Annotated in this window: 53 protein-coding genes, 1 tRNA gene and 1 pseudogene (2 of these 55 cut by a window edge); 36 read left to right on the top strand and 19 right to left on the bottom strand. The window is 70.3% G+C overall.

Annotation, left to right across the window (positions count from 1 at the left end; translation table 11 throughout):
• Window positions 1-611, top strand: the 3' portion of a protein-coding gene (locus tag AB0F15_RS03405) for a class I SAM-dependent methyltransferase (protein WP_360264439.1). It extends 121 nt beyond the left edge of the window; only the last 611 of its 732 coding nucleotides appear in the window; the start codon falls outside the window, past its left edge; it ends in the stop codon at window positions 609-611.
• 126 nt (window positions 612-737) lie between these two features.
• Window positions 738-1,454, top strand: a complete 717-nt coding sequence (locus tag AB0F15_RS03400; RefSeq protein WP_360264762.1) for a class I SAM-dependent methyltransferase — start codon at window positions 738-740, stop codon at window positions 1,452-1,454.
• Here AB0F15_RS03400 and AB0F15_RS03395 read toward each other — a convergent pair.
• Entirely contained in the window at window positions 1,429-2,631 is a 1,203-nt protein-coding gene (locus tag AB0F15_RS03395) for an FAD-dependent monooxygenase (RefSeq protein ID WP_360264436.1), read from the bottom strand. The genes AB0F15_RS03400 and AB0F15_RS03395 overlap by 26 nt on opposite strands.
• Before the next feature lie 115 nt (window positions 2,632-2,746).
• On the opposite strand from AB0F15_RS03395, the gene AB0F15_RS03390 reads away from it, so the two are divergent.
• Window positions 2,747-3,406 (top strand): TetR/AcrR family transcriptional regulator, encoded by a 660-nt coding sequence (locus tag AB0F15_RS03390; protein ID WP_360264433.1) that lies wholly within the window; start codon window positions 2,747-2,749, stop codon window positions 3,404-3,406.
• On the opposite strand, the gene AB0F15_RS03385 is transcribed toward AB0F15_RS03390, so the two are convergent.
• From AB0F15_RS03385 to AB0F15_RS03375, 3 genes are all read right to left on the bottom strand, one after another.
• Window positions 3,403-3,678, bottom strand: a complete 276-nt coding sequence (locus tag AB0F15_RS03385; RefSeq protein ID WP_360264430.1) for a YggT family protein — start codon at window positions 3,676-3,678, stop codon at window positions 3,403-3,405. The genes AB0F15_RS03390 and AB0F15_RS03385 overlap by 4 nt on opposite strands.
• 95 nt (window positions 3,679-3,773) lie before the next feature.
• The gene (locus AB0F15_RS03380; protein ID WP_360264427.1) at window positions 3,774-6,503 is read right to left on the bottom strand and encodes a beta-L-arabinofuranosidase domain-containing protein; all 2,730 of its coding nucleotides are present in this window, start codon (window positions 6,501-6,503) and stop codon (window positions 3,774-3,776) included.
• A 111-nt stretch (window positions 6,504-6,614) separates the two neighbouring features.
• A complete protein-coding gene (locus AB0F15_RS03375; RefSeq protein WP_360264424.1) occupies window positions 6,615-7,718 on the bottom strand; it encodes a right-handed parallel beta-helix repeat-containing protein in 1,104 nt (367 codons plus the stop codon).
• A 597-nt stretch (window positions 7,719-8,315) separates the two neighbouring features.
• On the opposite strand from AB0F15_RS03375, the gene AB0F15_RS03370 reads away from it, so the two are divergent.
• The 5 genes from AB0F15_RS03370 to AB0F15_RS03350 all read left to right on the top strand — a co-directional run bounded on the left by AB0F15_RS03370 (window position 8,316) and on the right by AB0F15_RS03350 (window position 13,052).
• On the top strand, window positions 8,316-8,885 hold the full coding sequence (locus tag AB0F15_RS03370) for a hypothetical protein (RefSeq protein ID WP_360264421.1): 570 nt from the start codon (window positions 8,316-8,318) through the stop codon (window positions 8,883-8,885).
• Window positions 8,886-9,246: 361 nt separating this feature from the next.
• On the top strand, window positions 9,247-11,643 hold the full coding sequence (locus AB0F15_RS03365; RefSeq protein ID WP_360264418.1) for an ATP-binding protein: 2,397 nt from the start codon (window positions 9,247-9,249) through the stop codon (window positions 11,641-11,643).
• Window positions 11,644-11,696: 53 nt separating this feature from the next.
• Window positions 11,697-12,122: a roadblock/LC7 domain-containing protein gene (locus AB0F15_RS03360; protein WP_360264415.1), complete on the top strand. Its 426-nt coding sequence runs from the start codon at window positions 11,697-11,699 to the stop codon at window positions 12,120-12,122.
• On the top strand, window positions 12,119-12,490 hold the full coding sequence (locus tag AB0F15_RS03355) for a DUF742 domain-containing protein (protein ID WP_360264412.1): 372 nt from the start codon (window positions 12,119-12,121) through the stop codon (window positions 12,488-12,490). The genes AB0F15_RS03360 and AB0F15_RS03355 overlap by 4 nt, the downstream gene beginning before the upstream one ends.
• Before the next feature lie 4 nt (window positions 12,491-12,494).
• Complete coding sequence (locus AB0F15_RS03350; RefSeq protein ID WP_360264409.1) at window positions 12,495-13,052, top strand: ATP/GTP-binding protein; 558 nt, start codon at window positions 12,495-12,497, stop codon at window positions 13,050-13,052.
• A 41-nt stretch (window positions 13,053-13,093) separates the two neighbouring features.
• Here AB0F15_RS03350 and AB0F15_RS03345 read toward each other — a convergent pair whose 3' ends face one another.
• The 4 genes from AB0F15_RS03345 to AB0F15_RS03330 form a co-directional block, all read right to left on the bottom strand.
• Window positions 13,094-14,464, bottom strand: a complete 1,371-nt coding sequence (locus AB0F15_RS03345) for a tryptophanase (protein ID WP_360264407.1) — start codon at window positions 14,462-14,464, stop codon at window positions 13,094-13,096.
• Between the two features lie 45 nt (window positions 14,465-14,509).
• Complete coding sequence (locus AB0F15_RS03340) at window positions 14,510-15,586, bottom strand: tryptophan dimethylallyltransferase family protein (protein ID WP_360264760.1); 1,077 nt, start codon at window positions 15,584-15,586, stop codon at window positions 14,510-14,512.
• A 474-nt stretch (window positions 15,587-16,060) separates the two neighbouring features.
• Window positions 16,061-16,133: transfer RNA gene (locus AB0F15_RS03335), tRNA-Arg, on the bottom strand.
• A gap of 251 nt (window positions 16,134-16,384) precedes the next feature.
• Window positions 16,385-17,221: an SDR family oxidoreductase gene (locus AB0F15_RS03330; RefSeq protein WP_360264405.1), complete on the bottom strand. Its 837-nt coding sequence runs from the start codon at window positions 17,219-17,221 to the stop codon at window positions 16,385-16,387.
• A gap of 225 nt (window positions 17,222-17,446) precedes the next feature.
• On the opposite strand from AB0F15_RS03330, the gene AB0F15_RS03325 reads away from it, so the two are divergent.
• Entirely contained in the window at window positions 17,447-18,367 is a 921-nt protein-coding gene (locus AB0F15_RS03325) for a cation diffusion facilitator family transporter (RefSeq protein WP_360264403.1), read from the top strand.
• Between the two features lie 7 nt (window positions 18,368-18,374).
• On the opposite strand, the gene AB0F15_RS03320 is transcribed toward AB0F15_RS03325, so the two are convergent.
• Together AB0F15_RS03320 and AB0F15_RS03315 are read right to left on the bottom strand one after the other, a co-directional pair.
• Window positions 18,375-19,091, bottom strand: a complete 717-nt coding sequence (locus AB0F15_RS03320) for a DUF305 domain-containing protein (RefSeq protein ID WP_360264396.1) — start codon at window positions 19,089-19,091, stop codon at window positions 18,375-18,377.
• Entirely contained in the window at window positions 19,088-19,915 is an 828-nt protein-coding gene (locus tag AB0F15_RS03315) for a DUF3105 domain-containing protein (protein ID WP_360264393.1), read from the bottom strand. The genes AB0F15_RS03320 and AB0F15_RS03315 overlap by 4 nt, the downstream gene beginning before the upstream one ends.
• Window positions 19,916-20,111: 196 nt before the next feature.
• Here AB0F15_RS03315 and argS point away from each other — a divergent pair, with 196 nt between their 5' ends.
• From argS to prfA, 8 genes are all read left to right on the top strand, one after another.
• A complete protein-coding gene (gene argS, locus AB0F15_RS03310; protein WP_360264390.1) occupies window positions 20,112-21,773 on the top strand; it encodes an arginine--tRNA ligase in 1,662 nt (553 codons plus the stop codon).
• Between the two features lie 3 nt (window positions 21,774-21,776).
• Window positions 21,777-23,207 (top strand): diaminopimelate decarboxylase, encoded by a 1,431-nt coding sequence (gene lysA / locus AB0F15_RS03305; protein WP_360264386.1) that lies wholly within the window; start codon window positions 21,777-21,779, stop codon window positions 23,205-23,207.
• Window positions 23,208-23,234: 27 nt separating this feature from the next.
• Window positions 23,235-24,536, top strand: a complete 1,302-nt coding sequence (locus AB0F15_RS03300) for a homoserine dehydrogenase (RefSeq protein WP_360264757.1) — start codon at window positions 23,235-23,237, stop codon at window positions 24,534-24,536.
• A gap of 76 nt (window positions 24,537-24,612) precedes the next feature.
• Window positions 24,613-25,674, top strand: a complete 1,062-nt coding sequence (thrC, locus tag AB0F15_RS03295; RefSeq protein WP_360264383.1) for a threonine synthase — start codon at window positions 24,613-24,615, stop codon at window positions 25,672-25,674.
• Between the two features lie 103 nt (window positions 25,675-25,777).
• Window positions 25,778-26,665, top strand: coding sequence for a homoserine kinase (thrB, locus tag AB0F15_RS03290; protein ID WP_360264380.1), 888 nt, complete (start codon window positions 25,778-25,780; stop codon window positions 26,663-26,665).
• Between the two features lie 410 nt (window positions 26,666-27,075).
• Window positions 27,076-29,115, top strand: a complete 2,040-nt coding sequence (gene rho / locus AB0F15_RS03285) for a transcription termination factor Rho (protein WP_360264377.1) — start codon at window positions 27,076-27,078, stop codon at window positions 29,113-29,115.
• A gap of 183 nt (window positions 29,116-29,298) precedes the next feature.
• Window positions 29,299-29,529 (top strand): 50S ribosomal protein L31, encoded by a 231-nt coding sequence (gene rpmE / locus AB0F15_RS03280; protein WP_360264374.1) that lies wholly within the window; start codon window positions 29,299-29,301, stop codon window positions 29,527-29,529.
• 98 nt (window positions 29,530-29,627) lie between these two features.
• The gene (gene prfA / locus AB0F15_RS03275) at window positions 29,628-30,695 is read left to right on the top strand and encodes a peptide chain release factor 1 (RefSeq protein ID WP_360264371.1); all 1,068 of its coding nucleotides are present in this window, start codon (window positions 29,628-29,630) and stop codon (window positions 30,693-30,695) included.
• Here the strand turns inward: prfA and AB0F15_RS03270 are convergent.
• Genes AB0F15_RS03270 through AB0F15_RS03255 form a run of 4 tightly spaced genes read right to left on the bottom strand, consistent with a single transcriptional unit; the run spans window position 30,683 to window position 33,782 of the window.
• A complete protein-coding gene (locus tag AB0F15_RS03270; RefSeq protein ID WP_360264368.1) occupies window positions 30,683-31,081 on the bottom strand; it encodes a VOC family protein in 399 nt (132 codons plus the stop codon). The genes prfA and AB0F15_RS03270 overlap by 13 nt on opposite strands.
• A 10-nt stretch (window positions 31,082-31,091) precedes the next feature.
• Window positions 31,092-32,357 (bottom strand): mannosyltransferase family protein, encoded by a 1,266-nt coding sequence (locus tag AB0F15_RS03265; protein ID WP_360264365.1) that lies wholly within the window; start codon window positions 32,355-32,357, stop codon window positions 31,092-31,094.
• The gene (locus AB0F15_RS03260; protein WP_360264362.1) at window positions 32,350-32,781 is read right to left on the bottom strand and encodes a GtrA family protein; all 432 of its coding nucleotides are present in this window, start codon (window positions 32,779-32,781) and stop codon (window positions 32,350-32,352) included. The genes AB0F15_RS03265 and AB0F15_RS03260 overlap by 8 nt, the downstream gene beginning before the upstream one ends.
• Entirely contained in the window at window positions 32,778-33,782 is a 1,005-nt protein-coding gene (locus AB0F15_RS03255; protein WP_360264359.1) for a glycosyltransferase family 2 protein, read from the bottom strand. Before AB0F15_RS03255 ends, AB0F15_RS03260 begins: the two co-directional genes overlap by 4 nt.
• Before the next feature lie 301 nt (window positions 33,783-34,083).
• On the opposite strand from AB0F15_RS03255, the gene prmC reads away from it, so the two are divergent.
• The gene (prmC, locus tag AB0F15_RS03250) at window positions 34,084-34,950 is read left to right on the top strand and encodes a peptide chain release factor N(5)-glutamine methyltransferase (protein WP_103348399.1); all 867 of its coding nucleotides are present in this window, start codon (window positions 34,084-34,086) and stop codon (window positions 34,948-34,950) included.
• Window positions 34,951-35,035: 85 nt separating this feature from the next.
• Here the strand turns inward: prmC and AB0F15_RS03245 are convergent.
• A pseudogene (locus tag AB0F15_RS03245) lies at window positions 35,036-37,008 on the bottom strand (M6 family metalloprotease domain-containing protein).
• 316 nt (window positions 37,009-37,324) lie between these two features.
• Between AB0F15_RS03245 and AB0F15_RS03240 the strand changes: the two are divergent.
• From AB0F15_RS03240 to aroA, 13 genes are all read left to right on the top strand, one after another.
• Entirely contained in the window at window positions 37,325-37,975 is a 651-nt protein-coding gene (locus AB0F15_RS03240) for an L-threonylcarbamoyladenylate synthase (protein ID WP_360264355.1), read from the top strand.
• Window positions 37,976-38,049: 74 nt separating this feature from the next.
• Window positions 38,050-39,207, top strand: coding sequence for an MraY family glycosyltransferase (locus AB0F15_RS03235; protein ID WP_360264352.1), 1,158 nt, complete (start codon window positions 38,050-38,052; stop codon window positions 39,205-39,207).
• Between the two features lie 46 nt (window positions 39,208-39,253).
• Window positions 39,254-39,697: a hypothetical protein gene (locus AB0F15_RS03230; RefSeq protein WP_360264349.1), complete on the top strand. Its 444-nt coding sequence runs from the start codon at window positions 39,254-39,256 to the stop codon at window positions 39,695-39,697.
• A 529-nt stretch (window positions 39,698-40,226) separates the two neighbouring features.
• A complete protein-coding gene (gene atpB, locus AB0F15_RS03225; protein ID WP_360264346.1) occupies window positions 40,227-41,027 on the top strand; it encodes a F0F1 ATP synthase subunit A in 801 nt (266 codons plus the stop codon).
• A gap of 55 nt (window positions 41,028-41,082) precedes the next feature.
• Window positions 41,083-41,340, top strand: coding sequence for an ATP F0F1 synthase subunit C (locus AB0F15_RS03220; protein ID WP_026468506.1), 258 nt, complete (start codon window positions 41,083-41,085; stop codon window positions 41,338-41,340).
• Window positions 41,341-41,370: 30 nt separating this feature from the next.
• On the top strand, window positions 41,371-41,928 hold the full coding sequence (locus AB0F15_RS03215) for a F0F1 ATP synthase subunit B (protein WP_360264343.1): 558 nt from the start codon (window positions 41,371-41,373) through the stop codon (window positions 41,926-41,928).
• A gap of 7 nt (window positions 41,929-41,935) precedes the next feature.
• Window positions 41,936-42,760 carry a F0F1 ATP synthase subunit delta gene (locus AB0F15_RS03210; RefSeq protein ID WP_360264340.1) on the top strand — a complete coding sequence of 275 codons (825 nt, stop codon included), beginning with the start codon at window positions 41,936-41,938 and terminating at the stop codon, window positions 42,758-42,760.
• Window positions 42,761-42,817: 57 nt separating this feature from the next.
• On the top strand, window positions 42,818-44,458 hold the full coding sequence (atpA, locus tag AB0F15_RS03205; RefSeq protein WP_360264337.1) for a F0F1 ATP synthase subunit alpha: 1,641 nt from the start codon (window positions 42,818-42,820) through the stop codon (window positions 44,456-44,458).
• An 11-nt stretch (window positions 44,459-44,469) separates the two neighbouring features.
• Complete coding sequence (locus AB0F15_RS03200; RefSeq protein WP_360264334.1) at window positions 44,470-45,417, top strand: F0F1 ATP synthase subunit gamma; 948 nt, start codon at window positions 44,470-44,472, stop codon at window positions 45,415-45,417.
• Window positions 45,417-46,844, top strand: a complete 1,428-nt coding sequence (gene atpD, locus AB0F15_RS03195; RefSeq protein WP_360264331.1) for a F0F1 ATP synthase subunit beta — start codon at window positions 45,417-45,419, stop codon at window positions 46,842-46,844. The genes AB0F15_RS03200 and atpD overlap by 1 nt, the downstream gene beginning before the upstream one ends.
• Before the next feature lie 114 nt (window positions 46,845-46,958).
• Window positions 46,959-47,324: a F0F1 ATP synthase subunit epsilon gene (locus AB0F15_RS03190; protein ID WP_003102658.1), complete on the top strand. Its 366-nt coding sequence runs from the start codon at window positions 46,959-46,961 to the stop codon at window positions 47,322-47,324.
• Window positions 47,325-47,349: 25 nt separating this feature from the next.
• Complete coding sequence (locus AB0F15_RS03185) at window positions 47,350-47,784, top strand: DUF2550 domain-containing protein (protein ID WP_360264328.1); 435 nt, start codon at window positions 47,350-47,352, stop codon at window positions 47,782-47,784.
• Between the two features lie 114 nt (window positions 47,785-47,898).
• Window positions 47,899-49,137 (top strand): 3-phosphoshikimate 1-carboxyvinyltransferase, encoded by a 1,239-nt coding sequence (gene aroA / locus AB0F15_RS03180; RefSeq protein ID WP_360264325.1) that lies wholly within the window; start codon window positions 47,899-47,901, stop codon window positions 49,135-49,137.
• Here aroA and AB0F15_RS03175 read toward each other — a convergent pair.
• The gene (locus AB0F15_RS03175) at window positions 49,134-49,706 is read right to left on the bottom strand and encodes a cob(I)yrinic acid a,c-diamide adenosyltransferase (RefSeq protein ID WP_360264322.1); all 573 of its coding nucleotides are present in this window, start codon (window positions 49,704-49,706) and stop codon (window positions 49,134-49,136) included. The two genes, aroA and AB0F15_RS03175, sit on opposite strands and share 4 nt — an antisense overlap.
• Window positions 49,707-49,768: 62 nt before the next feature.
• Here AB0F15_RS03175 and murA point away from each other — a divergent pair, with 62 nt between their 5' ends.
• Window positions 49,769-51,043 carry a UDP-N-acetylglucosamine 1-carboxyvinyltransferase gene (murA, locus tag AB0F15_RS03170; RefSeq protein ID WP_360264319.1) on the top strand — a complete coding sequence of 425 codons (1,275 nt, stop codon included), beginning with the start codon at window positions 49,769-49,771 and terminating at the stop codon, window positions 51,041-51,043.
• A gap of 1 nt (window position 51,044) precedes the next feature.
• Here the strand turns inward: murA and AB0F15_RS03165 are convergent, their stop codons facing one another.
• Window positions 51,045-51,638 (bottom strand): TetR/AcrR family transcriptional regulator, encoded by a 594-nt coding sequence (locus tag AB0F15_RS03165; protein ID WP_360264316.1) that lies wholly within the window; start codon window positions 51,636-51,638, stop codon window positions 51,045-51,047.
• Between AB0F15_RS03165 and AB0F15_RS03160 the strand changes: the two genes are divergently transcribed.
• From AB0F15_RS03160 to AB0F15_RS03150, 3 genes are read left to right on the top strand one after another with little or no spacing between them, the layout of a single operon-like run.
• The gene (locus AB0F15_RS03160; protein ID WP_360264313.1) at window positions 51,637-52,164 is read left to right on the top strand and encodes a nuclear transport factor 2 family protein; all 528 of its coding nucleotides are present in this window, start codon (window positions 51,637-51,639) and stop codon (window positions 52,162-52,164) included. The genes AB0F15_RS03165 and AB0F15_RS03160 overlap by 2 nt on opposite strands.
• Window positions 52,157-52,975, top strand: a complete 819-nt coding sequence (locus AB0F15_RS03155; RefSeq protein ID WP_360264310.1) for an NmrA family NAD(P)-binding protein — start codon at window positions 52,157-52,159, stop codon at window positions 52,973-52,975. The genes AB0F15_RS03160 and AB0F15_RS03155 overlap by 8 nt, the downstream gene beginning before the upstream one ends.
• The gene (locus AB0F15_RS03150; RefSeq protein WP_360264307.1) at window positions 52,972-54,162 is read left to right on the top strand and encodes an alpha/beta fold hydrolase; all 1,191 of its coding nucleotides are present in this window, start codon (window positions 52,972-52,974) and stop codon (window positions 54,160-54,162) included. The genes AB0F15_RS03155 and AB0F15_RS03150 overlap by 4 nt, the downstream gene beginning before the upstream one ends.
• Here AB0F15_RS03150 and AB0F15_RS03145 read toward each other — a convergent pair.
• Together AB0F15_RS03145 and AB0F15_RS03140 are read right to left on the bottom strand one after the other, a co-directional pair.
• Window positions 54,159-54,785 (bottom strand): LysE family translocator, encoded by a 627-nt coding sequence (locus tag AB0F15_RS03145; RefSeq protein ID WP_360264304.1) that lies wholly within the window; start codon window positions 54,783-54,785, stop codon window positions 54,159-54,161. The genes AB0F15_RS03150 and AB0F15_RS03145 overlap by 4 nt on opposite strands.
• Window positions 54,785-55,411 carry a LysE family translocator gene (locus AB0F15_RS03140; RefSeq protein ID WP_360264301.1) on the bottom strand — a complete coding sequence of 209 codons (627 nt, stop codon included), beginning with the start codon at window positions 55,409-55,411 and terminating at the stop codon, window positions 54,785-54,787. Before AB0F15_RS03140 ends, AB0F15_RS03145 begins: the two co-directional genes overlap by 1 nt.
• Window positions 55,412-55,529: 118 nt before the next feature.
• Here AB0F15_RS03140 and AB0F15_RS03135 point away from each other — a divergent pair, with 118 nt between their 5' ends.
• Window positions 55,530-55,935 carry the 5' portion of a PH domain-containing protein gene (locus tag AB0F15_RS03135; protein ID WP_360264298.1) on the top strand. 116 nt of this gene lie beyond the right edge of the window, so only the first 406 of its 522 coding nucleotides appear in the window; the start codon lies at window positions 55,530-55,532; its stop codon lies beyond the right edge, outside the window.

The following is a 55,935-nucleotide window of genomic DNA, read 5'->3' as shown; positions in this document are numbered from 1 at the left end:
GGACGGGCTCGTACGAGCCGCCGTCCAGGCAGGTGGTCGCGGTGGAGCCGTCGGCGGAGATGATCCGGCAACGCGCGGCCGGGGCGGCGCCGGTCGTGCGGGCGGTCGCGGAGGCGCTGCCGTTCGCCGCGGGCACGTTCGACGCCGCACTCGCCGTGCTGACCGTGCACCACTGGCCCGATTGGCGGCGCGGGCTGGCGGAGCTGCGCCGCGTCGCCCGCCGCCAGGTCGTCCTCGCCTACGACACCCGGCTGCACAACGACTTCTGGCTGGTGCGGGAGTACGTGCCGGAGGTCGCCTCGCTGGAACGGTCGAGGCCGTCGGCGCCGGAGATCGCGGACTTCCTCGGCGCGGCTTCGGTGGTCGAGCTGCCGGTGCCGTGGGATTTCACGGACGGCGTCTTCCCGGCGTACTGGCGGCGTCCGGAGGCCTACCTCGATCCGGCGGTGCGGCGGTCGTGCTCGGCGCTCGCGCAGACGTCGCCTGCCGCGGTGGACCGCGGGATGGCCAGGCTGCGGGCGGACCTGGAATCCGGCCGGTGGCGGGCGGAGCACGCGGACCTGCTCGACCTCCCGGAGTGGGACGCGGGGTTCCGGCTCATCGTGGCCTGAGCCGTCAGGTACCGTCCGCGGATGAACCCGGCGAAAAACCGTTATCGCGTAAGGAAAACTCTGAGTAGGTTGCTGCGTCAGGCTGCCTCCAAAGTGCACGATCCGTACACCGATCAGCTGAACCGGATGGCCGCGGAACTCCGCGAGGAGATCGCCCGTCAGGGTGACCGGGTCCTCGATCGGGTGGTGGAGTTCGAAATCCGCAGCCGCCGGGACATCGTCTACGCCGGGGATCAGGACGCGGCACTGGAGAGCAACGTCTTCGCCCGCGAACACCTCGTCGGGGCCCGGCACTTCGGCACGCCGAAGGAGACGCTCGAACACGCCCTTTCCCTGGCGCCGCACGGCGGGATGGCGTTGGAGTTCGGCGTCGCGTCCGGGAACACGCTGCGGGCGATCGCCCGCGCTCGCGGTGGCGAACGGGTCCACGGCTTCGACTCCTTCGACGGGCTGCCCGAAGCGTGGCTCAACGGCATGCCCGCCGGCGCCTTCGCCCGCGACGACCTGCCCGACGTCCCCGGCGCCGAGCTGGTCGTCGGCCTGTTCGCCGACAGCCTGCCGGGCTTCCTCGCCCGCCACGACGGCCACGTCGACTTCCTGCACGTCGACGGCGACCTCTACAGCTCCGCCAAGACCGTGCTCGACCTGTGCGGGCCGCGGCTGCGCGCGGGCAGCATCGTGCACTTCGACGAGTTCTTCAACTTCCCCGGCTGGCGGCGGCACGAGTACCGCGCCTGGACGGAGTACGTCGAGCGCACCGGCGTCGAGTTCGAGTACGTCGCCTACACCTACAACGACAACCAGGTGACGGTGAAGATCACGAAGCCCGGGCCGGGGCGGTGAGCGCGGGGTACTCGCGGTATTCGAGCGCGTTGGCCGCCCGGTCGGTCATCCAGGTGAAGACGCTGCCGAACACGCGCGTGCTCAGCATCCGGTAGGCGCGGTTGCGGCTGCGGATCTTCGCGGCCGTGCGCGGCGCGAGGAAGTTCCCGGAGCCCTTGCCGTTCTTCTGCCCGACCGTGGCCGGCTTGCGCAGCCGCTGCTCGTACTTCGCGAACGCCGTCTCGTGGTCGCCGCCGGCCGCCGCGAGCTCGCCGGCCAGCACCTGGGCGCCCAGCATCGCCAGCCCGGTGCCCGACCCGCCGGGCCCGGCGCACCAGGCGGCGTCGCCGAGCAGCACGACCCGGCCCTTCGACCAGCGCTCGAGGTGGATCTGGCTGATCGAATCGACGTACAGGTCGTCGGCCGCGGGCAGCGCTTCGAGCAGCTTCGGCGCCTCCCAGCCGGTGTCCGCGAACAGCTGCGCGATCAGCGCGCGCTGATCGCCAGGAGTGCGGCGGTGGAACTCGATGCCGTCGGCCGCGAAGAACAGACCGACGTGCAGCCGGTCCGGCAGCCGGTGGCTCCCCACGGTCAGGCCGCGGCCGGGCTCGTTGTACATGATGCTGGTGTGGTCGAGCCCGAGGTGGTTGGGCACGGTGTAGCCGGCGATGCCGAAGCCGAGGTCGCGCCGGAAGTCCCCCTCCGGCCCGAACGCGGCGGCCCGCACCCCGGAATGCACGCCGTCGGCCCCGACCACCAGGTCGAACCGCCGCGGTGCGCCACGCCGGAAGGTGACTTCGACGCCGTCCGCCGTCTCGGTGAGGCTCGTGACGCGGTCGCCGAAGACGTATTCGGTGTGGTCCGCGGTGTGCTCGTACAGGATCCGCGCGAGGTCGCCCCGCAGGATCTCGACCTCGCCGCTCCAGGCGGCGCCGGGCACGGTCAGCGCGGGACGGGCGTCGAGGCCGAGCACGGTCTGCTCGCCCATCGCCGTTTCGTGCCGGCGGACCTCGTCGAGCACACCCATCGCGGCCAGCACCTTCACCTGCTCACCGCGGAAGTCGACGGCCTGGCCGCCGGGCCGCGGGGCGGGGGCGGACTCGACGACGGTCACGCGGTAGCCACCGCGGTGGAGCCAGTGGGCCGCGGACGGGCCGGCGATGCCTGCCCCGGAAACGAGCACGGTCTTGGTGGTCATCGGGTGTTCCCTCTCGGGTCGGTGGGTGCCGACACCGAGACTGCGGGCGGCCGCTGACGGTCCGCGCACCGTCCACTGACAACTCGGCCAGTGGGGTGCGGTTGCAGTCGCTAACATGGCCCGGGTGGACCGCGCCGCCGAAGGCCGGATCCGGGAGGACGGCGAGGCTGCCGTCGAGGCACGCATCCTGGATGCCGCCGCTCACCTGATCGCCGAAGAGGGCTTCGGCAGGTTGAAGATCGGCGGCGTCTGCGCCCGCTCCGGCTACGCGCGATCGGTGGTCTTCCAGCACTTCGGTGACAAGGACGGGCTCGGGCAACGGCTCGTCGAGCACGCCGTCGAGGAGTTCACCGACGCCTACAGCGAGGCGGTGGCGGCCCGGACCGGGGCCGCCACCGCGACGCCGATGGACATGCTGCGCGCGCTGCTGGACATCATCTTCGAGCTGATCCGCACGATGCCGACGCTCAACCACGCGTTCCTGGCTCTCTGGGGCGACGCGGCGGCGGAGTACTCGGCCCTGCGCGGCGCGCTGACGGAGGCCGACCGCCGGTTCCGGTTCGCCATCGCGCAGACCGTGGCCAGCGGGGTCGCCGACGGGTCGATCGCCGGCGTCCACGACCCCGATTCGTACGCTTCGGCGCTGCTCGCCCAGCTGCGCGGGATCTCGATGCAGGCCCTGATCGACCCCGACGGCGTCGACCTGGGCGGACTCCGCGCCGAGCTGGAGCGCAGCGTCGACCGGCTCTCCGCGGGCTTCCGCGGCACGCTTTAGAGCGCGTACACGATGCTCCGCAACACGATCACGCCGACGAACACCAGCGTGAAGGCGAGATCGAGCGAGATCCCGCCGATCCGGACCGGCCGCACGACCCGCCGCACCGGTCCGATCACCGGCTCGGTGGCGGCGTAGGCCAGGCCACGGGCGCGCCGCGCCCACGGCGGGCTGCCGGCCAGCAGCCCGACCCAGTCCAGCACCATCCGCGCGATCAGCACCAGCAGGTACAGGCTCAGCGCGAACCCGAGAAGCGTCCCCAAGGCACCCATGGTTCCTCCGTTCTCCCTATGAGAAGAACGCGTGGCTGGGGCGAGGAGTGCCAGTTCTGTCCGGTTCACAGCATTTCAACAGGTTGCCGCACCAATCACCGGGCGTAGTGCGCCTGCCGGGCCGTGGTCAGGACCTTCGCGGCGTCGGCGCTGCCGAGCCCCCAGGCCTCGACCTTGGCCTTGACCTGACGCAGCAGCGCCTCCTTGGTCGCGAACGGCGCCGCCGCCCAGATGTCGTCGAGCAGCGTCGTCCCCGCCTGCACCGGGTTCGCGACCCCCGAGTCGAGCCCGCCGAACACCACCGTCGGCTCGGTGCGGTGGAAGTACGCGTGCGTGGGGTCCTCCGTGCCTTCGAAGAACGGTGCGAACTCGACGTCGCCGAGCCGGAAGTGCAGCGGCTGGCGCGGGACCGGCGAGAACGAGGGGAGCAGGTCCCCGGACAACCCGGCGTTCCGGTACAGCCCGAGCTCGAGGAACGTCGTCCGCGGATCGCGCGCCACCAGGTTCACCGGGCCGAAGAACAGCGTCTGCGTCTTCGGGTCGTCGAGCGCCTGCTCGGTACGCAGCCGGAACGGCGTCCGGACGACCACCGTGTCGCCGTCGCACCAGGTGCGGGTGAGCACCGGGCCCGGCGCCGGCTTGCCGTTCACCTTGACCGAGAAGGTGTCCCGGCACCACGACGGGACCCGCAGGCGGAGGGTGAACCGCGCGGAGCCGCGGATGACGAGCGTCGACCCCTGCTCGTACGGGAAGTTCGTCCGCTGCTCGATCGTGACGCCCTTCCACGACAACGTCGACGGGCTGTACAGGTTCACGTAGAGCGTGCGGTCGTCGGCACCGCGGAAGTAGACCGTGTCCTGGTACTTGGTCGCGCTCTCCATCCCGGTGCCTTCGCAGCACGTCGTCCCGGCCTTCGGCGTGTAGTCCCGGACGTGGCCCGGGTTCAGCCCGATGAAGTAGGTGACCAGCGGCTTCTCGGCGTCGGGCTTGTCCTGTTTGGACCCGAGGACCTGGTTGTACAGCCCGCGTTCGTAGTAGTCGAGGTAGCGCGGGTCCTGCTCGTGGAAGAACAGCAGCCGGCTCAGCTTCAGCATGTTGTACGCGCAGCACGTCTCGGCGTTCGTGTCGACGAGCGTGCCGGCGATGCTGCCGGGCGCCTTCCAGAACTCGCCCAGGCTCGTCCCGCCGATGCCGTACATCCGCGTCGGCACCACCATGCCCCAGAAGTTCCGGGCGGCGTCGAGGTAACGCTTCTCGCCGGTTTCGTCGTACAGGCGCACCAAGCCGGTCAGGATCGGGATGTGCTGGTTCGCGTGGATCCCGGTGAGGACGTCGGTACCGGCCGCGCAGTTGTCGATGAGGTGATCGAGGTCGAACAGCTTCGCCAGCGCGAGGTGCTCGGCGCGGCCGGTGACGGCGTGGACGTCGCAGATCGCCTCGACGATCCCGCCGAATTCGCCGCTGGAGAAGATGCCCCACATCCGCTGCAACGTCGTCGCCGGCAGCGTCGACAGCCGCGAGTACATCCAGTCGCACATCCCGGACGCGAGGTCGAGCGCGCGTGCGTCACCGGTGGCGCGGTAGGCCTCGAAGAGCCCGCGCAGGATCTTGTGCGCGGTGTAGTAGGGCGCCCAGACGACGGTGTAGTCCGCGTTCGTCATCGACTCCAGCGTGATGAACTGCGTCTCGGGGTAGGCGGCCAGGAACCCGGGGTGACTCGGCCCGCCCCACGTGCGGCGCACGACGGCGGGACCGGACCGGCCGGTCCGGTCGGTGAGCGTGTCGAAGGCGTACGACGCGAGATCGCCGTCGCCCGCTTTCGCCTGCAGCGCCCCGATTTCGGCGGCGGACAGCGCCCGCGACCAGACGTCGAACCCGCCGAAGGCGCCCGCGAACACCGGGTCGGGGTACAGCGAGCGGCCCAGCCAGTGGTTCGCCAGTGCGCCGAGCGCCGCCGGGTTGAGCGTCATCGCGCCGTTCGAGCCGACGGCGGAACCGTTGACGTACAACGTTCCCGTGCTGCCCGAGATCGTCACGGCCAGGTGGCTCCACTCGCCGACGGACAGGGGAGCCGTCCCGTCGATGCCCTGCTCGCGACCGGCGCCACCGTTCGTGATGGCGAACCGCGGGACGCCGGACCCGTTGCGCGCGGCCAGGTACAGGTACTTGGTCGTGTTGTCGCCGAAGTCGAACACGCGGGCCCAGTTGTCCGCGTGGCCGGGCCGCACCCACGCCGCGATGGTGAGCTCGGCGGCGCTCCCGAGGACGGTGGAAGGCAGTTCGACGTACTGGGAGGAGCCGCGGACCTGCTCGATCGCGGCGCCGAACCGGCCGGGTACGACGAGCGCGGCCGGCTCGCGGCGCAGCGCGTCGCGCACCTCGCTCAGCGCACCGACGACGTACCGGATCCGGTCGCCGAACACGGCTTCGCCGGTGCTCGCACAGGCCTGGGAAAGCATCGTCAGGAAGTGCCCGGTGTAGTGCCCGCGCAGGTTGCCGTTGGCCTCGCCGTCCAGTCCTTCCCAGCCACCGGGCGCCACCGCGCCGCGGGTGTCCAGGCCGGCGTTGGCCCGGAAGACCTGCAGCAGCCGGTCGACGTCGTAGCCGCGGGCGTGGTCGAGCATCAGCGCGCGTTTGGCCGCGAACACGCCGGTGCGCAGCTGCACGTCGCCGAGTTCGAACGGCCGGACGGCCCAGGGGGCAGGCAGCGGTGCGGCCGCCGTTGCCGCCGTCGTCACCGCCGTTGCCGGTGCGTCGAGCGTGATGCCGAGCGCGGGCACAGCGGTGGCGACGGCGGCACTGCGAAGAACGGCGCGTCGCGTCATCGGGACTGCCATGGGTGGGCCCTCCAAGTTCGAGGGCCGAATGTTAACGTGAACAAAAGCTCTCGAGTGATCCGGTTCACTCGAACGGCCTAGCGCGCCGAAAGGTCCGGATCAGCCGAAGGTGACCACGAGCCGGCCGTCCGAAGCGAAGGACCACTTCATCGTCCCGGCGTACGACGAGCAACGCGAGCCGTTCTTGCCGGTCCAGAACTGGTCCGAGCTGTCGACGCTGCCGACGGTCTTGTCGTTCGACCCGCCGCTCGCGAAGCGGCACGAAGTGTCGTTGCGGAAGACCGAGGTTCCGGTGTCGAACGAGAAATTGCGTTCGGCGTTGTCGATGCCGACGTTGTCCGAAACCGTGATCGTGCCGGGATTGCTGTTGTAGGTGAATCCGTGGTGGCCGTTGCGGTAGGCGATGTCGCGCCGGACGATGTGGTTGACCGCGATCTTGTCGCCGCCGAGCTTGTAACCGTTGCGGTCGCCGTTCTTGTTCACGGTGCCGTTGCTGAGGGTGCCGTTGGCGTAGGCCAGGGAATCCTCGATGGTCACCGGGCCGATGGGGCCGGTGTCGGTCTTGGTGTAGAGGTCCCAGCCGTCGTCGATGTTGTTGTGGGAGACGTCGTAGCGGAAGACGTTGCCGGTGCCGGCGGTGAGTTTCGCGGCGAAGCCGTCGGCGTCCTCGCCGTCGGAGTCGGCGTTGTCGTGGGATTCGGAGCTCACGACGAGGTTGTTCGACGGCCACTGGTCCTTCGGGGTGCTCGACGCGATGCGCGAGATCTGCAGCCCGGAGTCGCGGTTGAAGCGGGTCATCACGCGTTCGATGACGTTGTTGCTGCCGCCGACGAAGATCCCGTTGTCCCCGGCGCGTTCGACGACGATGCCGGCGACGCGCCAGTACGACCCGTTGACGGCGAGCCCGCGGTTGGCCGGATCCTCCGTCATGGCCGAGAAGTTCAGCACGGGTTGCTCGCCGGGGTAGGCCGACAGCGTCTTGCGGGCGCTGGACGTGCCGTTGTTCCCCGGCGCGATCGTCACCGTCTGGGCGTAGGAGTAGGTGCCGCCCCGGAGGGAGATGGTGCCGCCCGCGGTGACGCGGGTGAGCGCCGACGGCAGGGTCGTGGGATCCGCCTGGGTGCCGGCGGCGGAGTCCTTTCCGTTGGGTGCCACGTACAACGTGGTGGCCGCGGCCGCCGACGGCGGTGCCAGTGCGGCCATGGTGACCAATGCCGCGCTCACTGCAGCAAGCGCTTTCCGACCGGGAATGCTTCCGTACGAACCCATGCACGCCTCCTTGCGGGCAAGAATTGCCGAACACCGGATCCGAGAACGCTCCCAGTGTGCCGGCGTGGGAACGGGATCTTCGGTGAGGCGACCGTAGCACCGGCCGGCCGCGGGCCGAGTGGGCCAAGCGGGTCGTCTGTACTGAAAACGCTTTCAGCGGTGACGGTCTGCCGTCGCCACCGCCCGGTGCCGCCGGGCTCCCGGCCACCGGAACGGCGGCTTCCGGAATCGGAGCAATCGACGACGGCGTCTCCGGCCACCGGACCGGCGATTCGAGTGGTTCGCTCCGTGACTCTCTGTTCGGGTATGGCGAGCGTTTTCGGCGAACCACGCGAGCCGGGTTTACCATCCGGTCAAGCGCGTCCCGGCTTCACCTGCTTTCCTCCGTTCGGCGAGGCGGCGGAAGAGCGGGCGGCGGCTGCGGCTGTCCTGGTGTAGGGGCGGCGGCGGGCTGTCCACGGTCGACGGCTCGCCGGCAACTCGGCACAACATGAAATGATCAAACCGCGGTTGCCGTATTAGGCTGCTGCTGTGCGCACGGCTTGGATCGCGTCGGTCCTTCTGGTCGGGGCCGGCCTGATCACGTACTCGGGCTGGCTCCTCGAGTTCGTCGTGCCGACGGGCGTGTCGCCGGTGCGGGACCCGGTGGACGCGCTGCTGGCCGGGCCGCTGGTGTTCCGGATCGTGCTCGCGGTCTCGGGTGTCGCCTTCTTCCTGGCCGGGCCGGCGCTGCGCCGGCTCGCTCCGGTCCAGTGGCAGTCGCGGCTCGGTGCGATGTCGGTCAGCGCGTTCGGTGCGCTCGTGCTGGCCTACGCCGTCGTCCCCGGCAACGTCGTGCTCTCCCTGCTGCTGAACGCCGTTTTCGTGGTCGGCGCCGCCAGCTTGGTGCTGTGGTGGCCGCCCGGCTGGCGCCGGATCGCCGTGATCGGCCTGGTCCTGGTGCTGGTGACCTGGCTGGCCGTCCTCGTGGCGGGCGTGGTGGGCGAGTTCGAGGGCGTCTTCACGCGGCTGCAGCTGGTCGTGCGGGTGGCGCTGCTGGGCGCCGGCTCGGGTTATGTGCTGCTCGCCTCGGGGTCGCGCCACGCGCATCGGGACGCGTGAGCAGCGAGCTGTCGGTGACCCCGCCGGGGACGCGCCGGGGTGTGGCAGTTTGAGTTTCACCCATTCAGCCCACGCGACTGCTTCGTGATTTTCCGTCCGGTGCCGGTACCACGACAAATGTGGGTAGTCGATCCGGCACTGTCGGTTATCTTCCGCCGCCGGCAAGCGATCCGCCCGCGGCTGACCGGATCGCGATCACCGCGGCCCCAGTGGTTCATGATAAGAAACGGACCCTGATGTGATCCGCGGCAACCACGAAGGGTGAGACGAGTGTCGGCAGCCGCCTGCCCCACCCGTCGTGTCGTTCCTCGGCCGTGTCCCGACTCTTCGCCGACTGTGACTCAGGAGCTTGTGAACCCCCGTGCAGAACAACGATGAGAAAGACGAGTCCGACAAACCATACGACAAGTCCATCCGCAAAAGGCTGACCAGGACCGTCCTGATTCCGAGTGTGACGCTGCTGGTGCTGTGGACCGCTGTCGCGTCGTACTTTCTCTTCAACGGCCTCTACGTGCGGCTGGTCGCGGTCTCCGTGCGCGAGGTGTCCATCCCCGCCGTCACGGCGCTGGCTTCCCTTCAGCAGGAGCGTCAGCTGGCCCTGCAGTACCTGGACAACCCCACGCTCGGTCCGTCGCGGCTGCAGGACCAGCAGAAGGCCACCGACGACAAGCTCGGCGCGCTGCAAGCGGCCTTCGCCTCGACGATCTCCAACGCGCCCGACGAGATCGCCACCAAGGTCAACGCGCTGAAGTCCCAGTTCGACCAGCTGCCGGTGCTGCGCTCGCAAGTCAGCTTCCGCAGCATCGACCGCGCCCAGGTCAACCGTTACTACAACGGGGTGTTCGACACGGCGTCGAACCTGTTCGACACCCAGGCCCGCATCGTGCCGGACGCCACCGCCGTGCCGGGCGCGCTCTCGGCGACCTCGGTGTTCCGCGCCAGCGACATGATGTCGCGCGAGACGTCGCTCGTCTCGACGGCGTTCGCGGCCGGGTCGTTCGCCCCCGACGACTTCGTCCAGTTCACCCAGCTGTCCGGCTTCTACAAGACGCAGCTGACCCAGATCGCGCCGTTCCTCGAGCCCGACGTCCGGGACCGATACCGGAAGCTGGTCGACAGCGCCGCGTGGCGGCAGCTGTCGAGCCAGGAGGACGCGCTCTTGAAGCACGGCCCGTGGTCGGGCGGCGAGCAGGCGGGCCTGCCGGTCAACGCGACGGACTGGGAGAGCGCGACCGGCCAGGTCTCCAAGGGCCTCACCGACCTGACGATCACCCAGGCGGACCGGGTTTCGGCGGCCGCGATCGACTCCGGTGACGCCCAGCTGCGCAACGTGATCATCGGCAGCATCGTGGCCCTGCTGGCGTCGCTGGCGGCGATCATCGTCGCGGTGCGGGTGTCCCGTTCGCTCGTCGACCGCGCGCTGATGACGCGCCTCGCGCGGCTGCGCAACGACTCGCTCGACCTCGCCCGCAACCGGCTGCCGAACATCGTGGAGCGGCTGAAGAACGGCGATGCGGTCGACCTGAAGCAGGAGCTCCCGCAGCTCGACCACGGCCGCGACGAGATCGGCCAGGTGGCCGAGGCGTTCAACGTCGCCCAGCTGACCGCCGTCAACGCCGCCGCGAGCGAGGCGAAAGCCCGCAGTGGTGTGCACAACGTGTTCCTCGGCATCGCGCACCGCAACCAGGTGCTCGTCCACCAGCAGCTGCAGATCCTCGACGAGATGGAAGCCCGCGAGGAGAACTCGACGCAGCTGGCGTCGCTGTTCCAGCTCGACCACCTCGCCGCACGGGCGCGCCGCACCACCGAGAACCTGATCATCCTCGGCGGGAAGCAGCCGGGTCGCCGCTGGCGCAAGCCGGTGGCGCTGATGGAGGTGCTGCGCGCGGCCGTCTCGGAGACCGAGCAGTACGCGCGGGTCCAGGTCGAGCAGGTGGCCGATGTCGCGCTCGTCGGCGCCGCGGTGGCCGACACCATCCACCTCGTCGCCGAGCTGGTCGACAACGCGACGACGTTCTCACCGCCCGGGTCGCCGGTCGAGGTGACCAGCCGCATGGTCGCCCGCGGCGTCGTCGTCGACGTGTCCGACCAGGGACTCGGCATGAAGGACGGCGTCCGCGAGTGGGCCAACGCGATGATGGCCGAAGCCCCCGAGTTCGACGCGATGGCCCTGCGGGCCGACTCCAGCCTCGGCCTGTTCGTGGTCGCGCGCCTGGCGGCGAAGCTGGGCATGATCGTCACCTTCGACCCGTCCCGCTACGGTGGCCTCCGGGCCACTGTGCTCATTCCCGCCCAGCACCTGGTCGGGCCGAACGGAAACCCGGCCGTGGACCCCGAAACCACTCCGGCGGAGACCACCGCAGTCCTCGCCCCGGTAGGCGCGCCCGCGCCGCAGGCAGACGAAAGCCCCCTTCGTGCCATGGACACGCCCAGCTCGTTCACCGGCCAGATCCCGATGAAGCGAGACGCCAAGCCGAGGCCGTACCCGGCTCGCGCGCTCACCCCACCCGACCCCCTGCCCGCCGTGCCCGCCGCCACGCCGGTGGCGGTCCCGGAGCCGGCCGCGGCCGCCGAACGGACGGTCGACGACCGGCCGCGGCTGCCCCGGCGCGAACCCCAGCAGAACCTCGTCGCCCAGCTCGAGCACGAACCCGACGACAGCGACGACGTCGTCGCCCCCGGTGAGGGGACCGCGCGCACGCTCGCCGCGTTCCACAAGGGCACTCGCCGGGGCCGGGACCGCTCGGACCGCGACTAGTCCGCGACAGCACACGCACAATGTCCACAGAGGAAAGTCAAGGTCTCTGACGCATGAACGAGTACGGGAACCCCAAACCCGATCTCAACTGGCTGCTCGACGACGTGGTCAACCGCGTGGTCGGCGCGCAGAACGCCATCGTGCTGTCCGCCGACGGGCTGCTGATCGGCAAGTCGGCCGGCATGAGCAAGGACGACTCCGACCAGCTGTCGGCCATCGCCTCCAGCCTGCAGAGCCTCGCCAAGGGGGTGAGCAAGCAGTTCAACCGCGGCCCGGTGCTGCAGAACATGATCGAGATGGAGCGCGGCTACCTGTTCGTCTCGGCCGCGGGGCAGGGCGCCTGCCTCGCCGTGCTGGCGGCGGACAGCGTCGACGTCGAAATGATCGCCTACGAGATGAGCCGGCTGGTCAAACGGGTCGGGGACTACATGGCATCGGCACCGCGCGAAGCGGCGAGTGTCCTTCGGGAGGCCACATGAGTTCGGACGACGGCTGGTACGACGAGGCCGCCGGGCCGCTGGTCCGGCCGTACACGATCACCAGCGGCCGGACGCCGTCCGGTACCGCGCGGCTCGACCTGTCCACGCAGGTGATGACCCTGCGGTCGGAGCAGGAGCCGGTCGGGCTGGGCCCGGAGCACGGGGCGATCGTGCAGCTGTGCCGCCACCCGGTGTCCATCGCCGAGATCGCCGTCTACGTCAAGATCCCGCTGGGGGTCGTGCGCGTGCTCGTCGGCGACCTGATCGAACGCGGCCTCGTCATCACGCGCTCCCCTGCCCACAATTCGGCGCAGTCGCCGGACCTCGAAACACTCCAGGCGGTTCTCGATGGCCTCATCAAGTACTGACGACATGGTCCCCACGCCGGTCAAGATCATCGTGGCCGGCGGGTTCGGGGCGGGGAAGACCACCATGGTCGGTTCGGTCAGCGAGATCCCGCCGCTGACCACCGAAGAGGTGCTCACCGAGGCGAGCGCCGGGATCGACGACCTGTCCGGTGTCGAACGGAAGACCACGACGACGGTCGCGCTCGACTTCGGCCGGATCACCATCTCGCCGCGGCACGTGCTGTACCTGTTCGGGACGCCGGGCCAGGCGCGCTTCTGGTTCATGTGGGACGACCTGGCCCGCGGTGCGATCGGGACGATCGTGCTGGTCGACACCCGGCGGCTGGAGACCAGCTTCGCCGCGATCGACTTCTTCGAACGCCGGAAGATCCCGTTCGTCGTCGCCGTGAACTGCTTCGACAACGCGCCCCGCTACACCGCCGACGAGATCCGCGAGGCCCTGGTCGTTCCGGACCGGGTGCCGATCGTCATGTGCGACGCCCGTGACCGCGACTCGAGCAAGCTCGCGCTGATCCGGTTGGTCAAGCACGCGATGACAGCGGCCTCGCCCGCGCGCGTCTGACGCCGGGGTCCGGCGTGTCCTGGTAGCGGGACACGCCGGGCTCAGGCCGGTGCCATCCGCAGGTTGAAGTGCCGCAACGTCGCGGGCGCGTCGACGATCCGGTAGCCGGGCACGCGTCCCGGGTCCTTCGCGATGTCGGCGAGCACCTCGGCCACGTAGTCGTAGTGTCCCTGCGTGTAGACGCGGCGGGGCAGCGCGATCCGGACCAGCTCGAACGGCGCGGCCGTCACGAGTTCGTTGTGCTCGTCGAGCGTCCCCAGGTAGAGCGAGCCCAGCTCGACGCAGCGGATCCCGCCCGCCAGGTAGAGCTCGCAGGCCAGCGCGTGCCCGGGGAACCGGCCGGCAGGCAGGTGCGGGAGCAGCCGCCCGGCGTTGAGGTAGAGCGCGTGGATGCCCGGCGGCTGCACGATGTCCACCCCGGCGTCGTTGGCCTGCTGGGCCAGGCGCGCGGCCTCGGCGGCCCGGGCGCCGAGGTAGTTCGGGTCCAGCACTTCCTGCACGCCCCTGGCGACGCGGTCGAGGTCGTGCGCGCCGAGGCCGCCGTAGGTCCGGAACCCCTCGGTCGCGATCAGGTTCGTCTCGCACCGCTGCGCGAGCTCGGCGTCGTTCAGCCCGATGAACGCGCCCATGGGGGAGATGCCGTCCTTCTTCAGGCTGGCGACGCAGCCGTCGACGAGCCCGAACGCATCCTCGGCGACCTCGCGGGGGGTCTTGTCCTGGTAACCGCTTTCTCGCTGGATGACCAGCCAGGCGTTCTCGGCGAACCGGGCGGCGTCGAGGAAGAGGGGTACGCCGTGCGCGCGGCACAGCCTGCTGGCCGCGGTGAGGTTGGCCATCGACACCGGTTGCCCGCCGCCGCCGTTGTTGGTGATCGTGATGAGCACCATGCCGATCCGGTCCGCTTCCGGACCGGTCAGCAACTGCTCGACGGCGGCCAGGTCGATGTTGCCCTTGAACGGTTCGTGGCTGTCCAGGTCGGCGAACTCGGCGCAGGGCAGGTCCCGCGCCTCGGCGCCGAGGAGTTCGACGTTCGCTCGCGTGGTGTCGAAATGGGTGTTGCTCAGGGACAGCTTGCCGGGCGAGAGCACGCAGGAAAAGAGCACGCGTTCAGCTGCCCGGCCCTGGTGCACGGGCAGGATGTGCGGGTAGTGCGTCAGTTCGGAAAGTGCGTTCCGGAAGCGGAAGAACGAGTCGGAACCGGCGTAGGAGCGGTCCGCCGCGACCGCGGCCGCCTCCTGGGCGGTGGAGACCGCACCGGTGCCGGAGTCGGTGAGCAGGTCGATGGTGACCACGTTCGCAGGCAGGTTGAAGGCGTTGTAGCCCGCCTCGGCGAGCGCTCGTTCCCGCTGCGGGCGCGTGGTGATCGGGATTTCGGCGACGACCTGGGCTCGGTACGGCGGAAAATTCCGCATGACTGTTTTCCTCTTCTTTCGGCGACCGGGACGGGTACTCGTATTTCAGTGCGGAAGGCCGAGCGCCGGGCGGCGGCGGGCCGGCATGACCCGGTAAGCTTCCGAAGAAAGGTACACCGTGATTCCGGAGCCGAATTCCCCCAAGCGCAGCGAAACGTGCGAAATCAAGCCGACACCGTTTCGCAGCGTGCGGCCGGAGATGGCCGAGATCGCTTCGTCGAGTTTTGTGCCGTCGAAGTCGTACTGGGCCAGGATGGCCTGTACTCGTGCCAGCGCGACGGCGTCGTCGGGGACGTAGCTGCGGATGGGGAAGTAAAGGCTGTAATTGCTCGGCCGATCATGGTCGCCTTCGACGAAGGAGTAGCTCGAGATCAGCGGCCGAGAGCGGAAGGGGCCTTTTCCGCCGCCGAGGAGCGCGCAGAATTCGCGGATCCGCAGCGGGTCGATGCCGGGCACGAGCTCGGCGGCGCGTTCGACGTCGGAGCACTCCGCGGCTTCGTGCGCCACGTACACCTTCACCCGGGAGAGCGGGCCTCGGTCGAGGTCGAGCGCGAAGAAGGCGAAGCTGTCCTGTTCGCCGCGGGGGAGGGCGTGCCCGGCCACCTGCTCGAACGCGCCCGGGATGCGCAGCCGCCGGAATCCCTCGCTGACCAGGTGGTTCGCCGTGGCCGGGCCGCTGATCTGCGGGTTGAGGTAGACCTTGATCCGCGGGGCGCGGCCGGCGCGGAAGATCAGCGAATGCCACAGGCTGAACGGCCCTTGGTGCTCCCCGCGCGGGAGGAAGAGGTCGCCCACGGTGTCCAGCCGGGTGGTGTCGAGGTGGTACTCGCCGGCGACGGCGTCGAGGAAGTGTCGCGGCGACGGTGTCCCGATGCTCTCTCCGAGCACGCGTATCGCGCATTCACCGGTGGTGTCGAAGGCGAGAGAGAATTCGATCGGGGTTGTGTCGTCGGACACATTCGAAGAGAACGGTGGTGGATCGGCGAGACTGCTCTCGCCGCCGGGCCCGAGCAACTGGCCGAGTAGTTTGCGTGGGCGCTGGTCGGCGCTATCGAAACCGACCAACTCGCACAGTGTGTCGAGTTGCCTGCCGGTGTGTTCGTAGAGTGACAAAGTGGCCATCGACACACCTGCTCCGACCATGGGTCTGCCATTCACCGTTCGTTAGTGCGTACAGCCCCTTGGGCCGCCTCCATTCGGCGGCGCGATATCGCGGCTGTTGATCAGATTAATCTCAAAATTCTGATGGCGCTACCCCTGTCGGGGCGATAGTGCGGCGAAGATATCGTATCTGAGTGTGCTCGTTGTTCCGCAAGTTCACCTGAACACCGTCTGGACAGAACGAAGAAGCGCGGCTACTCGCCGGTTGCCTTGTTCGCTCGCGTCGCACCGGGTCATCGCGGTTCGGGCAAGGGCCGAGGAGGCGGTCGATTGGTGCCACCTTCGGTCCACGACGACGCCGGAGCGTGGCCGGCGCCGCCTGCGCCGTTTTTCCTCGCGCGGGCTGGAACGAAGGGCCGGGGCTCGAATGGCGATCTTGCCGGCCTTGGCCATGAAAAACGCCGCTCGCGATACGAGCGGCGTCAAAGGGGTCTGTGCCCTCGGCAGGATTCGAACCTGCGACACCTGCCTCCGGAGGGCAGTGCTCTATCCCCTGAGCTACGAGGGCCCATCACTGGGCTACTCCAGAAGCTTAGCGCATGCCTCGCGCCCCCCGTTCCGCAGGTGGTCCGACCGGTGATCGGCCTGGTCAGCGGCGTGCAGGTGCCGACGGTGCTGCCGCATCCGCGAACGCTCCGGGCCGGGTCGGCCTCGAGGGGCCCGGACCTGAACCGAGCGTCGGCGGCGGCCGCGTCGGCGTGGATGTCCCGGGTGAACACCGGCCGAGATATGTCCACTGTGGATGCTCCGGGTGTGCGCCTACGCGAGCCACCCGCCGGTCAGCCGCTGCACGGCCGAGCCGTCGAGGTCGGCGAACTTGACCGCCGCGAACTGCTCGGCCTGCTTCGACGTCTGGATGCGGAACGCGGGCGCGTCCGCCGTCATCGCACCCAGGATCACTTCGGCGACTTTGTCGGCCGTCTGGGCGCTCTGGAACGACCCCGTGACGCTGGTGACGTAGGCGCGCAGGGAACCGGCGTACGGCCCGGCTTCGGCGAAGACCCGTTCGTCGAGGCCGACGTTCTTGACGAACTCCGTCGCGACCGCGCCCGGCTCGATGACGCACACCGTGACGCCCTGGGCTGCGGCGACCGGCGCCAGGGCCTCCATCATGCCTTCGACGGCGAACTTCGCCGCGCAGTAGGCCTCGTTGAAGGGCTGGCCGACCACGCCGCCGACGCTGGTCACCGTGATCAGGCGGCCGCCGCTCGCGCGCAGGGCCGGCATCGCGGCCTTGGTCGTGGTGGCCACGCCGAAGAAGTTGACCTCCATGGTCTCGCGGACCGCCGAGAGCGGCTCCTGCTCGATCGTGCCGATGTGGCCGGCGCCGGCGTTGTTGACCAGGACGTCGAGCCGGCCGTAGTCGGCGAGGACGCCTTCGAACGCCGTGCCGACGGAGTGGGCGTCGGTGACGTCGAGCGGGCGGACGTCCAGTTCGACGCCCGCGTCGGCGGCGGCCGCGCGCAGGCGGTCGGCGCGGCCCGTGTCGCGCAGCGTGGCGACCGTGCGGAAGCCCCGCCGGGCCGCCTGCACCGCCGTGGCGAGGCCGATCCCGGTGGACGTGCCGGTGATCAGGGCGACGCGGTCGTTGCTCATCGGGAGGACCTCGATCTGTTCGGGGGTGGTGGTCGATGCAGTGAACCAAGAGGACCCGGCGTCGAAGCGTGACGGGTCCGCCTGGCGGGAAACCCCGGCTGGTGGATTGGGTGGCCCCGCCGGGCGGGGTAGCTTGCGGGTGAGTGAACTTAGCCTGTCCTCTGTTGCACATATGCGCATCCGACTATATGTTTGGCCCGACGGCGAACCGGGAACGGAGGCGGCATGGGTCACGGACACGGCCACGGGCACGTGAGCGCGCCGGCGAGCGCCTCGGGGCGCTACGTGCGGCGGCTGGCCATTGCCCTGGGCGTGGGTGCCGGGTTCATGGTGCTCGAGTTCGTCGTCAGCGTGACGACCGGCTCGCTGGCCCTGATGTCGGACGCGGCGCACATGTTCACCGACGTCCTCGGCGTGGGCATGGCCCTGACCGCGATCGTCCTGGCGCGCCGCAGCGGGCCCACCGTCAGCCGCACCTTCGGCCTCTACCGCGCGGAGGTGCTGGCCGCGCTCGCCAACGCGATCCTGCTGTTCGGCGTCGCGGGGTACGTCCTCATCGAGGCCATCGGCCGCATCGGCAACCCGCCGGCGGTGCCGGGCCTGCCGGTGCTGCTGGTCGCGGCGGCCGGCCTGGTGGCCAACCTGGTGTCGTTCGCCGTGCTGCGCTCGGGGGCGAAGGAGAGCCTCAACGTCCGCGGCGCGTACCTCGAGGTGCTGGCCGACCTGATCGGCTCGGTCGGCGTGCTGATCAGCGGCGCGGTGACGCTGCTGACGGGCTGGCGCTACGCCGACGCGATCATCGGTGTCGCGATCGGGCTGTTCGTGCTGCCCCGCACGTGGACGCTCGCCCGGCGGGCGCTGCGCATCCTGTTCCAGCACGCGCCCCACGGCGTCGACGTCGGCGCGATCAACGCCGAGCTGGCCGCGCTCCCGGGCGTGGCGGACGTGCACGACCTGCACATCTGGACACTGACGTCGGGCATGGAGGTGGCTTCCGCGCACCTGACGCTGGCGCCGCCGGCGAAGCAGTCGGACGTGTTGACGGAGGCGCAGAACCTGCTGTCGTCGCGGTACGCGATCGAGCACGCGACGCTGCAGGTGGAGGCGCCGCAGTGCGCCCGCCGCTGCCAGGAGCTGTCCTGGTGACGCGGACCTAGGCCGGCAGCGGCTGGGCGTTCCGGACCGAGAGCATCAGCTTGATCTGGTCCATCTCGGCGCCCTGGGACGCCGTCATGCTGTTCACCAGCGCCCTCAGCGCCGGCAGGCTCGAGTGCGCCGTCGCGTACTGTGCCATCGCCGTGCCGCCCTGGTGGTGGCGGAGCATCAGCTGCAGGAAGTACACGTCGAACGGGCGGCCCGACAGGGACCGCAGCCTGGTCAGCTCGGTGTCGGACGCCATGCCGGGCATCAGCGCGCCGCCGGCCGGGTTGACCGACGACGGCGCCATCGACATCCCGGACATCCCGGACATCGGCTCGGTCATCCACTGCATCGGCGCGCCGATCGCCTGCTCCGGCTGGTCCCAGAGCATGAGCCAGCCCTTCATGCGGCCGACCTGCTCGAGCTGCGTGCGTTCGATGTCGAACGCGAGCTGCTTGATCTCCGGGTCGGTCGTGCGGTCACGGGCGATGCCCGCCATCGTGACCGCCTGCAGGTGGTGCGTCGACATGTCCTGGGCGAAGCCGACCTCGACCGACCCGCGGGCCGGCACGGCGGCCGCACCCGGGTCGTCGATCGCCCGGGTGAGGAACATGCCGGCCGTCGCGCCGATCAGCAGGACGGCCAGCAAGGTCCCGCCGATGATCACCCAGCGCGACCAGGTCGGCTGCTCGGTGTCGTCGGCGGGATCGAGGCCGGCTTCGGAACTCATTTCTTCGTCGGTGTCGCCGAGGCCGGGGCCGACGCCGGAGCGGATGCCGGGGCGGACGGCTGGTTCATCTGGCCCTGCTCGTTCTGCGCGCTGGCGCTGCCTTTGTAGTCCATCGGCTTCGCGTCCGGGCCCGGCTTCGACGGGTCGAACGGCGGCGGGTTGTCCGGGTCGAACGAGCCGGGCACCGCGTCACAAGACGCGCCGACCTCGGGGTAGACACCGTTCGGGTTGGACCGCAGGGCCGCGATGAACTCGTCGATCCGGGCGTCCTTGACGTCGTCCACCTTCAGCTGGTGGCCCCACGACTGCAGCGAGATCGGCTTGTCCAGGCCCGGGTAGGGCGACATCATCGTGTACGGCTTGCCCTTGGCGCGGACGCTGAGCGTGTTCACCGCGTCGCCGGTGACCTGCTGCGGGTTGTAGGCGATCCAGACGGCGCCGTGCTCGAGCGCGTGCACCATGTTCTCGGTGCGGACCGCGTTCGGGTAGACGATGCCGGTGCAGGTGGCCCACGTCTGGTCGTGCGGGCCGCCGAACGGCGGCGTCTTGTCGTAGGCGACGCGCTCGGTCGGCAGCACGTGCACGCTGCCGGTGTAGGTCGCCGTCACCACGCCGGGGATGCGCTTGGACGGATCCGGGTCGGTCGCGGTCGGCGCGTAGGAAGCGGCGGCCGCCTCGCGGTCGGCCTGGTCGCGCTTCGGCGCCGACTTCACCATGTAGTAGGTGATCACGGAGGCCAGCAGGGCGACGATGCCGACGACGGCGATGATCGTCCCCCAGGGCGTGCCCTTCTTGCTCACGACGGAACCGCGGGCCGCCTTCACCGCCGACCCCTTTTTCCGAGTTGTCCCGTTCGCCATGGCTCCCGCGTTCTCCCTCTGGTGGCTGCGGACGGATTCCCGCCCGGGCCAGTGTAGAGACCACGCGTCTGATCACGGTTAACGCCTCACACACCCATCGGCCGTGACGTGGCCGAGACCGCTGCGAGCGCCGGACCTGGGCACACCTAGAATTCCGAGAGTGACTCCCGCCGCTCTCGCCGACCTGGTCCGCAGCTCCGCCGTGCAGGTGCTCGCCGCACGCGGCATCGACGACGCCGTGCTGCCGGAGCAGGTGACCATCGAACGCCCGCGCAACCCCGACCACGGCGACTACGCGACGAACCTGGCCCTGCAGGTGGCCAAGAAGGCCGGCCTGAAGCCGCGCGACTTCGCCGAGGCGCTCGCCGAGGCGGTCTCGGCGGCCGACGGCGTCGACTCGGCCGAGGTCGCGGGCCCCGGCTTCCTCAACTTCCGCCTCGCCGCGGCCGCACAGGGCGACATCGTGCGCCAGGTGCTCGAGGCCGGCGCGGGCTACGGGCGCGGCGACGTGCTGGCCGGCACGCGGATCAACCTCGAGTTCGTCTCGGCGAACCCGACCGGCCCGATCCACCTCGGCGGCACCCGCTGGGCCGCGGTCGGCGACGCGCTGGGCCGGGTGCTGGCCGCCCAGGGCGCGGACGTCACCCGTGAGTACTACTTCAACGACGCCGGTGCCCAGATCGACCGGTTCGTCCGGTCGCTGATCGCCGCCGCGAAGGGCGAGCCCGCGCCGGAAGACGGCTACGCGGGCGGCTACATCAACGACATCGCCGCCGAGGTCATCAAGGCCGAGCCGAGCGCGCTGTCGCTGCCGGAGGCCGAGCGGCACGAGACGTTCCGCCGGATCGGCATCGAGCTGATGTTCACCGAGATCCGGCAGAGCCTGCACGAGTTCGGCACCGACTTCGACGTCTACTTCCACGAGAACTCGCTGCACGAGTCCGGCGCGGTCGACGCCGCCGTCCAGCAGCTGAAGGACTCCGGGAACCTCTACTTCAACGAGGGCGCCTGGTGGCTCAGGTCGTCCGAGTACGGCGACGACAAGGACCGCGTCGTCATCAAGCAGGACGGCAACCCGGCCTACATCGCCGGTGACCTGGCCTACTTCAAGGACAAGCGCAACCGCGGCTTCGAGCTGTGCATCTACATGCTGGGCGCCGACCACCACGGCTACACCGCCCGCCTGAAGGCGGCGGCCGCGGCCTTCGGCGACGACCCGGCCACGGTCGAGGTGCTGATCGGCCAGATGGTCAACCTGGTCAGCGACGGCAAGCCGGTGCGGATGTCCAAGCGCGCGGGCACCGTGATCACCATGGAGGACCTCGTCGAGGCGGTGGGCGTCGACCCGGCCCGCTACGAGCTGATCCGGTACTCGGTGGACTCCACTTTGGACGTCGACCTCGACCTGCTGCGCAAGCACTCCAACGACAATCCCGTCTACTACGTCCAGTACGCCCACGCGCGGCTGTGCACGATGCTGCGCGGTGCCGACGACCTCGGGCTCAAGTCCGGTGTGGACGTCGATCTCGGACAGCTGACGCTGCCGGTCGAAGGCGACCTGATCCGCACGATCGGGGAGTTCCCGGAAACCGTGCGCCGCGCCGCCGAAATGCGGGAGCCGCACCGGATCGCGCGCTACCTGGAGGAGCTGGCGGGCGCGCTCCACAAGTTCTACGCGGTCCGCGAGGCCCGCGTGCTGCCCAAGGGCGACGAGGAGGCCACGCCGGCCCACCGCGCCCGGGTGGCTCTGTGCGAGGCGGCGCGCGTGGTGCTCGCCAACGGTCTCGCCCTGGTCGGTGTCTCCGCTCCGGAACGGATGTAAGAAATGGCGCACCCCGCGGGCCCACGGCACGCCGACGTCCACACCCACGCCGACACCTCCGGCCACCAGCCTTCGGGGGTCGAGGAGCTCGACAAGCTGCCCGCGAAAGTGTGGCCGCGCAACACCTTCCGCGCCGCCGACGGCGTCGTCCGGATCGCCGGCGTCGACGTCCGCGAGCTCGCCGAGCAGCACGGCACGCCGCTGTTCGTCGTCGACGAGGCCGACTTCAAGTCGCGTTGCGCGGACTACGCCGAGGCGTTCGACGACCCGTCGCTCGTGCACTACGCGTCCAAGGCGTTCCTGTCCATCGAGGTCGCCCGCTGGGTGGCCGAGCAGGGGCTGAGCCTCGACGTCTGCAGCGGCGGCGAGCTCGCCGTGGCACAGCGCGCGGAGTTCCCGGCCGAGCGGATCACCTTCCACGGCAACAACAAGTCGCCCGCCGAGCTCGAAGCGGCGATCGTCGCCGGTGTCGGCACGGTGGTGCTCGACTCGTACTTCGAGATCGCGCGGCTGGCCGACATCGCCGCGCGCCACGACGTCGTGCAGCCGGTGCTGATCCGGGTGACCGTCGGCGTCGAGGCGCACACCCACGAGTTCATCGCGACCGCGCACGAGGACCAGAAGTTCGGGTTCTCGCTGGCGGCGGGCGGCGCGGCCGAGGCGGTTCGCCGGGTGCTCAACGCGCGCTCGCTCAAGCTGGTCGGCCTGCACAGCCACATCGGCTCGCAGATCTTCGACGCCGACGGCTTCGAGGTCGCCGCCCGCCGCGTCGTCGGGCTGCTCGCCGACCTGGCCAAGGAGCACGGCCCGGAGCTGCTCGACCAGCTGAGCCTGGTCGACCTCGGCGGCGGGTTCGGCATCGCCTACACCGAGAAGGACAACCCGCCGCCCCCCGCGCAGATGATCACGCAGATCCGCGAGATCGTCCGCAAGGAGTGCGCGTACGCGGGCCTGCCGGTCCCGCGCATCGCCGGCGAGCCGGGCCGCGCGATCGCCGGGCCCGGCACGATCACGCTCTACGAGGTCGGCACCATCAAGGACGTCTCGCTGGGTGACGACGCGGTGCGCCGGTACGTCAGCGTCGACGGCGGGATGAGCGACAACATCCGGACCGCGCTGTACGACGCGGTGTACGACGTCCGGCTGGTTTCCCGGTCCGCGGGCGACAACGAGGAGCCGGTGCCTGCCGTGCTTTCCCGGGTCGTGGGAAAACACTGTGAATCCGGCGACATCGTCGTACGAGACTGCTGGCTGCCCGACACGCTGGCTCCCGGCGACCTGCTGGCGGTCGCGGCGACCGGCGCCTACTGCTATTCGATGGCGAGCACGTACAACCGGCTGCCGCGGCCGGCCGTGGTCGCGGTGCGCAACGGCAGCTCACGGCTGCTGCTGCGCCGGGAGACGACCGACGACATGCTGCGCCTGGAGGTCTGAACAGTGTCCGCCCCGGAACACAGCGTCATGCACAAGCGGGCCCTCAGGGTCGCCCTGCTCGGCTGCGGGACCGTCGGCAGCGAGGTCGCCCGGCTGCTCACCGAGCAGGCGGAGGAGCTGGCCGCCCGGGCGGGTGTGCCGGTCGAGCTGGCCGGCATCGCCGTCCGCCGTCCGGACAAGCACCCCGAGCTGCCGCCGGAGCTGCTGACCGCCGACGCCGAGAAGCTCGTGACCAGCGAAGACGTCGACGTCGTTGTCGAGCTGGTCGGCGGGATCGAGCCGGTGCGCGGCTGGCTGGTCGCGGCGCTGAAGGCCGGGAAGTCGGTCGTCACCGCGAACAAGGCGCTGCTCGCCGAGCACTCCGCGGACCTGTTCGAGGCCGCCGACGCCGCGGGCGCCGACCTGTACTTCGAGGCGGCGGTGGCCGGGGCGATCCCGCTGCTGCGCCCGCTGCGGGAATCGCTGGCCGGCGACCGGATCACGCGCGTGATGGGCATCGTCAACGGCACCACGAACTACATCCTGTCGGCGATGGACTCCACCGGCGCCGGCTACGCCGAGACGCTCGACGAGGCCAGCAGGCTCGGGTACGCCGAGGCCGACCCGACCGCCGACGTCGACGGCTACGACGCCGCGTCGAAGGCCGCGATCCTCGCGTCGCTCGCCTTCCACACCCGCGTGACGGCGTCGGACGTGCACCGCGAGGGCATCGCCGACGTCACGGCCGCGGACCTGGCCGCGGCCCGGATGCTCGGCCGCACGGTGAAGCTGCTGGCCATCTGCGAGCGGGTCACCGACGACGACGGCGTCGAGTCGGTGTCCGCCCGGGTGCACCCGGTGATGATCCCGCGCAGCCACCAGCTGGCCGGTGTCGGTGGCGCGTTCAACGCCGTCTACGTCGAGGCCGACGCCGCGGGCGAGCTGATGTTCTACGGCCAGGGCGCGGGTGGCGCGCCCACCGCGAGCGCGGTGCTGGGCGACCTCGTCGCGGTGGCCCGCAACCGGGTCGTCGGCGGCCGCGGCCCGCGCGAGTCCGCGCACGCGGCCCTGCCGGTGCGGCCGATGGGCCAGACCCCGACCCGGTACCACGTCAGCCTTTCCGTGGCCGACCGCGCCGGGGTGCTCGCCCAGGTGGCGCAGGCGTTCGCCGACCACGGCGTCAGCATCGCGGCGGTGCGGCAGAGCGACGTCGGCGACCGCGCGAGCCTGGTCGTGGTGACACACCAGGCGCCGGACGCCGCCCTCAAGTCCACTGTGGACGAAATCGGGCGGCTCGACGTCGTGCACGAAGTTGTCAGCGTAATGCGCGTGGAAGGCGAAGACCAGTGAGCGACGCTTGCGAGCGAACCATGGGCATCATGCGCCGAAAGGGATCGGACACTGTCTCGCGGAGCGAGGCGATCGCATGATCAGGCAACCCTGGCCGGGACTCATCGAGGCGTACCGGGACCGCGTCCCGGTCCCGGACGGGGCGCGGATCGTCACCCTCGGGGAGGGCAACACGCCGCTGCTGCCCGCGCGTCACCTCTCCGAGCTGACCGGCTGCGAGGTGTACCTCAAGGTCGAGGGCGCCAACCCGACCGGCTCGTTCAAGGACCGCGGGATGACCGTGGCCATCACGCACGCGCTCGCCAGCGGCCTCAAGGCGGTGATCTGCGCGTCGACCGGCAACACCTCCGCCTCGGCCGCCGCCTACGCCGCCCGCGCCGGGCTCACCTGCGCCGTGCTGGTGCCGCAGGGCAAGATCGCCATGGGCAAGCTCGCCCAGGCCGTGCTGCACGGCGCGCGGATCCTGCAGGTCGACGGCAACTTCGACGACTGCCTCGAGCTGGCCCGCAAGACCGCGGCCGACTACCCGGTCACACTGGTCAACTCGGTCAACCCGGTGCGCATCGCCGGCCAGAAGACCGCGGCCTTCGAGATCTGCGACGTCCTCGGCGAAGCACCGGACTTCCACTGCCTGCCGGTCGGCAACGCGGGCAACATCACCGCCTACTGGGCGGGCTATGCGGAGTACGCGGCCGACGGTGTGGTGAAGAACACGCCGCGGATGTTCGGCTTCCAGGCGGCCGGTGCGGCGCCGCTGGTGCTGGGCGAGCCGGTGCGCGACCCGGACACCATCGCCACCGCCATCCGGATCGGCAGCCCGGCGTCGTGGACCGCCGCGGTCAAGGCGAAAGAGGAGTCGAACGGGCTCTTCGAAGCCGTCACCGACGAGAAGATCCTCGAGGCGTACCGGCTGCTGGCCGGCCGCGAAGGCGTGTTCGTCGAGCCGGCGTCGGCCACCAGCGTGGCGGGCCTGCTCGCGACGGCCGCCGACGGCAGGCTCCCGCGCGGGGCCAAGGTCGTCTGCACGGTGACCGGCCACGGCCTCAAGGACCCGCAGACGGCGCTGGCGGGCAACGTCGAGGTCGAACCCCTCGCCGTGGACCCCTCGGCGGTCGCGGCGGCGCTGGACCTGCGGTGAGCACCACCCGGCAAGCGCCCCAATGTGGCCTTGGTTGCGTTCAACGCACCGAAGGCCACCTTGGGTGCGTTGAACGCACCGAAGGCCACATTGGGGCGCTTCGGTGAGCGGGGGGTTCCGGATCACCGTCCCGGCGTCCACTGCGAACCTCGGGCCGGGCTTCGACGCCTTCGGGATGGCGCTGAGCCGGTACGACGTCGTCGAGGTGCGGGTCATCGACTCCGGCCTGAAGGTCGAGGTCGAAGACGCCGGTGCGGGCGGGGTCGCGGACGTCCCCACCGACGAAACCCACCTGGTCGTGCGGGCGATCCGCAGGACCTGCGCGCACCTCGGCGTCGAGCTGCCCGGCCTGCACCTGCGCTGCTTCAACTCGATCCCGCACGCGCGCGGCCTCGGGTCGTCCGCGGCGGCCGTGGTGTCCGGGGTGGCCGCCGGGTACGCGCTCGCCGGCCGCGAACTCGACGCGTCCGACGCGCTGCAGCTCGCCGCCGGCTTCGAAGGCCACGCCGACAACGCCGCCGCGAGCCTGCTCGGCGGGCTGGTACTGGCCTGGTGCGACGGCGGGCGGTTCCACGCCGAACGGCTCACGCCGCACGCGTCGATCCGGCCGGTCGTGGCCGTGCCGTCGGTGCGCTCGGCCACCGCGACCACGCGCGGCCTGCTGCCGTCGACCGTGCCGCACGAAGACGCCGCGCACAACGCCGGCCGCGCCGCCCTCGCCGTGCACGCGCTGACGGCGAAGCCGGAGCTCCTGCTCGCGGCCACCGAGGACCGGCTGCACCAGCACTACCGCGCCCCCGCGTACCCGGCGAGCACGGAGCTGGTGGCGACGCTGCGTGCACACGGAGTGGCCGCCGCGATCTCCGGTGCCGGTCCGACGGTGCTCGCGCTGACCGCCGGGGGAATACTCCCCGCCGAAGTCGGCGTTGAGGGTTTCGACGTCTTCGAGCTGCCCGTGGATCTCACGGGCGTGCAGGTTGCGGCTCAGTAAAGGCTGGGTCACGTGCCTGCCGTCAGGCCCGCCACGCGGGGGGTGGTTGTTGCACCCGGCACCGCTGCGGTCTACCCTCGGGGGCGTTCGATCACCGTGCGTTTCCGCACCCGATGCCGGTCCCGGGAAATCTCCCGGATCGCATCCTTCGTCGATCCGCCGAATCCGCACCGCCTGGCACGCGGGGTAACGCGGAGGGACGCAGGCGGGTTTCCGGTCTCGGCGGTGCCGAATTCCGTGTCCTCCGAATGGAGGACGCAAACCCCTGTGGTGGAGGCGCTCCAGCTGTGTTTCGCACGGCCGAAGAGCTCATCTCCCGTATCGGGGGGCAATTACGCCGGTTCGCGATCAGAAGCGAGCGGCAGTCCGCTGATCCGCCTGGAGGCGTGGATCGGTCAGGAAGGACATGTGTGAGCAACACCGATCTTTTGAGCGACGTGAGCGGCACGGCCGAGACGAACGGCACCGCCCCCGCTCCCAAGCGGACGGTCGGCGGGCTGACCGGTAAGACCGTCGCCGAACTGCGTTCGCTGGCTGGGGAGCTGGGCGTCGGTGAGACGACGGGGATGCGCAAGGGCGATCTGATCGCCGCGATCCGTGAGCGCCAGGGCAAGTCTCGCAAGCCGCGTGCGGCGGCCGAGACGCTGCCGCTGGAAGGCGTCGGCGAGCCGCCGAAGGCGGCCCGCAAGGCCGAGCCGAAGGCCGAGGCGCCCGCCCCGGTCGAGACCAAGCCGGAGCCGAAGGCCGAGGCGCCCGCCGCCGCGCCGTCGGACACCCAGCCGCAGGCCGAGCGCCCGCAGCAGGATGGCCAGCAGGGTCAGGACGGCCAGCCCGAGGAGGGCGGCCGCAGCCGGCGTCGCCGCGGTTCCAACCGCGCCGCCGGGGCGCCCGACGGCCAGCAGGGCGGTGACCGCCAGCAGGGTCAGGGCGGCGACCGTCAGCAGGGTCAGGTCGCAGGTGACCGTCAGCAGGGCGGTGACCGTCAGCAGGGCGGCGACCGTCCGCAGGGCGACCGCCAGGGTGGTGGCAACCGCGACCAGCAGCGCCAGGGCGGTGGCAACCGCAGCGACCGCAACGATCGCGGCGACCGCGGCGACAACCGCCAGCAGGACGGCAATCGTCAGCGCAACCAGCAGGACGGCAACCGCGGCGGGCAGGACAGCAACCGCGACAACCGGGCCCAGCAGCAGCAGGACGACGACGAGGAAGGCGGCCGTCGCGGCCGTCGCTTCCGCGACCGCCGTCGCCGCGGCAGTGGTGGCGGCCGGGTCGAGGCCGGCTCGCCGGACACCGAGATCCGCGACGACGACGTCCTGCTGCCCGTCGCGGGCATCCTGGACGTCCTCGACAACTACGCGTTCGTGCGGACCTCCGGCTACCTCGCCGGCCCGAACGACGTGTACGTCTCGCTTTCGCTGGTCCGCAAGTACGGCCTGCGCCGCGGTGACGCCATCACCGGCAGCGTGCGCCAGCCGCGGGAAGGCGAGCAGCAGCGGCAGAAGTTCAACCCGCTGGTGCGCGTCGACTCGATCAACGGCCTGGAGCCGGACGAGGCCAAGCGGCGTCCCGACTTCACCAAGCTGACCCCGCTGTACCCGAACGAGCGCCTGCGCCTCGAGACCGAGTCGCACAAGCTCACGACCCGCGTGATCGACCTGATCATGCCGGTCGGCAAGGGGCAGCGCGCCCTGATCGTGTCGCCGCCGAAGGCCGGTAAGACCACGATCATGCAGGACATCGCGAACGCGATCTCGACGAACAACCCCGAGTGCCACCTGATGGTCGTCCTCGTGGACGAGCGTCCGGAAGAGGTCACGGACATGCAGCGCTCGGTGAAGGGTGAGGTCATCGCCTCCACCTTCGACCGGCCGCCGGCGGACCACACCTCGGTCGCGGAGCTGTCCATCGAGCGGGCCAAGCGCCTGGTCGAGATGGGCCACGACGTCGTCGTGCTGCTCGACTCGATCACCCGCCTTGGCCGGGCCTACAACCTGGCGGCCCCGGCGTCCGGCCGGATCCTGTCCGGTGGTGTCGACTCGACCGCGCTGTACCCGCCCAAGCGGTTCCTGGGTGCGGCGCGCAACATCGAGAACGGCGGCTCGCTGACCATCTTCGCCACGGCGATGGTGGAGACCGGGTCGACGATGGACACGGTCATCTTCGAGGAGTTCAAGGGCACCGGTAACGCGGAGCTCAAGCTCGACCGGAAGATCGCCGAGCGCCGCGTGTTCCCGGCGGTCGACGTCAACCCGTCCGGTACCCGCAAGGACGAGCTGCTGCTCAACCCGGACGAGCTCGCGGTCACCGTGAAGCTCAGCCGGGTGCTGCACGCGCTCGACTCGCAGCAGGCCATCGACCTGCTGATCTCGCGGCTGCGGAAGACGAAGACGAACGTCGAGTTCCTGATGCAGGTCTCGAAGACCGCCCTCGGCGGCGGCGAAGACGACTGAGTCCCGGTCCGTGGAAGGGGCCTCCCCGGGTAGCCGGGGAGGCCCTGCCACGCCGGGAATAGCTGGTCAGCGGGGTGCGTTCCAGTACACGTCAGCCCGTCTGGCAGAATCACCCGCTGAAGTCCGGCGCCGGTTCACCCCGCGAGAACGACTGGGGACCCGGAGCCAACGAGAGAGGACACCATGAAGAGCGGTATTCACCCCGAGTACGTGGTCACGGCCGTGAACTGCGACTGCGGAAACAGCTTCACCACGCGCAGCACCAAGACCAGTGGCGACATCCACGTCGAGATCTGCTCCAACTGCCACCCGTTCTACACGGGCAAGCAGAAGATCATGGACACCGGTGGCCGGGTCGCGCGCTTCGAGGCTCGCTACGGCAAGCGGCAGAAGAAGGAAGCCGACGCCAAGTAGCTTGATCAACGGCGCCCATCCGGTGATTCCGGGTGGGCGCCGTTTCTTTGAAGTGATACTGCTTTGGTCTTCGATTTCCGGGCTGAGAGGTGGCTGAGGTGGATTCGAGCTCGCTCAAGGGGCTGCTCGCCGAGCACGCGGAGCTGGAAACGCAGCTGGCGGACCCCGCGGTGCACGCCGACCAGGCGCGCGCCCGCAAGCTCGGCCGCCGCTACGCGGAGCTGTCGCCGGTGGTGCGGGCCGTCCACGAGCTGGACAGCGCCCGCGACGACCTCGCGACGGCGACGGAGCTGGCGGAGGACGCCGAGTTCGCCGCCGAGGCCGAGCAGCTGAGCGCGCGGATCCCCGAGCTGGAGTCGAAGCTCACCGAGCTGCTGCTCCCGCGTGACCCGTACGACGGCTCGGACGTCGTGATGGAGATCAAGTCGGGCGAGGGCGGCGAGGAATCGGCCCTGTTCGCCGGCGACCTGCTGCGGATGTACCTGCGGTACGCCGAGCGTCACGGCTGGAAGGCCGAAGTGCTCGACTCGGTGGAATCCGACCTGGGCGGCTACAAGGACGTCACGCTGTCGATCAAGAGCAAGACGGCGACCGTCGACGGGGTGTGGTCCCGCCTGAAGTTCGAGGGCGGCGTGCACCGCGTCCAGCGCGTGCCGGCGACGGAGTCGCAGGGCCGCATCCACACGTCCGCGTCCGGCGTGCTCCTCTACCCGGAGCCGGAGGAGGTCGAGGTCGAGGTCGACCCGAACGACCTGCGCATCGACGTGTTCCGGTCCTCGGGCCCGGGCGGCCAGAGCGTCAACACGACCGACTCGGCGGTGCGGATCACGCACCTGCCGACCGGCATCGTCGTGTCCTGCCAGAACGAGAAGTCCCAGATCCAGAACCGCGCGCGAGCCCTGCAGGTGCTCCAGGCGCGGTTGCAGGCGATCGCGGAGGAGGAGGCGGCGGCCAAGGCGTCCACCGCCCGCCGTTCGCAGGTCCGGACCGTGGACCGCTCGGAGCGGGTGCGCACGTACAACTTCCCGGAGAACCGGATTTCGGACCACCGGGTGAACTACAAGGCGTACAACCTCGACCAGGTGCTGGACGGCGACCTGGACAACGTCTTGGACGCGCTGGCGACGGCGGACCGCGAAGAGCGCCTGGCGGCTCAGTCGGGCTGAGCCCCGGGCTGCGCGGGCACCAGCCAGCACAGGCAGAAGGGATGACCGGCCGGGTCGGCGTAGACCTGGAAGTCGTCCCCGGCCGGGTTCCCGGCGGCCGGTTTCAGCACCGTGGCGCCGAGGGCCGTGACGTGCTCGTGCGCCTCGGCGAAGTCCTCGACCCACAGGTCGAGGTGCACTTGCTGCGGAGTCGGGCCGTCCGGCCACTCCGGCGGCGTGTGGTCCGGTGCGAGCTGCACCCCGATCCTCGGCGCCCCGTCGACCAGCACCATGTGCCAGTCGCCGTCTTCGTCCACCTCGCCGCCGAGCACGCCCGCCCAGAAGCGGCTCTCGGCCGCGAGATCGGCCGCGTCGAAGGTGACGACCTGGTGCTTGATCCGCAGCATGGGGACCCCCTCAGCCGGCCCAGAAGCCCGTGATGAAGCGGACGTAGATCGCTCCGCAGACCAGCGCGTTCGCGTACAGGACCACGTGCACCGCACCTCGCAGCTGCGGGCGGCGCTCGCCGAACAGGACCAGCGCCACGTACATCACCAGGCACGGCAGCAGGTAGCGGTGCACCGACACCACGTTGCTGTTCATCGTCAGCATCACGATGGCCGCGAACCCGAACAACGCCAGCGGGACGCCCTTCGACCGCAGCGCCACCAGGACGTACACCGACGACACGAACAGCAGCGCGAGGCCGATCATCGGCAGCACGTGGCTCATCAGCGTCCACGCGTCCATCCGGGTGTCCCCGAGCAGCGCGTGGCCGGTGATCTTGGCTTCGCCCCAGAGCGTTCCGAGGATGTTCGGGTCGAAGTGGTGGTACGACCAGCTCTTCACGCCCTTGAGCGCGTTGAAGCTCGCGAACGCGTCCCCGGTCTGGATCTTCATGTAGACCAGCACCGCGCCGAGGCCGAGGAACGCCACCGGGAACCACAGCAGGTGCCACGACAGCAGGCCGCGCAGCTTCCAGTTCTTCGACCGCCAGAACTCGAGGAAGCACAGGCCGACGAACACCGCCGCGGTGATGCGGGAGGCCGTCAGCGGGATCAGCGTGAGGCCCATCCAGAGCCACTGGCGGCGCAGCGCGAACAGGTAGGCCCAGAAGCCCAGCGCGCAGAACACCGCCTCGCTGTAGAACGAGTGCAGGAAGAACGCGGCGGGCGCGGTGAGGAACGCGGCGACGACCAGCCACGGCGCCCGCTCGCCGTCGAAGAAGTGGCGGCCGATCTTCAGCAGCGCGACCGCGGCCAGCCAGGTGGCCACCAGGTTGACCAGGAACCCGGCGGCGAGCAGGCCGAGCGTGCCGAAGCTGACCGTCTGCACCAGCCAGACCAGGATCGGGAACACCGGGTAGAACGCCCGGGTCGGGGCGTAGCTGCCGGTGTAGGCGTGCACGGCGATTTCGCCGTAGTTGCCGGCGTCCCAGCGGTAGGTGTGCGCCAGGAGGCTCATCGTGGAGCCGATGCCGGTCTTCGGGATGCCTTCGCTGACCGGGCTGGACGGCGCGAACAGGTAAGCCACGGCGATCAGCACCACGTGCCAGGCCAGCACCACGGCGAAGACGCGGGCGTAGTCGCCGTTGACCCAGGCCCAGCGACTGGCCGGGGCCGTCTCCGGCCGCTCCGGCTCGGCCTCCTCGGTCAGCCGGGACGAGACGGCCGTGCTAGTCATGCGAAACCTCCGGGACCGGCTTCTCGACCGTCACGGGCCGCTGCCGGAAGACGACCTTGTGGTACAGCACGTAGTTCCAGACCAGGCCGACCGCGATCCCGGCGAACTTCGGGATCAGCAGGTTCACCCCGGGGAACGCCGCGGTGACGCCGAAGATGATCGCCGCCTGCACGACCCAGAGGCCGAACGCGGTGACGCCGAAGAACAGCAGCGCCTGGCGGCGGACGTCGCCGTCCTTCGCGCGGAACGTGAAGTTGCGGTTCAGGGTGAAACTGAGCAGCATGCCCGCCGTCGTCGAGATGAAGTTCGCCACGAACAGCGGGACGCCCAGCGTCACCAGCAGTGCGTAACCGAGGGCGTCGACGAGGGTGTTTCCCACCCCGACCAGCCCGAAGCGCAGCTGGGTCGCCGTGATCAGCTTCACCGGGTGCCTCTTCCCGCCTCGGCGCCTTCGCGGGCCTCGAGCGGCACCCCCGGGCTCGTGCGCACCGACGCGACGCCGTACAGCGGCCGGTTCTGCACCTGGGAGTACGTGCGGCCGATGTAGCTGCCGAGCACGCCGAGCATGATGATCTGGATCCCGCCGAGGAAGAACATCGCGATCCCGAGGAAGGCCCAGCCGGGCACCGCGGTCTCCGGGGCGAACAGCTTGACGCCGCCGACGTAGAGGATCCCGACGAAGCTCAGGAACGAGATCAGGTACCCCATGCGCGTGATCATCCGCAGCGGCGTCACCGAGAAGCCGAGGATGCCGTCGGCGGCGAAGCGCAGCATCTTGCGCAGCGGGTAGCCCGTGACGCCGGCGTGGCGCTTGTCGCGGTCGAACAGCACGGCCGTCTGCTTGAAGCCGATGTAGCTGACCAGCCCGCGCAGGAAGCGGTCGCGCTCGCGGTACTTGCGCAGCTCGTCGACCACCTTGCGGTCGACCAGCCGGAAGTCGCCGGTGTTCTTGGGGATGTCGACCGCGGCCATCTTCCGCAGGAACCAGTAGAACCCGCCGGCGGTGAGCTTCTTGAACGCCGAGTCCTGACGCGAGCGGCGCTGCGCGTAGACGACGTCGAAGCCCTCTTCCCACTTCTCGACCAGCTCGAGCGCCACCCGCGGCGGGTCCTGCATGTCGCTGTCCATGATGACGACGGCGTCCGCGTCGACCAGGTCCAGCCCGGCGGTGACCGCCATCTGGTGGCCGAAGTTGCGGGACAGCTCGACCACCGTGACCCGCTCGTCGCGGGCGCTGAGCTCGGTGAGCTTGGCCAGCGAGCCGTCCCGGCTGCCGTCGTCGACGTAGAGGAAGCTGAAGTCGTACTTCCCGGCGAGGGGGGCGGTCACCTCGTCCACGGTCCGGTGCAGCAGGTCGATGTTCTCTTCCTCGTTGTAGATCGGGAAGATGAACGCCACCCGGCGGGTGATCGGCTCTGTGGACACTGCGGGGCTCCCCGGAGTTTCGGTGCGGAACGGTTCGGGCGGCGCCGTCGAGCAGGCGAATCCCCGACCCGGTGCCCTGCATCCTAGGAGATCCGGGCGGCCGGGACGCCGGGACCCGGTCAGCCTGCCGCGGCGCCGGCCCGGCCAGGCCGCGCCGATCAACGGTCCGGGGGTCGTCCGGCGGGGTACATGTCGGCCGGACGGTGAGCGCGCATCGATACGCTGGAGCCGTAGGACCGGCGCGTGTCCTCACGAGGGATTCCGCCTGGTGTGCCAGGCTTGACGAGGTGAAGGACGACGAGTGAATCGGCAGCCGCTGCGCCTGGCCATCATCGAGGCCACCCGGATCCTCGAGCGCGCGGGCGTCGCCTCGCCGCGGTTCGACGCCGAGGTGATCGCCGCGCACGTGCTCGGGGTCGAGCGCGGCCGGCTGCCGATGGTGCCGCTGGTCGATCCGCCGGTCATCGAGGCCATCGGCCAGCTCGTCCAGCAGCGCGCCAAGCGCATCCCGCTGCAGTACCTGACCGGCTGGGCCGCCCTCGGCGAGATCACCGTCGCGGTCGGGGCCGGGGTGTTCGTGCCGCGGCCGGAGACCGAGCTGCTGCTCGAGTGGGGCGTCAAGTTCCTGCAGGGCCGGGAGTTCCCGGTGGTGGTGGACCTGTGCACCGGCTCCGGGGCGCTCGCGCTGGCGGTGGCGCACGCGCGCCCGGACGCGGTCGTCTACGCCGTGGACATCGACCCGCAGGCGCTGGCCTGGGCCCGCCACAACGCCGACGTGCACGCCGACGCGGGCCACACGCCGATCCGCCTGTACTCGGGCGACATCGGCGACCCGACGATGTTCGCCGAGCTCGACGGCCTGGTCGACCTGGTGCTGTGCAACCCGCCGTACGTCCCGGAGGGCACGCCGGTGCCGCCGGAGGTCGCCGAGCACGACCCGCCGCGCGCGGTGTTCGCCGAGGAGAGCGGCCTGGCGGTGATCCGCCACGCGATCGCGGCGGGGGCCCGGCTGCTGCGTCCGGGCGGCGGCTTGGCGATCGAGCACGACGACACGCACGGTTCGGCGGTCCCGGCCCTGGTCCGGGCCCGGCGGGTGCTGACCGGCGTCGAGGACCACGCGGACCTGACGGGCCGGGCCCGGTTCGTCACGGCCCGCCGGCTGGGCTGAGCAGCCGCCCGGAAGGCCCTCGAGCAGAAGGCGCTGCCGGCCTCGTTGTCCACGGCGGCCGCTGTGGACAACGAGGCAGACCTGCTCAGAAGCCGAACGCCGTGCAGCTCGCCATCGCCGTCTTCGACGGGTCGCTCACCGACGTCGCCGTCAGCTTCACCCGCGCCGCGAGGTCGCCTCCGGCGCTGCGCTTCGCGTACGCCGGCACCTTCACGTGCCCGCCGAACTTCGCCGTCGCCAGCTCGTTCGGCAGCCGGACCGCCCAGCCGCGGGCGTCCGTCGACACGCTCAGCCGGTACGTGTCGCTGTCGTACGGCGCCTGGGCGCCGCGCGCCGAGCCCGTGTTGAGCAGGCCGAAGTCGCAGGTCGCGAGCCCGCCGCGGGCGACGGCCGGGAGTGCCGGGGTCAGCGCCGCCCCGCGGGCCTGGCCACCCGAACCGTCCAGAGAGGCCACCGTCACCGTGTACGACAGGATTCCGCGGCGGTCCCGCGCCAGGTCCGTGATCAGGAAGCGTAGCCGGTTCGCCTCGTCGGTGTACTCGTACGGGCTCGCCGCTTCGGTGCCCGCCTTGAACAGGGCGTCGTCGAGCTGCCGGTAGTCACCGATGGTGATCTTCACCGGCGTGCCGTCCGGCTTCGTGTAGTCGGTGATGCCGATGTCCTGCGGGTTCGCGTCGATCACCCAGTCGAAGGGCGCGTTGTCCTTGTTCTTCGTCTTGGTGATCATGACGCCGGAGTCCGGGGCGAAGGAGTCCGAGCCCATCCGGTCGACGACCTCGACGGTGTAGTTGTCGTAGCCGCCGCCGTCGCAGAACGGGTCCTTCGCGCGGTCGCACTTCGGCGCCTTGTCCCCGCCGGTCAGCTTGATGTTCAGGCCGGTGAACGCGCCCGGCTGCGCCTCGGCTTCCCGCGCGATGAGGCGGGCCGACACCGGCCCGGTCGTGGCCAGCTCGTTCCGGTCGAGCTGCAGCACGTCCGCCGGGTCGACGATGCCGAGCTTCAGCTTGTTGCGCAGCTGGTGCTGGGCGCCCATCGAGCTGCCCTGCGTCGCCGGGATCTGCCACCGCGTGTGCGGGCCGCCGGGCCCGTTGAACGTGCCGCGCGACAGCATGTCCCACGGCCCGCTGTAGCTGCGGGACGGCGGGACGCCGAACGGGTTGTTGTAGTTGTCGCCGATGCCCAGGATGTGGCTGAACTCGTGGGCGTAGGTCGACTGGCCGGAGCTTTCGGCCTGCACCGAGCTGCCGTCCTGCGCGTTCGGCCAGATGCTGGCGGCCGACGCCCACGACGTCCACGGCACGTACCGGGTGGCGGCGTAGTTGGGCAGGTCGTGGTTCGGCGGGCCGAAGCTGTCGGGCACGTTCTCCTTCGTGCCGAACTTCATCTCGCCGAACTCCTGCCAGGTCGAGCTCTCGTCCTGGCCGGCGGAGAGGTAGAAGACGAAGTCGAACTGCTTCGCGGTGTCGCCGACGTCGGCGCGCCAGGCGTCCCGGCGTCCTTGCGGAGGTCGCGGGCGCAGTTCGCGCCGGGCGGGCATGCGTTCGGCTGGAACTCCATGCCGTACTCGTAGGACTTCCCGGGCATCCGGTACGGCCCGAACGCGGTCAGCTGCACGCCGAACCGGCCCCCGGAGTCCTCCATCCAGTACTCGTTGATGGTGTGGCCGTTGTTGAGGGCCTCCGGCTTGTTGAGGAAGTCCTGGTAGTACCGCGCGACCTGCGTCCGCGGGAGGTCCGCGGCGGCCGGCGAGGGGTTGCCGAACACGGTCGAGCGCGCCGGCCGGGTGACGACGAAGTCCTGGTCCGGGTAGTCGGCGAGGACGACGGCGCCCTTGAAGGTGCGCTGGGTCGCCTTGAGGCTCGGGTCGGCCCAGTTCGTACCGGGGACCTTGCGGTAGTCGGACCAGGTCATGTGGTCCTGGTTCTCCCAGTGCGCGGCGTCGATCGGGGCGGGCCAGTCACGGGTGAGCGGCTCCGCCGCGGCCGTGCCCGCGCCCAGCCCGGTGAGGACCGTGACGGCGGCGAGCAGGGCCGGCGCTTTCGAGGTTCTGGCACGCATCTGCGGCTCCTTCGCTGGGAACCCGCGGGTGGTGGTTCCCGAAGATCGACCGTATTGAGCCCCGGTGCCCGGGTTCGGCCCCGGAGCGAGGGTCCACCCGCTTGCCCCACGACGAAAGTCGGGCCGGTTGCCCGCCCGGCCGCGGGCGCGGTGAACGGTCCGGACGGCACTGTGGACAAGTCCGGCCGCACGCACCGGGAGCGCCGGGAACCGTCGGTGCCGGCCGGTAGCGTGGAAGACGGGGGGCGCCCCCGGGCGCCGGGACGGTGTGACGCCGCGAACGGCCCCTCCGGCGGCGGGACTACGCTTGGGCGCCATGAGCGTGGTCTACGACTGCAGCAAGCGGGAGACCCGGGCCGACGGACTGGCCGCGGCGGCGGGTGCGGTGCGGTCGAGCAGGCTGGTCGTCCTGCCGACCGACACGGTCTACGGCATCGGCGCCGACGCGTTCGACGCGGGCGCCGTCCAGGCGCTGCTGCGCGCGAAGAACCGGGGCCCGGACATGCCGGTCGGCGTGCTCGTCGGCTCCTGGTCCACTGTGGACGGCCTGGTGCTCGGCGTGCCGCCCCAGGCCCGTGCGCTCATCGAAGCCTTCTGGCCCGGCGACCTGTCGATCGTGCTGCCGCACGCGCCGAGCCTGCAGTGGAACCTCGGCGACGCCCGCGGCACCGTGATGCTCCGGATGCCGCTGCACCCGGTGGCCCTGGAGCTGCTGCGCGACGTCGGGCCGATGGCCGTGTCGAGCGCGAACGTCTCCGGCCGCCCGCCGGCGAGCACCGCGCAGGAGGCGCAGGAACAGCTCGGCGACTCGGTCGCGGTGTACCTCGACGGCGGGTCGAGCGGCGAGCCCGTCGCCTCGTCCATCGTGGACCTCACCGGCACCGAACCGGTGGTGCTGCGCGAGGGCGCCGTGAGCAAGGGAGCCGTCGCGGAGGTGCTCGGTGTGCCCGCGGAATCGTTGGCCTGAAGCCGGATCACGGGGGATTCCGCGACACGATAGCGTGTCGCGGGTGACCCCGACCCCGCGAGCGTGACGTCCCCGTGCCGCCCACATCCGGTCTCCTCCCCATCCGGGAGTACATCCTCGTCGCGCTGACCGCGACGGCCGTGACCTACCTGCTCACCGGCGTCGTCCGCCGGATCGCGATCCGGGTCGGCGCGATCGCCAACCCCCGCGCCCGCGACGTCCACGTCGCCCCGATCCCGCGGATGGGCGGGATCGGCATCTTCCTCGGCGTCGCCGGCGCAATGGGGCTGGCCCACCAGCTGCCGGCGCTGTCGCACGGCTTCGACGCCTCGTTCGACTCGGTCGGCGTGCTGCTCGCGGCCGGGGTGATCTCGCTGATCGGCGCGCTCGACGACCGGTTCGAACTGGACGCCTGGACGAAGCTGGCCGGCCAGGTCATGTGCGCCGGGATCCTGGTCATCTTCGGCGTGCAGTGGGTGTCGTTCTGGGTGCCGTGGGGCGGCACCGGCGCCTCGTTCGGCTCGGTGCTGGTGCTCGACAAGAACCAGGGCGCGCTGCTCACCGTCGTGATGGTCGTGGTGATGGTCAACGCGATGAACTTCGTCGACGGCCTCGACGGGCTGGCCGGCGGCCTCGGCTTCATCGCGGCGGCCGCCACCTGCGCGTTCTCCCTCGGCCTGCTCGACAGCTCCGGCGGCGACGTCGGCACCTACCCGCCCGCGCTGATCGCGGCCACCCTCGCCGGCGCGTGTCTGGGCTTCCTGCCGTACAACTTCCAGCCCGCGAAGATCTTCATGGGCGACTCCGGCTCGATGATGATCGGCCTGATGCTCGCCGGCGCGACGACGTCGGCGTCCGGGCGCGTGCCGTACCCGCAGTTCAGCGGCAAGGACGCGATCGCGCTGCTGTCGCCGCTGGTGGTCGTGGCGGCGGTGCTGTTCGTGCCGATGCTGGACCTGATCATGGCGGTCGTCCGGCGCACCCGCCGCGGCGAGAGCCCGTTCGCGGCCGACAAGATGCACCTGCACCACCGCCTGCTGGAGATCGGCCACTCCCAGCGGCGCGCGGTCCTGCTGATCTACTTGTGGGCCGGGATCCTCGCGTTCGGCGCGGTGTCGGTGACCCTGTTCGACGACGCCGCGGCACTGTGGATCATCGTGATCGGGCTGGCGTTCGCGGTGGTGGTCTCGGTCGTCCCGCGGCTGCGCTCGCGCAACCAGCCGGGCACCTGATCCGCCGGGGTCTCTACACTCGGGGTGAACCGAGCAGGGAGCCAGTGTGAGCGAAACCGAAACGCACGAGCAGGAGAACCCGCACGCCAAGGTGGTGCTGCAGGCGGCCCGGGCGATGACGAAGGCCTCGCTGCTGGTGACCCCGCCCGCGGTGCTGGTCTGCATCGCGTTGTTCAGCATCCTGAACGGCCTGCACGGCTTCCTCGGCTCGCTCGTCGGCGGGGTACTGGCGCTGCTGGCTTCGCTGTCGACGCTGGGGCTGATGAAGTTCAGCGCGGGCCAGGACCCGATGTTCGTCATGGTCATCGCGCTCGGCGGGTACGTCGTGAAGGTCGTCCTGCTCTTCGCGGCGCTGACGCTGCTGAAGGGCGTCACCGCGCTGCACCCGATGTCGCTCGGCATCACGATGATCGTGGCCATCATGGTCGCCGCCGCGGCCGAGTTCGCCGCCTTCCGCAAGACCAAGATCCCGACGATCATCCCGTCCTGACGCCGGTCCGCTTCGCCGGAGCCGTCGGTCACGGACGGTGAACCGGGCGCGGCCACCTGAGTGTGACCGGGACCACAGGGGCCGACCTCGCCGCAGTCGCCGGGACCCCGCCGAAGCTGGTGCCTGCGGCGTTCCCGAGCCGGTCCCGGCCCGCGCCGGACCTGGGTCCCGGGACGACCCGGGACCTAAGTCCTGGGCTGATCGGTTGGTTAGGAGTACGCCTGTCCGGCACTGATTGACCTGCTGGTATGGTCCGCGTCAAGGGTGGTGGCCTCGGCCGCACGCTTCCCGAGACGAACCGCGATCAGCAGTGTGGCGACCGTGTAGTTCCGCCGTCCGGCCGCTGGTCCGAAGTAGACCGCAGGGCAGTGTTCACGCGAGAACCCCGTGTGCAGAACGTGAAGGCGTGTTCAGCGCACAGTGGGGCAGCCGCCTCCGACGTCCCGATACGTATCGGGTACGTTAAGTCCAGATCGTGACGATTCCCCCGGCGGAGTGAACGCCGGCCGGGAGAACCGGAAGGAGCCCAGTGGGCGCGCTGGTACTGACCGAGGGTGGCACTTTCACGCCCCCCGGTGTGGCGGACTTCAACTTGCCGCCTCTGTTCGGCTCCGGGTACTGGGGCAGCTTCACCAAGCCGATGCTGCTCGTGGTGATCTCGCTGATCATCATCATCGCCTACTTCGTGTTGGCGTCCCGGAAGCTGAAGGTCGTCCCCGGCAAGTCGCAGTTCATCGCCGAGTCGGTCTACAACTTCGGCCGCAACAACATCGCGCGGGAACAGATCGGCTCGAAGGACTTCAGGCCGTTCATCCCGCTGATCCTCGGCCTGTTCACCTTCGTGCTGGTGAACAACCTGTTCGGGATCATCCCGTTCTTCCAGTTCCCGACCATGGCGCGGATCGGTTTCCCGCTCGCGCTTTCGGTGCTGGTCGTCTACCCGGTCTACCACTACGTCGGCTTCAAGCGCTACGGCTTCAAGGGCTACCTGAAGAAGGAGCTCGCGCCGGCCGGAGTCCCGGGCTTCGTGCTGCCGCTGTTCTCGACGATCGAGTTCGCGCAGAAGTTCTTCATCGCGCCGGCCACGCTCGCCATCCGAGTGTTCGCCGCGATGTTCGCCGGGCACCTCATCATCATGGTGTTCACCCTCGGCGGCAGCTTCCTGCTGACCGGGACCGACGGTGTCGGGCTCAAGCTCGTTTCGCCGGTGGCGTTCATCTTCGCGATCCTGATGACCTTCCTCGAGGCCTTCATCCAGGTGCTGCAGGCCTACATCTTCGCCCTGCTGTCGGCCGGGTACATCGGCGCCGCACTGGCGTCGGAGCACTGAGAACACAAGCCCCCGATCCGCGCGAGCGCGTGGACCGAAGTGAAGGGAAATGCACGTGAGCAACATCGTTCTGGCCCAGGCCGCGGAGCAGGCCGTCAACATCAACCCCGGTCTCGCCGCCATCGGTTACGGCCTGGGCGCGATCGGCCCGGGCATCGGTGTGGGTCTGATCTTCGCCGCCGTCATCAACGGCACGGCGCGTCAGCCGGAAGCGCAGGGCAAGCTGCAGGGCATCGGCTTCTCGACCTTCGTGCTGACCGAGGTGCTGGCCCTGATCGGCATCGTCATCTACTTCATCGCCTCCGCTGCCTGAGTTCGTCAGCTCATCGCTTAAGGAGACGTCGTGCTGAAGACTGACTTGGTGTTGGCCGCCGAAGAGGCGCCCAACCCGATCATCCCGCACATTCCCGAGGTCATCCTCGGGATCGTCGCCTTCGTGATCCTGCTGCTCGTTCTGAAGAAGTACGTCGTTCCTCGCTTCGAGGCCGCGTACGAAGAGCGCGCCCAGATGATCGAGGGCGGCATCGAGAAGGCCGAGCGGGCCCAGGCCGAGGCCGAAGAGGCGCTGGCCAAGTACAAGGCCCAGCTGCACGAAGCCCGCACCGAAGCCGCGAAGATCCGCGACGACGCCCGGCTCGAAGCCGAGCAGATCAAGGCGGAACTGCGGGCCGAGGCGGAGGCCGAGTCCCAGCGCATCGTCGCTCAGGGCCAGGCCCAGCTGCAGGCCCAGAAGGCGCAGATCATCGCCGAGCTGCGGGCCGACATGGGCCGCAACGCGGTCGAGCTGGCCAGCCGCATCGTCGGCGAGTCGCTCGAGGACGAGGCGCGCCGCCGCGGCACCGTCGACCGGTTCCTCGCGGAGCTGGAGACCGCCGGTGCCTCCAACGGAGCGGGGAAGTAGACCAGAGATGACGCTGCATGCTGCGAGCCGTGAAGCGCTCGGCCTCGCCGAGGAACGCCTCGGCGAGGTTCTGGCCGACGCGGGAGCCGATGCCGCCACGGTCGGCGACGAGCTGCTCTCCGTCGTCGACCTGCTGGACCGGGAGATCGGCCTGCGCCGGGCGGTGAGTGACGCTTCGGCGACGCCGGAGTCACGCACCGGGCTGGTGCGCCGGCTGTTCGGCGGCAAGCTGTCCGAACCGGCCCTCAAGGTGCTCGACGCCGTGGCGGGCAGCCGCTGGTCCAGCCCTCGTCAGCTGGTCGACGGACTCGAGTCGCTCGGGCACTCCGCGCTGCTCACCGCGGCCGAGAAGACCGGCAACATCGACGCCGTCGAGACCCAGCTGTTCCAGGTCGCGCGCGTGGTGGCCCACCACCCGGAGCTCGAGACCGCACTGTCGGACCTGGCCGGTCCCGCGGAGGCCAAGCGGAACCTCGTGCGCGGGCTGTTCGCCGACAAGGTCGACGTGGTCACCGAGACCCTTGTCGAGCAGGTCGTCCGCCGGGCCAAGGGGCGCGGTTTCGGCGTCGGGCTCGACGCGCTGGTCAAGCTGGCCGCGGACCGTCGTCAGCGCTCGGTCGCCTACGTGACCAGCGCGAGTGCCCTGACCGACGAGCAGACCGCCCAGCTGGGCGCCAAGCTGACCGACATCTACGGGCGGGCGATCGCGCTGCACGTCGAGGTCGACCCCAGTCTCGGCGGCGGCCTCGTCGTCCGCGTCGGCGACGAGGTCATCGACGGGAGCGCGGCGGGCAGGCTGGCGGCGTTGCGGCGGCGGCTGGCCCGGGCATAGCCCCAGGTCACACAAGACTTTGCATACTGGCAAGAACGAAGCGAGAGCGGGAAAGACATGGCCGAGCTGACGATCTCCTCGGATGAGATCCGTAGCGCGATCGAGAACTACGTCTCGAGTTACGCCCCGGACGTGAGCCGGGAAGAAGTTGGCGTCGTGATCGACGCGGGTGACGGTATCGCCCACGTCGAAGGCCTTCCCTCGGCCATGGCCAACGAGCTGCTCGAGTTCCCCGGCGGCGTCCTGGGCGTCGCACTGAACCTGGACGCGCGCTCCATCGGTGCCGCGATCCTCGGTGACTTCGAAAGCATCGAAGAGGGCCAGCAGGTCAAGCGCACCGGCCAGGTCCTTTCGGTGCCGGTCGGCGACGGCTACCTCGGCCGCGTCGTCAACCCGCTGGGCCAGGCGATCGACGGCCTCGGCGACATCGAGACCAACGACCGCCGCGCGCTGGAGCTGAAGGCCGCCTCGGTGGTCGAGCGCCAGCCGGTGTCGGAGCCGCTGCAGACCGGCATCACCGCGATCGACGCGATGACGCCGATCGGGCGCGGCCAGCGTCAGCTGATCATCGGTGACCGCAAGACGGGCAAGACCGCCGTCGCCGTGGACACGATCATCAACCAGAAGGCCAATTGGGAGACCGGCGACCCGAAGAAGCAGGTCCGCTGCATCTACGTCGCCGTCGGCCAGAAGGGCTCGACGATCGCCGCGGTCAAGAAGTCCCTCGAGGACTCGGGCGCGATGGAGTACACCACCATCGTCGCGGCCCCCGCGTCGGACTCCGCCGGCTTCAAGTGGATCGCGCCGTACACCGGCTCGGCCATCGGCCAGCACTGGATGTACGAGGGCAAGCACGTCCTCATCGTGTTCGACGACCTGACCAAGCAGGCCGACGCGTACCGCGCGATCTCGCTGCTGCTGCGCCGCCCGCCGGGCCGCGAGGCGTTCCCCGGCGACGTCTTCTACTTGCACTCCCGTCTCCTCGAGCGGTGCGCGAAGCTCTCGGACGAGCTGGGCGCCGGCTCGCTGACCGGTCTCCCGATCATCGAGACCAAGGCGAACGACGTGTCGGCCTACATCCCGACCAACGTCATCTCGATCACCGACGGTCAGTGCTTCTTCCAGTCGGACCTGTTCAACGCCGGCCAGCGCCCGGCCATCGACGTGGGCATCTCGGTGTCCCGCGTGGGTGGTGCCGCGCAGGTCAAGGCGATGAAGTCGGTCTCCGGCTCGCTCCGGATCGACCTGTCCCAGTACCGCGAGCTGGAGGCGTTCGCCGCCTTCGCCTCGGACCTCGACGACGCCTCGAAGGCGCAGCTCGAGCGCGGTGCCCGGCTGTACGAGGTGCTCAAGCAGCCGCAGTACTCGCCGATCCCGGTCGAGGAGCAGGTCTGCACGGTGTGGCTGGGCACGAACGGCCACTACGACTCGGTCCCGGTCGAGGACGTCCGCCGCTTCAACCTCGAGTTCCTCGACTCGGCTCGCCGCAAGCACTCCGACGTGCTGGGCACGATCCGCGACTCGGGCAAGTTCGAGGACGAGACGGCCGACAAGCTGGTCGCCGCGGTGAACGAGTTCAAGAAGGAGTTCACCACCGCCGAGGGCAAGTCCCTGGTCGGGGCGGACGCCGACGCCATGGACGCCGACAAGGTCGGGCACGAGACCGTCAAGGTCAACAAGCCCGCCCCGAAGAAGTGAGCTGATAGCTCATGGCCGCACAACTCCGGGAACTCCGGTCGCGCATCAAGGCGACCAAGTCGATCGGCAAGATCACCAAGGCGATGGAGCTCATCGCCACCGCGCGCATCACCAAGGCGCGGGCGAAGGTCGCCGCTTCCCGGCCGTACGCGGACGAGATCACCAAGGTGCTCTCGGCGCTGGCCGGTGCGGCGGCCAACCTCGACCACCCGATGCTGGTCGAGCGCCCGAACCCGAAGCGGGCCGCTGTCCTGGTCGTGACCAGTGACAAGGGCCAGTGCGGTGGCTACAACTCCAACGTGCTGCGCGCGACCGAAGAGCTGCTCGCCCTCCTGCGTTCCGAGGGCAAGGAACCCCAGGTCTACGTCACGGGCAACAAGGGCCTGAACTACTACCGGTTCCGCAACCGCCCGGTCGAGGACAGCTGGACGGGCTTCTCCGACCAGCCGACCTACGCCGGCGCGGTGGCGGCCGGTGAGGCACTGGTCGCGTCGTTCATGGCCGGCGTCGACGACGAGCACGGCAACACCGACGGCATCACCGGCGTCGACGAGATCCACATCGTCTACACCGAGTTCGTGTCGATGCTGACGCAGCGGCCGGTCGCCAAGCGCGTCGCGCCGCTGGAGGTCGAGTACACCGACGGCGAGGAGGAGCAGCAGCCGAAGCCGGGCGAGCTGCTCCCCAGCTACGAGTTCGAGCCGAGTGCCGACACGCTGCTGGACGCTCTGCTGCCGAAGTACATCAACACGCGGCTCTACGCGGCTTTCCTCGAGTCGGCGGCGTCCGAGCTGGCCGCCCGCCGGACGGCGATGAAGGCCGCCTCGGACAACGCGAACGACCTGGTCGGCAACCTGACGCGGGAGATGAACCAGGCCCGCCAGGCGCAGATCACCCAGGAGATCTCCGAAATCGTCGGTGGCGCGAACGCGCTCACCGCAGCAGGAAGTGATGATTGATGACCAGTACTGAAGCCCCGCGCGCCAAGGGGCGCATCGTGTCGGTGACCGGTCCGGTCGTCGACGTCGAGTTCCCGCGCGGTTCCGTTCCCGAGCAGTTCAACGCGCTCAAGGTCGAGATCGAGTTCGAGCAGCTGCGCAAGACGGTGACCCTCGAGGTCGCCAGCCACCTGGGCGACAACCTCGTCCGCACCATCTCCCTGCAGCCGCAGGACGGTCTCGTCCGAGGCGCCGAGGTCACCGACACCGGCGGCCCGATCACGGTCCCGGTCGGCGACAAGGTCAAGGGCCACGTCTACAACGCCCTCGGCGAGTGCCTCGACGAGCCCGGCTACGGCGACGACCTCGAGCGCTGGGGCATCCACCGCAGCGCGCCGTCCTTCGACCAGCTCGAAGGCAAGACCGAGATGCTGGAGACCGGCCTCAAGGTCGTCGACCTGCTCACCCCGTACGTCCAGGGTGGCAAGATCGGCCTGTTCGGCGGTGCCGGTGTCGGCAAGACGGTGCTCATCAAGGAGATGATCACCCGCGTCGCCCGGAACTTCGGTGGTACCTCGGTGTTCGCCGGCGTCGGCGAGCGCACCCGTGAGGGCAACGACCTCTTCCTGGAGATGTCCGAGGACGGCGTCATCAACGACACCGCCCTCATCTTCGGCCAGATGGACGAGCCGCCGGGCACCCGCATGCGGGTCGCGCTGTCCGCGCTGACCATGGCGGAGTACTTCCGCGACGTCCAGAACCAGGACGTGCTGCTGTTCATCGACAACATCTTCCGGTTCACCCAGGCCGGTTCCGAGGTGTCGACCCTGCTGGGCCGCATGCCGTCGGCCGTGGGTTACCAGCCCACGCTGGCCGACGAGATGGGTCAGCTGCAGGAGCGGATCACCTCGACCCGGGGCCGGTCGATCACCTCGATGCAGGCGATCTACGTCCCCGCGGACGACTACACCGACCCGGCCCCGGCCGCGACGTTCGCCCACCTGGACGCCACCACCGAGCTCTCCCGGTCGGTGTTCCAGAAGGGCATCTTCCCGGCGGTGGACCCGCTGGCGTCGACGTCGACGATCCTCGACCCGGCCATCGTCGGTGAGGACCACTACCGCGTGGCTTCCGAGGTCATCCGGATCCTGCAGAAGTACAAGGAACTGCAGGACATCATCGCGATCCTCGGCATGGACGAGCTCTCCGAAGAGGACAAGCTGACCGTTCAGCGCGCGCGCCGCATCGAGCGGTTCCTGTCGCAGAACATGCTGGTCGCCGAGGCGTTCACGCAGATCCCGGGCTCGACGGTGCCGCTCTCGGAGACCATCGAGTCGTTCGACCGCATCTCCAAGGGTGACTTCGACCACTACCCGGAGCAGGCCTTCCTGGGTATCGGTGGCCTCGAGGACCTCGAGAAGAAGTACAAGGAAATCACCAAGAAGTGATCTCCCGGGTGCGGCGGGGGCGGTGTCCACTATGGACTCGAGCCCCCGCCGTTCTCGTACCTCAGGACAGACCTATTACACTCGGTGGTAACACCCCGAGCGAAGGAGTGCTACGTGGCTGAGATGTCCGTGGAGCTGGTGGCCGTCGAGCGCCGTCTCTGGTCGGGTACTGCCACTTTCGTGGTGGCCCAGACCACCGAGGGTGAGATCGGCATCATGGCCGGTCACGAACCCGTGCTCGGGCAGCTCGTCGAGGGTGGCGTGGTCAAGGTGACGACCACCGACGGTGAGACGGTCTGCGCGGCCGTCCACGGCGGGTTCCTCTCCGTGACCGGCACCGGGGTGAGCATCCTCGCCGAGAGCGCCGAACTCTCCGACGAGATCGACGTCGAAGCGGCGAAGGCAGCATTGACCGGCGACGACGAGACCGAGCGGGCGAGGGCTTCGGCCCAGCTTCGCGCGGCGGGTCAGTCGGCCTGAGCGCGAGACGGGCAGGAGCCGGGCCGTGGAGATCACCTTGGTGGCAGTGGGGCTCCCGGTCGTGCTCGCGGTGCTGGCCGCCTGGTACGGCCAGCGCTGGATCCGGATGCGCCGCGGCGGTGGCGTGAGCGTCGCGCTGCGATGGCGTCCGGACAGCCCGCGTGCCAGCTGGCACCTGGGGCTGGGCCGCTACGAGGGCGACGAGTTCGTCTGGTACCGGGTGTGGAGCCTGCGGAGCGGCCCGGACCGCGTCTTCCAGCGCGAGAGCATGCAGATCGCCGACCGCCGCGACCCCTCCGGCAGCGAGGCCTACGCCGTTCCCGAAGGCTCGACGGTGCTGCGCTGCGAGTCCGAGACCCAGGAAGCGATCGAAATCGCGATGGGGCCGGGCGCGCTCACCGGGTTCCTCTCCTGGCTCGAGTCCGCCCCACCCGGCCGACGCCTCCCGCGCGCCTCCTGACGCCTCCAATCACGCGAGTCACGTCTTCAATCACGCGAGTTACGCGCTCAATCACGCGAGTTACGCTCCCGATCACGTGAGTTCCGGGTTTCGGGCACTCCGTAGACTCAAGACGTGACTCTCGTCGAGATCCCCGGCTCCAAGTCCGTCACCGCCCGAGGCCTGTTCCTGGCCGCCGCCGCGCACGGCACGACCGTGCTCGGCCGTCCGCTGCACTCGGACGACACCGAAGGCTTCGCCGAGGGGCTCGTGAAGCTCGGTTACCGCGTCGACAGGCAGCCGGACGCGTGGACCATCGAGGGCCGTCCGTCGGGCCCGGGTGTCGCCGAAGCGGACGTCTTCTGCCGCGACGGCGCCACGACGGCCCGGTTCCTGCCCGCGCTCGCCGCGGCCGGCACCGGCACGTTCCGCTTCGACGCCTCCGATCAGATGCGCCGCCGCCCGCTCGGGCCGCTGACCGACGCCCTGCAGGAGCTGGGTGTCGACCTCGAGTTCCGCGGCGAGCCGGGCCACCACCCGCTGACGGTCCGCGCGAACGGCATCAAGGGCGGCGAGCTGACCCTGGACGCGGGCCTGTCGTCGCAGTTCCTGACGGCGTTGCTGCTGGTCGGGCCCCTGACCGCGGAGGGCCTGCGGATCACGGTGACCGACCTCGTGTCGGTGCCGTACGTCGAGATCACGCTGGAGATGATGCGCCGCTTCGGCGTCGACGTCCGCCGCGAGGGGAAGACGTTCGTCGTCCCGCCGCAGCCGTACCAGGCGTGTGAGTACCCGGTGGAGCCGGACGCGTCGACGGCGAGCTACTTCCTGGCCGCGGCGGCGGTCACCGGCCGCACGGTGACCATCCCGGGCCTCGGCTCGGACGCCCTGCAGGGCGACGTGAAGTTCGCCGACGTGCTGCGGGAGATGGGGGCGCACGTCGACCTGGCGCCGGACTCGGTGACGGTCGCGGGACCGTCGGACGGCCTGCGCGGGATCACGGTGAACATGCGCGACATCTCGGACACCGTCCCGACCCTGGCCGCGATCGCGCCCTTCGCGTCCGGCCCGGTGCGCATCGAGGACGTCTACAACACCCGCATCAAGGAGTGCGACCGGCTCGACGCGTGCGAGGAGAACCTCCGCGCGATGGGCATCGAGGTCGAAACCGGACGCGACTGGATCGAGATCCAGCCCGGACGCCCCACTGGCACGCTGGTGTCGTGCCGCCGCGACCACCGGATCGCGATGGCGTTCAGCATCACGGGGCTGCTGGTCGACGACGTGACCCTGGACGATCCGGACTGCGTGAAGAAGACCTTCCCCGGCTTTCACGAGGCGCTGGGGTCGCTGCGGCAGAGCTGGGGGATCTAGGCCTGTCCGCCCGGCTGCCACAGGACGTCGCCGTCCGGGTTGGCCAGCCGGGAGAGGATGAACAGCAGGTCCGACAGCCGGTTCAGGTACTTCAGCGCCACCGGGTTCGTCGTCTCCGGCTCTGCCTCGTACAGCGCCCACGCGGACCGCTCCGCGCGTCGGGACACCGTCCGGGCCTGGTGCAGGAACGCCGCGCCCGGCGTGCCGCCCGGCAGGATGAACGACGTCAGCTTCGGCAGGCGCTCGTTGAACTCGTCGCACCAGCCCTCGAGCCGCTCGACGTACTTCTCGGTGATCCGCAGCGGCGGGTACGGCGGGTCGTCGGAAATCGGCAGGCAGAGGTCGGCCCCGACGTCGAAGAGGTCGTTCTGCACCGAGCGCAGCACGTCCGTCACCTCGGCAGGCAGCCCGCCGACCGCGATCGCCAGGCCGAGCACCGAGTTCGTCTCGTCCGTGTCCGCGTAGGCGCCCAGCCGCGGGGACGTCTTCGGCACGCGGGACCCGTCGCCGAGCGCGGTCGTGCCGTTGTCGCCGACCTTCGTGTACACGCGGTTGATGCGAACGACCATGAACCCCACCATAGCGGCCCCCGCCCGGGCCGAATCCGGGCGAGAGGGCATGATTGGCGGCCATGAGCGAGCACTTCGACGTGCATGGCGGAGCCCGGCTGGTCGGTGAGGTCGACGTGGTCGGCGCCAAGAACAGCGTGCTGAAGCTGATGGCCGCCGCCCTCCTCGCGGAGGGCACCACGACCATCACGAACTGCCCGCAGATCCTCGACGTCCCGCTGATGGGCGACGTGCTGCGGAGCGTCGGCTGCGAGGTCGTCATCGAGGGCGACACCGCCACCATCACGACGCCGGCCGAGCTGTCGCACCGCGCGGACTCGGCCGCGATGGGCAAGCTGCGCGCGTCCGTCTGCGTGCTGGGGCCGCTGGTCGGCCGGCTGAAGCAGGCCGTCGTGGCGCTGCCGGGCGGCGACGCGATCGGCTCGCGCCCGCTGGACATGCACCAGAACGGCCTGCGCAAGCTGGGCGCGACGAGCACCATCGAGCACGGCTGCGTCGTCGCGAAGGCCGAGACGCTGGTCGGCGCGCAGATCTGGCTGGACTTCCCGAGCGTCGGCGCGACCGAGAACATCCTGATGGCCGCCGTGCTGGCCGAGGGCACCACGGTGATCGACAACTGCGCGCGCGAGCCCGAAATCGTCGACATCTGCACGATGCTGGTCGAGATGGGCGCCAAGATCGACGGCGCCGGCACCTCGACGCTGACCGTGCACGGCGTGGAGCAGCTGCACCCGACGACGCACAGCGTGATCGGTGACCGGATCGTGGGCGCGACCTGGGCGTTCGCCGCCTCGATGACCCGCGGCGACATCACCGTGCGCGGGGTCAACCCGCACCACCTCGACCTGGTGCTGAACAAGCTGGAGCTGGCCGGCGCGGACGTCGAAACGTTCGGCGACAAGGGTTTCCGGGTGCTCCAGCCCGAGCGCCCGAAGGCCGTCGACTGGGTCACGCTGCCGTACCCCGGCTTCGCGACCGACCTGCAGCCGTTCGCGGTCGCGCTGTCGGCGGTGTCGGAAGGCACGTCGATGATCACGGAGAACGTCTACGAGGCGCGCTTCCGCTTCATCGAGGAGATGGTCAGGTTGTCGGGCGACGCGCGCACGGACGGCCACCACGCGGTGGTCCGCGGCGTCGAGAGGCTGTCGAGCGCGCCGGTCTGGGCGTCGGACATCCGCGCTGGCGCGGGGCTGGTGCTGGCGGGCCTGTGCGCGGACGGCATCACCGAGGTCTGGGACGTCTTCCACATCGACCGCGGGTACCCGCACTTCGTCGAGAACCTGAACCGCCTGGGCGCGAACATCAAGCGCGTGGCCGGCGAGCCGGAACGGAAGTGAATCACCCACCCTGCGCGCCCAGTGCGCGCAGGGCGTACTCCACCAGCCGGTCCAGGTAGTCCGGCTCGGCGGGAGCCCGCCGGACCACCAGGCGCCAGTAGATCGGCGCGGCCAGGACGTCCAGCGCCATTTCCATGTCGAGGTCTCGGGGCAGTTCGCCGCGCGCGATGGCCCGGCGCAGCATCGCCTCGCCGACCTCGCGTCGCGGCCCGCCGATGGTCGTGCGCGTGCTTTCCGCGGTCTCGGGGTTCCGCACGCCCTCGGCGACCAGGTCCGGCAGGATGCGCGAAAACAGCGGGTGCGTGAGCCAGTCGATCAGGCCCTGCATCGTTTCGCGGAGGTCGCCGCGCAGTGAGCCGGTGTCGACGTCGGACGCGCGGGTGACGCTGAACTCCGCGATGACCGCGGTGATCATCTCGTGCTTCGACCGCCAGCGGCGGTACAGCGCGCTCTTGCCGACGCCCGCCCGCTTGGCCACCGCTTCCATGGACAGGCGCCCGTAACCCTGCTCGGCGAGTTCGTTCAGGACGGCGTCGGTGATCGCCTGCGTGACCTCGGGCTGGAGGACCGCGGCGCCGGTCGGGGTACGTGCCATGGATCGCAGTCTAACGGGTGGACGAGACGGTACCGTTCCGTCTAGAGTTACGACGGGACGGTACCGTATCGTCCGAACGTTGAAGGAGGCTGCGATGCGCGACTTCGTCGAGCAAGCGCTCGAGTTGCTGCTGAAGCACGACATGGCCGGGTTCGCCGGGCTCTGGGCCGAGGACGGTGTCCTCGAGTTCCCGTTCGCCGGGCCGGGCTACCCGAAGCGCGTCGAGGGGCGCGACGCGATCCGCGAATACCTGCGCGACTACCCGAACCTGCTGGACGTCCGGGAAGTCACCGCGAAGACCGTGCACGAGACCACCGACCCGGCCGTGGTCGTCGCCGAGTTCACCGTCGCCGGGGTCGTGGTGGCGACGCAGAAGCCGTACGAGCTGTCGTACATCGCCGTGATCACCGTCGAGGACGGCGAAATCCGCACCTATCGCGACTACTGGAGCCCGCTGGCCGCGGCCGAGGTCCTCGGCGGCGTCGAAGAGCTGACCGCGGCCTTCACCGGAGGCGACCGTGGCTGACGTCCTGGTCCTCGGCGGCACCGGCACCACCGGCCGCCGGGTCGTCGCGGGCCTGCGCGCGGCCGGCGTCACGGCCAGGGCGGCCACGCGGAAGCCGGACGCGCCCGGCGAGGTGCGGTTCGACTGGACCGACCGCTCGACCCACGCCGGCGCGCTGCGCGGCGTCGCCGCGGTGTACCTGCTGGCTCCGATCGGCGAGGCTTCGCCCGCGGTGCTGGTGGAGCCGTTCTTGGCGGATGCCCTCGATGCGGGCGTGCGGCGAGTCGTCCTGCTCAGCTCGTCGGCCGTCACCGAGGACACGCCCGGGCTCGGCGCACTGCAGCGGCTGGTGCGCGCGGCGCCGGAGTGGGCCGTGCTGAGGCCGTCCTGGTTCATGCAGAACTTCACCGGCGAGCACCTGGTCGCCCAGGGCGTGCGGGACGGCGAGATCGTCACGGCCACCGGCGACGCCCGGGTCGCGTTCGTCGACGCCGGCGACATCGCGGCGGTCGCCGTCCGCGCGCTGACCGATCCCGAACCGCACAACACCGAACACGTCCTGACCGGACCGGCTGCCTTGAGCTACGCCGAAGCGGCCGCGATCGTGGCCGCACACCTCGGCCGCCCGGTGCGGCACCGCGCCGTCGGCAGGGCCGAGTTCGCCGAGCACGTGACGGCGTCGGGGACCCCCGCCGAGTTCGCCCGCGTGCTGGCCGCCCTCGACGAGGACATCCGCCGCGGCGCCGAAGACCGCGTCACCACGGACGTCGAACAGGTCACCGGACGGCCGGCCCGGTCGTTCGAAACCTTTGTGCAGGAGGAGATCCGGTGAAGCAGCTGATGTTCGAAGACGACGTCCAGTTCTGGTTCGAAACCCTGCGCCTGTTCGGGCACGCGGCCTACGGCGGCTCGGACTTCGGCGAGGTCCTCGCGGCGGCCTCGACGGTGACGCCGGGCGACTACGACAGCTGGCACGACGCCTACCGCGCGCTGGCCGACCGGCTGTACGCCGAAGCGGCCGGCGCGGGGCCGGTCACCGCGCGCGACCTGCTGCTGCGCGCGTCGACGTACTACTTCGCGGCGGAGTTCTTCCTGCACGGCGACCCGGGGGACCCGCGGATCGCGGCGGCGTACGACCGCAGCGTCGAGTGCTTCCGGCGCGCGGGGGTGGCCGAGCCGGTCGAAATCCCTTACAACGGCACGGTTCTGCACGGCTACTTCTACCGCGCGCCGGGTGACGGCCCGAAGCCGTTGCTGGTCATGCACAGCGGTTTCGACGGCGGCGCCGAGGAACTGCACCACCTCGGCGCGGCGGCCGGCGCTTCGCACGGTTATCACGTTCTGACGTTCGACGGTCCGGGCCAGCCGAGCGCGGTCCGGCGCGAGAAGCTCCTCTTCCGCCCGGACTGGGAGCACGTGGTCACGCCGGTGGTGGACTTCGCGCTGGCGCTCGACGGAGTCGACCCGGCGCGCATCGCCCTGCTCGGCGTGAGCTTGGGCGGCATGCTGGCCCCGCGCGCGGCGGCGTTCGAGCCCCGCCTGGCCGCGGTGGTCGCGGTGGACGGCGTGTACGACGCGGGAGCCGCGGTGACGTCGATGCTGCCGTGGCCGCGCGAGGAGATCGTGCGCCGGGCCCGGGCGCCGCACGACGAGGAGTTCGACGCGCTGCTCGCCGCCGGGCGTCAAGCGAACCCGACGCTGCGCTGGGCGTGCGACCACGGCCGGTACGTGCTGGGCGCGGCGACCGACCGCGAGTTCGTCGCGAAGTACCTGGAGTACACGCTCGAAGACGGCGTGGCGGAGAAGATCACCTGCCCGGTCCTGGTGTGCGAAGCGGCCGACGACCTGTTCTTCGGTGGTTCGCGGGAGACCGAGCCCCGGCGGCTGTACGCGCACTTGGAGGCACCGAAGACGCTGCTGACGTTCACGGCGGAGGAGGGCGCGGACGCGCACTGCCACGTCGGCGCCCAGCGGCTCGCGACGGGCCGGATCTACGACTGGCTGGACCGGACGCTTTAACCTTCGAGGGCGAGCGCCGCGCTGAAACCCAGGAGGGCGGTGCCCGTCGCGCCGTCGAGCACCCGGCGGACCTTCCGCTGCCGCAGCCAGTCGCGGACCCGGTGCACGAACACCAGCAGCAGCACCTGCCACCCCACGCCCATGGCCGCGACCGTGTACGCCAGCAGCAGCGCGTCGGCCTGGTCCGTGACGCCCGGCGTGAGGAACTGCGGCAGCACGGACAGGTACAGCACGATCACCTTGGGGTTGGTGATGTTGGACAGGAACCCTTCGCGGAACCGCCGTCCGTCGGAAGCACGGGCCTTCCGGACGTCGTCGAGGGATTCGTAGTTGCCGCGCCAGGCGCCGCGCAGGGCCTGGACGCCGAGGAAGAGGAGGTACGCCGCGCCGAGCCACTTCACCGTTTCGAACACCGGGCGGTAGCGGGTGATCACCGCGCCCAGGCCGAGCGCCGCCGCCGTGCCCTGCAGGACGTTCGCGACGGCGATCCCGGCGCACGCCCAGCCGCCGCCGCGGGCGCCCCCGGTCAGGGCGTTCTTCAGCACGACCATCGTGTCCGGGCCCGGCATCATCGCCAGGAAGGCCATCATCCCGGCGAAACCGGCGTACGTGCTCCAGGTCATCAGGACTCCAGGGCGAGGGCGGCGCCGAACCCGAGCAGTGCGGTGCCGGTGACGCCGTCCAGGGCGCGGCGCACCCGGCGGCGCTCCAGCCACGTCCGCACCCGGCGGACGAACACCAGCAGCGCCAGCAGCCACAGCACGCCGAGCACGGCGACGGTGTAGGCCAGCGCGAGCGCGTCCCACGTCGTCGTGCGCACCGGGTCGAGGAACTGCGGCAGCACGGACAGGTACAGCACCAGCACCTTCGGGTTGGTGATGTTCGAGAGGAACCCTTCGCGGAACCGCCGGAAGCCCCCGCCGCGGCGTCGCTGGGCCTCTTCGACGGCCTGGTAGTCGCCGCGGACCGCGCCGCGCAGCGCCTGGACGCCGAGGAAGACGAGATAGGCCGCGCCGGCCCACTTGAGCGCGAGGAACACCGGCTGCGAGCGGGCGATGAGGACGCCGAGGCCGAGCGCCGCGGCGCTGCCCTGCACGGCGTTGCCGGCGAAGATGCCGAGCGACGCGAGCAGCCCGCCGCGGAACCCGCCGGACAGCGCGTTCTTCAGCATGATCATCGTGTCGGGGCCCGGGGCGACGACGATCAAAACCACGATGACCAGGTAACTCCCGTACACACTCCACGTCATGGCTGTCCACGCTAACCGACGGACACGCCCTGGTCCCGCGGTTTTCCGTCACACAGTTTCTTCGTGCCGGACCCGCCGAACTCGGCGGGACGGGCCTCGGCAGATGTAGTGTTCGGCCATGTCAGCAGGGGAAATCGAGCTGTTGCCCGGTGAACGCGTGCTCTGGGCGGGAGAGCCGGTCCAGCGGCCGCTCTACGTCGCCGCCGACGGGGTGATCGCCCCGGCCGGGCTCGTCCTCGCCGTCGCCGCGCTCTGGTTCCTGTTCACGCGGCAGCCGAGCGGGCTCACCATGGTCGCGGCCGTCGTGGCGCTGGTGCTCGGGCTCTACGGCGCGATCGGCCGGTCGGCCGTCCGCTACCTCGCGCTCGGGCGCACGACCTACGCGGTGACGGACAGCCGGATCATCGCGCGCTCGGGCCTGTTCCGGCAGAAGGAACGGTCCAGCGAACTGGCGAGCTTGCCGGCCCCCGTCCTCAAGGCGGGACCGTCCCGAACCGGGACCATCGCCTTCGGCGGCCCGGGAA

The organism is Amycolatopsis sp. NPDC026612 (assembly GCF_040638285.1).
Lineage (GTDB): Bacteria > Actinomycetota > Actinomycetes > Mycobacteriales > Pseudonocardiaceae > Amycolatopsis.
This window is presented reverse-complemented; position numbering and strand designations above follow the sequence as displayed.

What these genes read in the sequence shown, in the direction of transcription:
- AB0F15_RS03400 (WP_360264762.1), top strand. Translation starts at nt 738, where the DNA reads ATGGCCGCGGAACTCCGCGAGGAGATCGCCCGTCAGGGTGACCGGGTC.
- AB0F15_RS03395 (WP_360264436.1), bottom strand. Translation starts at nt 2,631, where the DNA reads ATGACCACCAAGACCGTGCTCGTTTCCGGGGCAGGCATCGCCGGCCCG.
- AB0F15_RS03390 (WP_360264433.1), top strand. Translation starts at nt 2,747, where the DNA reads ATGGCCCGGGTGGACCGCGCCGCCGAAGGCCGGATCCGGGAGGACGGC.
- AB0F15_RS03385 (WP_360264430.1), bottom strand. Translation starts at nt 3,678, where the DNA reads ATGGGTGCCTTGGGGACGCTTCTCGGGTTCGCGCTGAGCCTGTACCTG.
- AB0F15_RS03380 (WP_360264427.1), bottom strand. Translation starts at nt 6,503, where the DNA reads ATGACGCGACGCGCCGTTCTTCGCAGTGCCGCCGTCGCCACCGCTGTG.
- AB0F15_RS03375 (WP_360264424.1), bottom strand. Translation starts at nt 7,718, where the DNA reads ATGGCCGCACTGGCACCGCCGTCGGCGGCCGCGGCCACCACGTTGTAC.
- AB0F15_RS03360 (WP_360264415.1), top strand. Translation starts at nt 11,697, where the DNA reads ATGAACGAGTACGGGAACCCCAAACCCGATCTCAACTGGCTGCTCGAC.
- AB0F15_RS03355 (WP_360264412.1), top strand. Translation starts at nt 12,119, where the DNA reads ATGAGTTCGGACGACGGCTGGTACGACGAGGCCGCCGGGCCGCTGGTC.
- AB0F15_RS03350 (WP_360264409.1), top strand. Translation starts at nt 12,495, where the DNA reads ATGGTCCCCACGCCGGTCAAGATCATCGTGGCCGGCGGGTTCGGGGCG.
- AB0F15_RS03345 (WP_360264407.1), bottom strand. Translation starts at nt 14,464, where the DNA reads ATGCGGAATTTTCCGCCGTACCGAGCCCAGGTCGTCGCCGAAATCCCG.
- AB0F15_RS03340 (WP_360264760.1), bottom strand. Translation starts at nt 15,586, where the DNA reads ATGGCCACTTTGTCACTCTACGAACACACCGGCAGGCAACTCGACACA.
- AB0F15_RS03330 (WP_360264405.1), bottom strand. Translation starts at nt 17,221, where the DNA reads ATGAGCAACGACCGCGTCGCCCTGATCACCGGCACGTCCACCGGGATC.
- AB0F15_RS03325 (WP_360264403.1), top strand. Translation starts at nt 17,447, where the DNA reads ATGGGTCACGGACACGGCCACGGGCACGTGAGCGCGCCGGCGAGCGCC.
- AB0F15_RS03320 (WP_360264396.1), bottom strand. Translation starts at nt 19,091, where the DNA reads ATGAGTTCCGAAGCCGGCCTCGATCCCGCCGACGACACCGAGCAGCCG.
- lysA (WP_360264386.1), top strand. Translation starts at nt 21,777, where the DNA reads ATGGCGCACCCCGCGGGCCCACGGCACGCCGACGTCCACACCCACGCC.
- AB0F15_RS03300 (WP_360264757.1), top strand. Translation starts at nt 23,235, where the DNA reads ATGCACAAGCGGGCCCTCAGGGTCGCCCTGCTCGGCTGCGGGACCGTC.
- thrC (WP_360264383.1), top strand. Translation starts at nt 24,613, where the DNA reads ATGATCAGGCAACCCTGGCCGGGACTCATCGAGGCGTACCGGGACCGC.
- rpmE (WP_360264374.1), top strand. Translation starts at nt 29,299, where the DNA reads ATGAAGAGCGGTATTCACCCCGAGTACGTGGTCACGGCCGTGAACTGC.
- AB0F15_RS03270 (WP_360264368.1), bottom strand. Translation starts at nt 31,081, where the DNA reads ATGCTGCGGATCAAGCACCAGGTCGTCACCTTCGACGCGGCCGATCTC.
- AB0F15_RS03265 (WP_360264365.1), bottom strand. Translation starts at nt 32,357, where the DNA reads ATGACTAGCACGGCCGTCTCGTCCCGGCTGACCGAGGAGGCCGAGCCG.
- AB0F15_RS03240 (WP_360264355.1), top strand. Translation starts at nt 37,325, where the DNA reads ATGAGCGTGGTCTACGACTGCAGCAAGCGGGAGACCCGGGCCGACGGA.
- AB0F15_RS03210 (WP_360264340.1), top strand. Translation starts at nt 41,936, where the DNA reads ATGACGCTGCATGCTGCGAGCCGTGAAGCGCTCGGCCTCGCCGAGGAA.
- atpA (WP_360264337.1), top strand. Translation starts at nt 42,818, where the DNA reads ATGGCCGAGCTGACGATCTCCTCGGATGAGATCCGTAGCGCGATCGAG.
- AB0F15_RS03200 (WP_360264334.1), top strand. Translation starts at nt 44,470, where the DNA reads ATGGCCGCACAACTCCGGGAACTCCGGTCGCGCATCAAGGCGACCAAG.
- atpD (WP_360264331.1), top strand. Translation starts at nt 45,417, where the DNA reads ATGACCAGTACTGAAGCCCCGCGCGCCAAGGGGCGCATCGTGTCGGTG.
- AB0F15_RS03175 (WP_360264322.1), bottom strand. Translation starts at nt 49,706, where the DNA reads ATGGTCGTTCGCATCAACCGCGTGTACACGAAGGTCGGCGACAACGGC.
- murA (WP_360264319.1), top strand. Translation starts at nt 49,769, where the DNA reads ATGAGCGAGCACTTCGACGTGCATGGCGGAGCCCGGCTGGTCGGTGAG.
- AB0F15_RS03160 (WP_360264313.1), top strand. Translation starts at nt 51,637, where the DNA reads ATGGATCGCAGTCTAACGGGTGGACGAGACGGTACCGTTCCGTCTAGA.
- AB0F15_RS03165 (WP_360264316.1), bottom strand. Translation starts at nt 51,638, where the DNA reads ATGGCACGTACCCCGACCGGCGCCGCGGTCCTCCAGCCCGAGGTCACG.
- AB0F15_RS03145 (WP_360264304.1), bottom strand. Translation starts at nt 54,785, where the DNA reads ATGACCTGGAGCACGTACGCCGGTTTCGCCGGGATGATGGCCTTCCTG.
- AB0F15_RS03140 (WP_360264301.1), bottom strand. Translation starts at nt 55,411, where the DNA reads ATGACGTGGAGTGTGTACGGGAGTTACCTGGTCATCGTGGTTTTGATC.